This window comes from Streptomyces ziwulingensis (assembly GCF_039542605.1).
Lineage (GTDB): Bacteria > Actinomycetota > Actinomycetes > Streptomycetales > Streptomycetaceae > Streptomyces > Streptomyces ziwulingensis.
Window position 1 is genome coordinate 57,672 of sequence record NZ_BAABIG010000033.1, and the last position, 55,873, is coordinate 113,544.

Here is a 55,873-nt window from a genome sequence, read left to right on the forward strand (position 1 = left end):
CAGCCCTGCACCGACCTCCGCGCATGGCCCACCGTCCAGACCGGCGCCGACTTCCCGCCGCCCAAGGACACCGTCCAGCACGACGGCCGAGGACGACCCGTCCCGGAACTTGTCACTCGTCACTCGTCACTCGTCACTCGTCAGTGACACCGCCGCGCGTCTCGCCTACGTCGCGGTCACCCGCGCCCGCCACCACTGCGCCCCCGCCCGGCCTGTGCGCCGGCGGTACGGCCGGTTTACGTCTGGGCGCGGACGGGCGGGACGAGGAAGCTGGCCGGAACACCATCCGCAGCACGCGAGGAGTGCATGGTGAGACGTCCCCTGCGCGGCGCCGTAACCATTGGAGTCGCGGGCACCGTGGTGAGCCTGGCGCTCACCGGCACGCCAGCTCAGGCGGCTCAGGCCGCGACGACGGCCCACTGCCCGACGTCCACCTCCATCGCGTTCCTGCCCGCCGGCACCGGCTACCTGTTCCCCAACCTCTTCGCCTCCGTGAGCGCCTGCGGTTTCGTCGATGGCGGGGCGCCGTACCACTTCACCGTGGACCAGGCCATGTCGAGTGTGCAGACGCCTTCGGGCCTGAGGAACTACACCCTCTACAACGTGGCCATCACCTGCACCACGGTGACGGCCAACGCAGACGCCCTGATAGCGACAGGCTGTCAGCCGGGCTGACGGACCGGAGCATCCACAAGAACGCTGGGAGAAGGGTCTGGCCGCCCGGGCGGACTCCACCGACGAGATCGACCGGACGGTCCCCTCACCCTCTTGCTGGGCCACATCGCAGTCCACCCGGCACCTCTGCACCGGGGGCGTTGTGCGTCGGCGCCGCTCCCAAAGCCTTGGCGGCACCCCCATCACGCGCATCGAGCGCACCTGTCACCGGTCGAAGTGGGCCCGTGGTTCGACGACGCAGTGATCGATCTCGTCCACGCGTCCTGTACTGGCAACGGGCACGCGGTAGGTCGCGGTGTCCTTCGCCGGCGCCGACACCTGATCGACGGTGTCGATCAGGGTGAAGCCGGTTCTGTCCTTGAAGCTGATCCGTACGGTGAAGAGGCCCTCGCGTCCGTTCGGATTGCGAACCTCGACGGTGGCGTAGGGGTCGTCCATGCTGGCGCAGTGCTTGAGGACGGCGGTGCCGTCCTTCATCGGCGCCGCGGTGTCGCCGGAGGAGGAAGCTGTAGGGGTGGAACGGTGAGCGGACCCCGAATGGTCCGTACCGCCGCCGCTGTCACTGGTACTCGTTGCCGAGCCGTGGCCACTCGCCGGCTCGCTGTCGTACGTGCTCGGCGTTGATGAAGTGCCGTGATCCTGACTGGCGCTGCTGCAACCGCCCCCGCTCTCGCGGTCTCGACTGCTGCTCCCGTCGCCATGGCTGGACGAGAACCCGGTCAGAGCCAGCACGATCATCGCCGACACCGTCACGAATCTGAGTCTGCGTCCCCCCATGTACATGTCGCCACTCTATCCAGGGCTGTCACCGGGCCGTCATACGCCGATGAACGAAGCCGCCCGCTCAGCCACCATGATCGTCGGCGCCTGTGTGTTACCGCGTGGGATGGACGGCATGACCGAGGCATCAGCCACGCTGAGCCGGTCGACGCCACGGATCGCCAGCCGCTCATCCGCGGGGAGGTCCTTGTCCTGTCCGATGCGTACTGTTCCGGTCGGATGCCACTGCGTCTGGACATTCGCGCGGATCCAGTCGTCGATCTCCGGTCCGGCCGCGTCCGCGGGCGGGAACAGTCGCTCGCCGACGATTGCGTCGAGCGCGCGGGCGCGCGTCAACTCCTGTATCCGAAGCACCCCTTGGCGCAGCCGGGGGAGATCTCGTGGATCGCTGAGGTAACCGGGGTCGACGACCGGCCCGTCCGTGATGTCGGCCGAGGACAACCGGACCGTCCCCCGGCTGTGCGGGGTGAGGAGGGCGATCGTGGCCGTCGCGGCCGGACGGGACAGCGGCCGCATCCGGCCGTCGAGGCCGAGCAGGTAGAAAAGTGCCTGAACACTGGGTGCCGGACCGTCCCCGGGAAGTGGGAGCATCGCGCCGACCGTGGCGAAGCCGGCGAGTGGCCCGCGCCGCGACAGCCGGTAGGCACGCACCGAGGCTTCGTCGTGAGCGTCCAGGTAGGTGCGACCGGACGTGATCGCCCACACCGCGGGCACCATGGGATGGTCCTGCAGGCCCTGACCGACCTGCGGGCTGTCCACGACCACCTCGATGCCGTGCTCGCGCAGATGGCGGGCCGGCCCGATGCCGGAGAGCATCAGCAACTGGGGTGTGCGCAGCGCTCCGGCGGTGAGCACCACCCGCTCCTCGGCCCGTACCACCTGCCCGCTCTCAAGGACGACACCGACCGCCCGGTGCTGCTCGATCAGTATCCGGGCCACTCGGACCCCGAGTGCGATGTGCAGGTTGTCGCGGGTGGCCGCGGGCTTCAGGTATCCGTCCACGACGCTGTGGCGCGCACCGTCGCGGATGTTGACCGGCACGGTTCCGATGCCGGTGCGGTGCTCCCCGTTGAAGTCACGGGTCACCGGCAATCCGGCCTCCTCCCCGGCGGCGATGAGGGCAAGGTGCGACGGCTCCAGATCGCGTGGCGCGTCGATGACCATCGGTCCCCCGGCACCGTGGAACCGGTCCGGGCCGCCCGCGTGATCCTCGATCTGCCGGAACACCGGCTGGACGTCGTCCCAGTCCCAGCCGGACGCTCCGGAACGCGCCCAGGCCCTGTAGTCCTCCGGGTGACCGTGAAACCAGGCGAGCAGGTTCACGGAGCTGCTGCCGCCGAGACCACTGCCGGTGGCAAGCGTGATCGTGCGGCCGTCGAGCGCGCGCTGCGGTGCCGTCGTGGCGGCATGGAGATTGTCCGGGCCGAGGGCCGCGAACGCGTCACCGGGCGTCGAACTCGCCTCCGTGGGCAGCGCCGAACCTGCTTCGAGCAGCAGCACTCGCCGGCTGCGACGCTGGGACAGCCGGCTCGCGACGACCGAGCCGGCGCTGCCGGCCCCCACGACGATGACGTCGACCTGCTCGGGGAGTTGGTCCTCGGTGACCAGTAGGTCAAGGCGGAGCGACATGAAGAGTCCCTTTCGAGCAGGAGAAGTAACGAGAGTCCTGCCGTTGGCTCGTGGTGGTGAGCATGATCGCTCGTGCCCGCTCCGGCCGGGCGTAAGCGTCTCCGAGCGCCGACTTCGCGGCCTTGCGACAGCGCGAGCACAGCCAAGGTAGTCACTTCGTGCGGCAGGCAACCTGGCGGTGATCGAAGCTGACGGCCAGGCTGCGGCCATGGCCATGGGCCTCCTTGACCATGCGGTCACGGCGTGTTCGGGTTTCGCCGGTTTGCAGGCGAAATCCGGACCGGAGAACTGTGCAGGCACGGATCACCGCACTTCACGGGAGGTCCGCAGGGCCGGTGATGGACCTCTTCGAACACGGGGATTACACACCCGGTGGTGGCGTACGGCAGGCATGTGGGCGCGGTGGCGTACTACAGGGTGGTCGGCAGCGAGTCCACCGGCTGGGAGATGGCTTGCGGGATGCAGGCGGGAGCGGTGCGGCCCGCATGGGCACAGGGTCCGAGCAGGAACCGGGCGAGCCGGGCAGCAGAGGCCTCACGCTCGCGGGATGCGCGCCGTAGGTACGGTGCCGGTCGCTGGTGCAGAGCAGCGTACTGTCCTTCATCAGATCCATGTCCCGGTCCCAAACGCCGTCAGGCTCGATGTCGGCTACGGCGTCACGGACGTCTTGGCCCTCCTGCGGGGAAAGAACGCTCGCGAGGGCTTCCGCGGCGGCCTGGGCCTCGGGCCGGCCGGCGGACTCGAAGCTGCCGCCCCGGGCGTGGGACGCGCGTTCTCCCTCCGCCTTCTGCTCCGCCTTCTGGAAAGCCACCTCTATGGCCCGGCGCGGTCGGCGGTCGGCGGTCGGCGGTCGGCGGTCGGCGGTCGGCGGTCGGCGGTCGGCGAGTCGCCGGGACTTCTCCCGGCACACACCGAGGAGCCCGTCGAGGTGTACTCCGTGCTCAAAGAACGTGCACCTGGTCGGGTGGACTCCCACACCCGGCCGGGGCCTCGGCCGGGTAAGTTCACCGGCGGTTCCGAATGGCGCGCGCCCCAGCACGAGCAGGTGAAACCGAGATCACCGGCCATGACCTGGAACTTGAGCGCTGGGTCGCCGCCTCCGAGCAGATCGCGGCCGGCGCGCACACCGACCCCGTGGTGATCAGGCGGCTGCTCGACGAACTGCGCGAGGCCGGGCTCGTGGGGTCCCGGTGGGGCGTGGGCGCGGGCTGGCCGGCCGACGCGCGGGCTGGGGTCGATGGCATTGCTCGACGAGCCTGACAGCCAGTCATACCGAAGACCGTTCCGGTCGCCCCTCGTCCGACACCCGACGCTCCTCCTCTCCCGCCGCGACCCGGAGGGCACGTCCCCGCTCCGCCCTCCCGGCCCTGACACCGCCCACCGCCCACCGCGCGCCTGCTGCCTCCCGGGTCGGCCACCCGCGGGCCCCGGGTCGAGCCGGGAGACACGGCAAGCGCGAGGGCGTGGTGGTGGAAAGCCGTTCGGGTGAGGAGCGAGCGCCTGCTCCGCTCCCCAGCTTCCCGAAGGCGAAGCATTGACGGATCCGGGCCAACGGGACGAAGATCGACGGGCAGCACTTTTGACAACGTTGTCGAACGAGAGGATCGCGATGAGAGCGCTGAGACGCGCGTTCACCGCCGCTTTGGTCGTCACCACCGTGGCCACCGTCTCCGCCACCTCCGGCGTCGCGAACGCCAAGGAGCGGGAGCCGGTGTTCGCCGCGGATCCCACCACGCTGGTCGACACCTCGATCGGCAACAACGGTGACGGGACCACCTTCCCCGGCGCGGCGGCTCCGTTCGGCATGGTGCAGCTCAGTCCCGACACCCAACTGAACAAGTACGCCTCCTACGACTACGCACAGGACACCATCCTCGGCTTCAGCCACACCCACCTCTCGGGTGTCGGCTGCCAGACGATGGGCAACATCCGCTTCATGCCGACCACCGGCGCGGTCACGTCGTCCGATCCCGCGCAGTACGGGGCGAAGTTCAGCCACGACAACGAGACCCGCTCGCCGGGCTACTACGGGGTGAAGTTCGACAACGGCATCGAGGCCGAGTTGTCGGCGACCGAACGGACCGGCCAGCACCGCTACACCTATCCCGAGGGATCGGGCCGGGAGAACGTGCTCATCGAGGCCGGTGAGAGCAATGGCAGCACCTATGCCGGCGACATCAAGGTGGTCGGCGACGACACCGTCGAAGGCTGGGTCCAGGGAGGCAACTTCTGCGGGGAGACCGGCAAGGAGCGCTACCGGGTCTTCTTCAGCGCCAAGTTCGACCGGCCGTTCTCGGCGTTCGGGACCTGGAGCGACGACACCCTCACCGCAAACCGGCGCACAGCATCGCGCGGCGCCGAGCGCGCCGGTGCCTGGCTGACGTTCGACGAGGCCGAGGGCGACCAGGTCGGCGCCTCCGTGGGACTCTCCTACACCTCGGCCGACGGGGCGCGCCTCAACCGCCGGACCGAGCAGCCGAGATCGTTCGACAAGGCACGGTCCGGAGCGCACGGCGCCTGGCGGAACGAGCTGAACCGGATGCGCGTGGCCGGTGGCAGCAGGGCCGACCAGCGCACCTACTACAGCGCGCTCTACCACTCGCTGCTGCACCCGTCGATCGGGTCCGACGTGGACAACCGTTACCGCGGTTTCGACGACAAGGTGCACCGCGCGGACTCGACGTACTACCAGATGTTCTCGCTGTGGGACACCTACCGTTCGCAGAACCAACTGGTGGCACTGCTCAACCCGGACAAGGCCACCGACATGGCCAAGTCGGTGCTGCGGGTCTACGAGGACGGGGGCTGGCTGCCTCGCTGGGGGCTCGGCAACGGTGAGACCAACGTGATGAGCGGCGACCCCGTCACCCCGTGGGTCGTCGACCTCCACAACCGCGGTCTGCTGGACGACCGCACCTCGCGCAAGCTGTTCGCGGCGCTGTGGAAGAACGCCAACGAGGTCCCCGAGGACCAGTCCGTCTTCCGCGGCCGGGACGGCAACCCGACGTACGTGGAGAACGGCTGGGTCGGTTACCAGGACCTGCCCGGGTACAAGTTCGGCGACAGCCGCCAGGCGGGGTCGGCGACGCTCGAGTACGCCCTCGGTGACTGCGCGCTGTCCACGATGGCCGACGACCTCGGTTACGAGGACAAGGCCGCGACGCTCGCCTCGCGCTGTGACAACTTCGCCGAGCTGTGGGACCCGAGCGTCACCTCGCAGGGCTTCACCGGCTTCCCCGTGGCGAAGAACGCCGACGGCACCGTCGCCGGCGACCCGGACCCCACTGCGTCCGGCGCCTTCCACGAGGGCACGGCGTGGCAGTACCAGTGGCTCGCCCAGCAGGACCCGCGGACTCTCTACGACCTGATGGGCGGACCGGACGCCGCCGAGCGGCGGCTCGACAAGTTCTTCGACCTGCCGACCGTGCTCTCCGATCCGGCGAAGGCGGCCTCGGACTCGTGGGTCACCGGCGCCTACGACTACCACAACAACTTCGCCTTCAATCCCAACAACGAGCCCGACTTCCACGCCCCGTGGATGTACACGTGGACCGGCTCGCCGTGGAAGACCTCGGCGGTGCTGCGGGCGATGCGGACGCTCTTCACCGACGACGCCTACGGCATGCCCGGCAACGACGATCTCGGCGCCACCTCCTCGCTGCTCGTCTTCGCGATGGCCGGCATCTTCGAGGCGCAGCCCGGATCGGCCGACTACATCATCACCGCGCCGATGTTCGAGAAGGTGGAGATCAGGCCGGAGCACGGGCGCACGGTCCGGATCGAGGCGCCGGGCGCCGACGCCTCGGCGCTGCAGTACGTGTCCTCCGTGCGCACGGACCGGGGCAGGACGAGCCAGAGCTGGCTCTCCCACAAGGACCTGCTCCGCTCCGGCACCATCAGGATCAAGCTGTCGGACCGGCCGACCGGTTGGGGCGTCGGTGCCGCCCCGCCCGCTCTGGCCCACGACTGAGGCTCAGGGCGCGGAGCGCCCGGCCCGGCCTTCCGGGCCGGGCCGGGCGCTCCGCGCCCCCTGATGAGAGGGAGTTTCGGGCTGCCGCCCGGACCGGCTACACCTCACCGGTGGCGAACAGTTCCAGATGCCCGCACGCGGGGCAGCGGAAGGCCTCGATCTGCCGTCGGGGCCGGCCCATCCGCTTGGCTCCACCGAGGAGCCCTCGCTCCAACGCGCCCTCGATCCAGCGCGCGTAGCCGCGCGAGTGCTCGCCGGCGTCCTCGATGAAACCCTCCATCAGGCCGACGTTGCCGCAGTGGGTGCACGTGTGATCGTTCATGCCCTGAGTGTAGGAAGCGCTATGGCCCTTGGGGGAACGGGCCCGGCCGGCGGGGCCCGGCCGTCGGAGCAGAGACGCGAGGGTGTGTGGACCCAGTTGCGGATCAGCGACGACCGGGCCGAGCCGGGGAACCTGAAGTGGCCCTCGTACAGGCACTTCGCCCGGCTTATGCGTCTCCTCGGTTCGCTGGGACCGCGGATCCGTCAGTGGGTCCGCAGCCCCGCGTGCCGGGGTGTCGCCGTCCTGCGCGGCGCGGCATGGTGTGCGGGGCGGCGGGGTCCGGTCCTGTCCAGGCGCCGGGCCCAGAGGGAGGCCGTGAGCAGCAGGCCGACGAAGACGGCCAGAAGCAGCGCGGAGGCCCACATCTGCCCGCTGCCCGGGGACTCCAGTCCGGTCCAGGCCGTCGACACCGTCCACAGGGCGATGCCCGCCGCGTAGAAGGTGCGGGTCCGGCGGAGCTGACGCGCGGCCTGCGGGGGCGTGAGGTGATCGTTCTTCGGTGCCATGCCGGGTCGTGTACCCGTGGCGGGGCGATCCTCACGGGGCGGACCCGGCCGCCGCGTCATCGGCGTTCCTCGAAGTCCCGCCGCACCGCGGCGCCCGGGTCCTCCACCAGCCCGGCTTCGTCGGGGAGTTCCAGCGTGGCGCCGCAGTGCTCGCACAGCCCACCCGTTCCGGCCGGTGTACCGCAGGCCATGCAGAACCGCTGGTCGCCGTGGTCTTCGGTCTTGTCCGTCATGTGCGCTCCCGGGTCGATGGACGGTGACCGCGAGCGGGTACCCGAAAGGCCGCCGCGGCGAACACGTGGTGCGGGAGGAACCTGCTGCGACCGGGACCCGGCGTGACAGCATCCGCTGACATGTCACCGTCATACGCGCGTTCGCCCCTGGCCGGCGCATCTAGAGCATCTGGCACATCTGTCATGCCCCGCAGCGGCCGGTCGCGTGGTGGAAGGCGGCGAAGATGCTGGGGTGTCATAAAGCCAGGTGGGGGTTCGCGCCGGTGAGACGGCGGGTTACGACGTAACTCGTCGTCCAGGGGCAGTAGACACCCGTAAAGACTCACGAACCGCCCACCAGAACTCGCTTCCGTCCGGTCTCAATCGTCCGCGGTGATGAAGTCGGTCAGCGCGACAGCGACGGCACCGGGGTGTTCATCGGGGATGAAGTGTCCTGCTTCCGGCACGACGATCCCGGTGGCGTGGTCGGCCCAGGGCCTGAGGGAGGCCGCCATGTCGGGGATGGAGCCGTGGCTGCTGGAGATCCCAAGAACCGGGAGCCTCAGGCGCTGTTGTTCCAGCGCATCGTGGTTCTTCCGCGCCGACCGGGCGGCGTCCCGGTAGTAGGCCAGGGACGCACGGAGACCGCCGTCGGCGGCCACGGACGCGGCGTAGTGCTCGATCTCGGCGTCGTCGAAGGTGTCGGAGGAACGCGTCTTGACCTTCAGGAACCAGCCGACGTATTCCCGTTCGCGGCCGGTGAGCAGTGTCTCGGGCAGGTCGGGCACGAGGTGGAAGGCGAAGTGCCAGGTCTTCCACGCCTGCTCGGGGTCGGTCGGAACGGCGTCAGGGAGGGTGACGCCCGGGATGCCGGCGTCGAGCAGTGCCAGGCCACGCAACTGGCTCTGGTACTTCAAGGCGAGGGAGAAGGCGACCCACGCGCCGATGTCATGGGCGACCAGCCAGTACGTCGAGACTCCGAGCGCCTCGACCGCCGCGTGGACGTGCGCGGCGACCGTGTGCGTGTCGTAGCTGATGTCCGGGCGTTCGGAGTGGCCCTGTCCCGGCAGGTCGATCGCGATGACGTGGAATCGGTCGGCCAGGTCCGGCATCACCTTGCGCCACGCCCACCAGGTCTGCGGGAACCCGGCGAGCAGCACGACTGCCGGACTGTCCGGCTGACCGCCCTGGACCGCGTGAAGCCGGACGCCGTCCGCGTCGACCCACCGGTGGGTGAAACCGGTCAGGTCGGGCAGCGGCAGGTCACGGACCGGGTTGCCGGAGACGCGTGGGGCGCTCGCGGGGTCATTCATGATTCTCCTCCACTGGTGTGCGGTGCGTCGACGGTCTGCTGAAGGTGTCAGATGTGCTGGTTGGGCCGGTGCGGCGGCGGCCGGGGGGGCGGCTCAGGCCGCCCCCCGCCGATGCCGGCCGGGCCGCTCAGCACGGCTGCCGCCCTGCGCCCGCGGACAGAAGCCGCGATCGCCGACGTTGCCGGCGCGGTGCTGAGCCCGGGATCGTCACTGTTCCGCCCGGCTGTTCCGCCCGCCTTGACAACGGCGCGGACGAACGCGATGACGCCGGCCGCGAGCACGCGGCGTGCGTGTCGCTGTGCCGTGGCGTCCGCGAGGTATCCGGCCATGGCCATGCCTTCACCCTAACCCATCTTGAACTGATTGGTTCAAGATGAGATGCTGGTCTCCACCGAGCAGGCAGAGCAGGAGGGAGGCGCCGGCATGGCAGGCAGGAAGCAGTTCGACATCGCCGCGGCGCTCGATGCCGCGATGATCCAGTTCTGGCGGTCCGGCTACGCGGACACGTCGGTGGACGACCTGTCCCGGGCGACCGGACTCAACCGCAGCTCCATCTACTCCTCCCTCGGCGACAAGGACACGCTCTTCACGCGCTGCCTTGAGCGCTACACCACGCGCTACGGAGACAAGTACGACGCCGCGTTGTCCTGCGCCGCCGACCGGCCCCTGGCAGCCGCGCGGGCGTTCTTCGACATCACCCTGGAACGCATCGCGGACCCCGGTCTGCCCGATGGATGCCTGGTGGCCCAAACCGTCATGGCGACCCCGGTGCTGAGCGCGAGCGTCGCGGCGCGTGCACGGGAGGCGATCGGCTTCCAGCACACCCGGCTACGCGCCGCGCTGCGGGCCGGCCGGCTGCACGAGGAGGCGGCCGAGTCCTTCGCGACCCACCTTGCGGCCGTGAACCAGTCCCTCGCCGTCATGAGCAGAGCCGGAACGAGCACGGAGCAACTGCGCGCCATCGTCGACGTGACCCTCGACGCGCTTGCGCGGACTCTCGGCGCACGCGACTGAGCGTTGTCCGGCACTCCGGCACAGCGGACTTCGCCGTCCGGCTGAGCGGAACCCCTCATGCGACGGGGTGCGCGTCACGGCGAACACTGCCCTGTGCACCAACCACCGCTCCTACGGAGACGAGGGCCGGCTGGGAGCCGGGGCGGGGCCGGCATTCCGTGCCTCCGCGCACGATGACCGACCCATTGGCCGTCGAGGTCTTGTGCCCCGGTGTCAGCGGGATCGGCCGCACCGGACGTGTCGTGCGAAGCGGCCCCTTCGTCGGGATCTGCTCTCTCCGCGGTCCGGGTGTCGCCCGGGGTTCGGGCGGAACCGACGGTTCCCAGCGCCCGGGGCGACCGGCCCTACTCGGAGCTGTCGCTTCAGGAGCGGGCGGACGCGGTGGGCCGACGCGCGCGTTGGTGTCGGAAGCTCTGTGACGGCCCGCCCCGGAAGGACGGCTCGCTGTCCCCCGGGGCACGATGGCGTCCGACCGGGACCGCCCGGAAGGCCGGCGTGCCTACGCTGCGTCCGCCCGTGCGGGAGCCGGGCGTGAACCGAGCGATCCGAGGAGCCCCGATGACGACGGCCGACATCGTCGATCTGGCCGCGCTGGGCGAGGACTTCGTCCGTGACCCCTTTCCCTTTTACGCCGAGCTGCGCGAGCGCGGGCCGGTGCACCGCGTGCGCATACCCGAGGGCGTCGAGGCGTGGCTCGTCGTGGGGTACGCGGCGGCGCGCGCCGCACTCGCCGATCCCCGCCTGGCCAAGTCCTGGACGCGGGCCTCGCCGGCGCTCTCCCTCGTCCGGCCGGCCGCGGGCCCGAACATGCTCAACTCCGACCCGCCGGACCACCGCCGCCTGCGCGGGCCGGTCACCCGCGAGTTCACGGCCCGGCGGGTGCGGGAGATGGCCCCGCGCGTCGAGGAGATCACCGGGGCGCTGCTGGACAAGATGGCCGGGCGGCCCGACGGAGGCGGTGACCTCGTCGACTTGCTGTCCGCCCCGCTCTCCCTGTCGGTCATGTGTGAACTGCTCGGCGTGCCCTCCCTGGACCGCGACGCGTTCCGCCGCTGGAGCACGGACGTGTTCTCGCACCCCGATCCGGCCGCGCGCCGGACGGCGAGCCAGGAGATGGGCTCCTACCTCGTGCGCCTGCTGGACCACAAGCGCGCCGCACCCGACGACAGCCTCATGAGTGCCCTGATCCGTACGTGCGACGAGGACGGGGACCGGCTGAGCCATGAGGAACTCGTCGGCACGGCCTGGCTGTTGCTGGTCGCGGGATACGAGACGACCGCCAACCTGATCTCCGGCGGGATGCTGGCCCTGCTGAGCCACCCGGAGCAGTACGCCGCGCTCCGCGCCGACATGACGCTGCTCGACGGGGCGGTGGAGGAGATGCTCCGCTACGACGGGCCGGTGGAGGCGTCGACCTTCCGCTTCACCACCGAACCGGTCGGCATCGGCGGCACGATCGTCCCGGGCGGAGGGGAACTCGTTCTGGTGATCGTCGCGGACGCCGACCGCGACCCGGCGCGCTTCCCCGACCCCGGCACCTTCGACATCCGCCGCTCCGGACAGGGCCACCTCGCCTTCGGGCACGGCATCCACCACTGCCTCGGCGCACCGCTCGCCCGCCTGGAGGCACGGATCGCCGTGCGCGCCCTGCTGGAACGGTTCCCCCGGCTACGTCTCGACACCACCACCGGCGCGCCGTCCTGGCGTGCGGGCATGCTCGTCCGCGGACCGCGGAGCCTGCCGGTGCGGTGGCAGTGACGCCGGCCGGCGGGATCTGAGCCCGGCGTGGATCCGCGGCGTCGCCGTCGCCCGCGGGCAGGCGACTGCCGACCGACCTCTGCACCGTCGAACAGGGTCCGGCGCAGTGCCCGGCCGGGGCGGGGGCGAACCCCGGTCACGGCCGGTGACGTCCACGCCGGGGGATACTCCTGCGGCCGGATGCCGGCTGGTGGTCCGTACCCCGCTCGGCAGGTGCCGGGATCCGGTCCGCGTCCGCGCCGCCGCCATCCGTCTCCACCGCAGGGCCGCGCCGGTGGCAGATGCTGGTGCTGATGCAGGTGCCGGTGCCGGTGCCGGTGCCGTGAAGTTCCCAGCGGGTGAGCAGGCGGTGCAGGCGGGCCGGAGCCCACCAGTTCGCTCTGCCGGTCAGGCACATGGCGGCGGGGACGAGAACGGCACGTACGAGGGTGGCGTCGAGGACGACGGCGAAGGCCAGGGCGAATCCGTGGAGCTTCAGCAGGGTGACGGAGGACATGGTCAGGGCGCCGACGGAGACGGCCAGGGCCAGGGCGGCGGTCGTCACCAACCGCCCGGTCCGCTCGACTCCCCTGGCGACGGCCTCGCGGTTGTCGGCACCGTGGAGGTGTTCTTCCTTGATCTGGGAAAGGAGGAACATCTCGTAATCCATCGACAGGGCGAAGGCGACGCACAGGGCGAGCAGGAGCATGCACGCGTCGACCACCCTGGTTCTGCCGTCCATACCCACCAAAGGGGCCAGGAAGCCGTCCTGGAAGACCAGCACCGCCATCCCCGCCGAGGCTCCCAGGCTGAGCGTCCCGACCACGATCGCTTTGACCGGTACCAGGACGCTGCGGGTGAACAGCAGCAACACCACTGCCATGCAGACCATCGCCCACCCTGCCGCAGGGCCGGCCGAGGTGCGCAGGGTGTGGGCGGTGTCGGCGAAACGAGCGGCCGCGCCTCCCACCCAAACGGTGCCGCCCGGGGCGGGCAGGCCCCGGATCCTCTCCACCAGTTCACCCGCCGCCGGGGACGAGGCGTCCACGCCCGCCTGCACCGCCAGCCATGTCCCCGCCCCCGGGCGGTCGAACCGGGCGGGCGCGGAGGCGGGAGCGATACGGCGTCCGTGCTGGTAGCGGCCTGTCGCGCTGTCGACCGTCCGGACCGACGGAAGCCGGGACAGACGGGCCCCGTACGTGCCCGCCCCCGCCCGTGACGCGGACGCGGCCTCAGGCAGGGCCACGACCACTGCGGTCCGGGGCGTCAGGTGCGGGAAGGCGGCCGTCAGGGAGGTGGCGGCGGCCCGGGAGGGTGCCTGGGCGGGCAGGATCTGTTCGTCGATCGGACCGGCCTGAAGCCGGGCCAGCGGCACGCTCATGACGGTCAGCGCGATGAGAGCGGCCGCCAGTCCCGCCACCGGGCGCCGGCACACCAGTCTCGCCCAGCGGCGCCAGCCCGCGTGCGCCTCCCAGCCACCGTCGCCCGCCGGGGCGCGGGGAGCGGCCAGCCGGTCACCGGCCAGGAGGAGGGCCGCTCGGGTGAGCAGGAGGCAGACGATTCCGGAGGACACCGCGACGGTGATGCCGGCCCAGGCCATCGAGTTCAGGAAGGGCAGCGGGAACGCGAACAGGCTGCTCATCACCAGCGCGACGGTCACCACCGAGAAGGCCACCGTACGTCCGGCCGTGCGCATCGTGGCCGCCACCGCCGCCCTCTGCTCCAGTCCCGCGGCTCGCTCGCGCCGGAAGCGGGCCAGGAGGAACAGGCAGTAGTCGACGGCCAGCCCGAACGCGAGTGCCGACGTCAGGTTCGGGGCGAACGTCGACACGTCGACCCACGCTGTCAGAGGCCGCAGCAGGGCCAGAGCGATCAGCGACGACACTGCGGCCACCAGCACCGGCAGCAAGGCCGCCAGCACCGAACGGAAGGCGAACACCAGCATCAGGAACACCACCGGAGCGGTCAGCAGTTCCGCCCGTACCAGGTCGTCCCTCGCCCGGTCGACCGCCTCGCCTCCCACCCGCGCGGGACCGGTGACCTCTACCCACAGCCCGTCCTGCTCACCGGTCAGCCCGGGTACGAGCCGACGAGCCGTCCGCACCCGCTGGTCTTCACCACCCGCCAGCACCGCCGTGACCAGCGCCTCTCTGCCGCCGGTGGAACGCAGCGCGGGGTCGCGCCCCTCCCAGTAGGAGGTGACCGAGACCACTCCCTTGGCACGGGCCAGGCGGCCCGTCAGGTCCCTCCCGGCCCGTACGGAGGCCGGAGCGTCCACCGGGATGTGGCCGCGTACCAGCAGGGTGAGGTGGGGCGTACCCGCCTCGAAGCGGCTCACGGCGTAGGCGTCCGCGCGTGCGGCCTCCGTGCCCGACGCGTCGAAGCCCCCGCTGACCAGCCGCTCCCACCCGCCCGAAGCCGCGCCCGCGCACACCGCCGCCACCACGACGGCCAGCACGATCAATGCCCACGCGCCGGTCCGCCCACGCCGCTCCGCGCCCGATGCCCGGCCGGCTGGTCCGCTGTCGCCGGGCACGACGTCGGCATCGGCGTCGGGACACGGACAGCGGACGGAGGAACACCCGGCACAAGTCACCTACTGACAACGAGTGCGGGCCTGTCCGGATACGACGGAAAAGGATCGGCACGCGGGTGGGACATGCGTATTCACGGTCCTCAATACCGTCGAGTCGCCTTGACGGCCATCTCCAGGCGATAAACCTGACGGACCTACATTTTTCCACTCGCACATGAATTCCCGTGGTCCTCCTTTTTTGTTTTATTTCGCCCAGTTCCGTATGGGGGCGGGGCAGGAGGCAGGAAACATGCGTGGCGGGCCCGGAGGCGAAAGTAATTTCGACGGCGCACAACCCGGTGAACCGGTGCCGGGGCAGCATCTTCACCACTACCCTTTTCAGCAATAGCGGCCCCACTGAGGCGTCTTCAATCGGCGCAATGCCGCATGAACTCCTTGTGCATAAAGTGTTCGGTGGTGACCCGTATTCGGGGTATTCGGTTCAGTTTCTCAAGTTGCGGCTCGGAAGGAACGTGATGAACGAGATGGATGTGCCCGAGATCGAGGGCGCTCGGTGGTTCGGGTACGAGGCGGCTCATCCCGGAGTCTCCATGGCCATCGGCGCGGTGGCACTGGCCGGCGGCACCCCGCCGTCCCGCGCCGAGATGTCGCTGCTGCTGGCGTCGGCTTGTGAGGCGTATCCACAGTTGCGCGACCAGGCCCGCCTGCCCACTTCTCCCGACGGTCGCTCCCCCGTCGAACCGGGCGACCACCTGGTGGAGCTGCCGTTGCCCCCGGGCAGCGGCAGCCGAGGCCTGCACCAGGCGATCGAGGGGGTGTGCGCCGAGCCGCTGCCCGGACTGTCGTGGGCGGTGTGGCTCCTGCACGGCCACGACGAGGACGAGTTCGCGCTCATCGTGCGCGCCCACCAGGGTCTGCTGGACGGAGTCTCCCTGGCGAACATCATGCTCCGGACCCTCTCGGGCCGTGTCCCCGTACGAGGCCGCGCGCGGCCGAAGCCGCGTCGCCGGTGGTCGCCGGGGCTCGTGAGCGCCCTCGCCCGGGAAGCCGCCGGACTCCTGATCCCCGCCGCGGTGCCGTTCGTTGCGCACGACACGCCGACACACGGGCGTCACCACCGGCTGTGGGCGCAGACATCGACGTCACGGCTGCGGTCGATCGCCACCGCGTACGGTGCCAGCGTCAACGACGTCTACCTGGGAGCACTGGCCGGTTCCCTGCGTCCCTGGCTGCCGGCCGGTCGGCCTCGCCGACGCCAGGTGCAGGTCATGGTCCCGCTGAACACCAGGGACCGCGGCACCGCGGCCGCCATGGGCGACCACGTCCGGGGACTCCTCGTGCCCCTGCCCTGCCATCTGCCGACCGCGGCGGAACGACTGGCCGGTACCGAACGGGAGACCCGGCGCATCACGAGAAGCCGGCGCGACCCGAATGCCGGGGCTCTGTTCGACATGCTGCCGAAGCGCTGGACCGCCGCGGCCACGGGCCTGTCCCTGCGCCCGCAGCGTACTTCGCTCCTCGCCACCTACGTCCAAGGACCCGGCCGTCCGCTGGAGATCGCCGGGCGCAGCATCCGCGGGCTGCTGCCGTTGATGTCCCTTCCGGCCGGCCACCGGCTCGCGGTGGGCCTGACGGAGTACGCGGGATTCGCGTACCTCGGCGTCGTGGCGGACCGCAGCCTCCCGCGCGCGGAGGAACTGCCGGAGCGGTGGCTGGCCGAACTGGACGCCTTCGAAGCCGGCATGCCGGAGACGGCGGGATGAGCGGCAGCCGTGGCGTAGTGGTCACCGGACTGGGGATGGTGACCCCGGCCGGCGTGGGTGTGGCCCCGACCTGGCAGCGCGTGCGCTCGGGTGTGTCCACCGCCGGCCTCGATCCAGAACTCAAGGGCCTGCCCGTCGACTTCTCCTGTCGCGTGCCCCACTTCGACGCCACCGCCCACCTGGGACACGCACTGACGAGGACTTCGGACCGTCATGTCCAGTTCGCCCTGCTGGCGTGTGAAGAGGCCATCGGTGACGCCCGGCTGGTGCCTGCGGACTGGGAGCCCTGCCGGGTGTCCGTGGTGATCGGTTCCGGGATGAGCGGGGTCGGGAACTTCATCACGCAGCACCTGCGCTTCCTCGACAAGGGTCCCCGCCATGTCAGCCCCCATCTGACGTCCGCAAGCGGTCCCAGCAGTGCGGTCGGCCTGATCACGCTGAGGTACGGCATCACCGGCCCCGCGTTCAGCGTCTCGACGGCGTGTGCCACAGGGGCCACCGCCATCGCCGTGGCGGCCGGCCTCCTGCGGGCCGGGGTCTGCGACGTCGCCCTGGCAGGCGCGGCCGATGCGCCCGTGGTACCGCTGCTCGCCAGCGGTTTCGCGCAGATGCGCGCGCTGTCCCGTCGGTGCGACGAGCCGGGACGCGCGTCCCGGCCGTTCGACCGGGAACGCGACGGTTTCGTGCTGGGCGAGGGTGCGGCCGTTCTCGTGCTGGAGACCGAGGCACACGCGCGGGCCCGCCAGGCACCCGCCCGGGCCCGGCTCATCGGCACCGCGATGACCAGCGACGCCTACGACCCCGTCCGCCCCGACCCTGAGGGCCGGGCCGCCGAAACGGCCATCCGACGTGCCCTCGACGAGGCAGGGGCACATGCCGGCGAAGTCGATCATGTCAACAGTCACGGCACCTCGACGGTGGCCAACGACGCCGTCGAGGCACGTCTGATCAGGCGCGTCCTCCACTCACCGTCGGTGACCGCCACCAAAGGCGCGCTGGGCCACTCCCTGGGTGCCGCGGCGGCGATCGAAGCGGCATGCACCGTACTGACGGTGCAGTCAGGCATCATTCCGCCCACGGCCAACCTGACGGAACAGAACGCCGGCGAAGAAGTCGACCTGGTGACAGGAACCGCACGGCGCGGCCAGGTGAGCCTCGCTCTCAGCCACTCCTTCGGGTTCGGGGGCCACAATGCCGTCCTGGCCTTCGGGCGGGTGTGAGGGCGGGCCGGCCCGCGTGGTGACGAGGCGGGCACCGTCGACCGCACCCGAGCGCCGATCGAACACAAGTAGGTGGTGTCACCCCGAAGGATGAAGTCCAGGCTGAGAGGCCGCCTGGAGGCACCACGGAGATTCTGCCGAAAAGGCCGAGGGTAGCTTCAAGCGACGTTCACACGGCGCGAGACCGGAGGGGGCACAGTGCCTGGTACGGATGTCGTGGTCGTGGGCAACGGCGCGGTGGGGCTGTCCATCGCGGTGGAGATCGCGCGCCGGGCACCGGAGTTGCACGTCTCGGTGGTGGGCCCGGTGGAACGCACACGCGCGGCGAGCGTGGCCGCGGGGGCCATGCTGAACTGCTTCGGTGAGGTCACCGCGCACACCCGTCGGCATCGCGCGTCCGAAGCCCGGTTCGCCATCGCGCGGGTGGCCCTGGACCTGTGGCCCCAGTGGCTCGCGGAACTGGAGGCGGACGCCGGCGGTGCCGAAGCGGCCGCCGTCCGCGCCTCGTGGAGCGAGGGCACGTTCGTCGTCATGGGCAGCAGCTCGGGACGGATCGCCGGCGAGAACTTCGCCGCCATGCGCGAGGCAGCCGTGGAACTCGGTGAGCCACACGAACTGGTGGACCCTGAGCAGGTCGACGGCCTCGCACCCCGCCTGGGCCAGAGGCCGTTCCAGGTCCTGCATCTGCGGCGGGAGGGTGCCGTGGACGGGCGGGCGGTCGTCACCGCCCTGGAGCGGGCGGCGCGTCGGCGGAACGTGGAACTGGTACCGGCGACCGTGCGCTCCGTGCTGCGGGCCTCTGACGGTGCCGTGTCCGGGGTGGAGCTGCGGGACGGACGTACGGTGTCGGCGGGAGCGGTGGTGCTGGCCGCGGGCGTGGCCAGTGGCGCTCTGGCGGACCAGGTACTGCCGGCGGGCGCGGTCCCGCCCATGCTGCACGGCACCGGCCTGGCCGTGACGGTGAAGCGGGTCAACACCGGTCCGCGAGGCCCCCATGTGATCCGTACGCCCAACCGGGCCGGTACCTGCGGCCTGCACGTGGTGCCGCTGGCCGGGGAGGACGAGCAGTACATCGGCGCGACCAACGTCATCGGCTTCGACCCGGCGCCCGGTGTGTACCTGGGTCTGGCGCAGACCATGCTGCGGCAGGCGTCCGAACAGGTCGACGAGACCCTCGCCGTCTCCTACGTGCAGAGGTGGCTGGTCGGCACACGGCCGATCCCCCTGGACTGCTACCCGCTGATCGGACCCTGTTCGATCCCCGGCCTGCTCTTCGCCACCGGCACCTACCGCGACGGCTTCCACAGCAGCCCGGCCATCGCCCGGCACCTCGCCTCGACGCTTCTCCAGAACTCCCCGGAGGACAATGACAGTCCGTTCACGCAGTTCGTCCCCGAACGCATGCCCATCGAGACGACGTCCGTCTCCGAAGCCGTCGAAGGCGCCGCGCGCCACGCCGCGGACACCATGCACGACCAGGGGACGCAGATGCCGTGGTGGCTCGACCACACGCCCCTCGAGGAGTGGGCCCGCGGACGCATCCGCGCCTTCTTCGAAAGCCTGGAGGAGCCGGTCGCGTTGCTACCCGAGGTCATCGACCCCCAGTTCCTCGACCCGGCGGCGATCGACACCCGCTCGACCGACCGGCTGCGCCGCTACCTGCGCGCCGCGCGCCTGCACCACGGCGCGTGACGTTCCGGCCGGCTCCCGGTCACCGACCGCGGCGCGAAGACGGAAGAGGCAACCATGAAGACACCCAGCCCGTGGCTGAAGCAGGCCGCCCTCGACCAGCGGCGCCCCACTCCGTACACGGCATTCGACACCGGCGAGGCCGTGGCGGCCTACGACCGGCTGGTGGCCGCCTTCCGGGAACGGACGCGTGTGCAGTACGCCGTCAAGGCCCGTCCGGACCGGACGCTCCTGACCGCCCTGACCGAACGTGGCAGTTCCCTGGACGTCGCTTCGCCGGCCGAGGTCGAGCAGGCCCTGGACGCCGGCTGCCCACCGCAGGACATCGCCTGCTCCAACGTGTTCGCCGACGCCCGCGAACTCGCCTTCGCCCGGGAGCAGGGGGTCACGGTCTTCACCGCCGACAGCGTCGCCATGACGGAACGCCTTGCCGCTGTGTGCCCGGGCGCCTCCGTGTTCGTCCGCTTCGCGCATGGCCACACCGCCGGGGCCGCCCAGCCGCTCGCCGGCCGCTTCGGCTGCCCGGAGAGCGAGGCGGCCCGGCTCGCCCTGCACGCGGTGGGCGGCGGGCTCCACCTGGCCGGCCTGAGCTGGCATGTGGGCAGCCAGCAGTACGACCCGACCCAGTGGGAGCGGGCGACAGCCCGCGCCGCCCGTATCACCCGCCGGCTACGCCCGCACGGCATCACGGTGGAGCACCTCAACCTCGGCGGCGGCCTCCCCGGCACGTATCGAACGGACGCGCCACCGGTGGAGACGTACGCCGAGGCCATCCTCGCGGCGGTCGACCGCCACTTCCCCCGCCCGCACCAGCCGCGCCTCGTCCTCGAACCGGGCAGGGCCGTGGTGGCCGACGCGGGTGTCACCGTCACCTCGGTGAAGGCTGTCGTCGACCGCGCCTGCGGAACCTACGTCGTCCTCGACGCCGGGCTGTGGAACGCCGGGCTCCTGGACAATCTGGGCGGTATCGAATACCGCGTCACCTTCCCAGGCCATTGCGAGGACGCCGTCACCCGGCCCGTCACCCTGTGCGGCCCGACCTGTGACCCGCTCGACACCTTCACCGCCGGCCGCGCCTACCGGGCGCCCGTCGCCCTGGTCCCCGGTGACCGGGCGGTGATCTGGTCGACGGGCGCCTACTGCTCGACCAGTACCCTGGTGGGCTTCAACGGATACCCGCCCGTACCGCAGCACGTCCGCGCGGCGGTGAGCGAGGATGCCCGCCCCTGCTTCTGACCCAGCGGTCGTGATCGCCGGCCGCGGACCACCTCGAAGGGCGCGGCCGGCGGACTCCTCGTCCGCCGGAGCGCGAGCCTCGTGCCGGCGAGGTGAGCAGTGTGCGGGCGCCGGCTCTTGATCTGGGGCCTGCACCTCCGTGAGGCTGCGGTCATGACAACAAGCACTTGGCTCGCGGAGGAATGGGAGAACCCGCTCCGGGTTCCTCTGACAACAGGGCACCACCTACGCCCGATCCGGGCCACCGACGTCGATCTGGACATGCGGGCGGTCATGGGATCGCGGGAACGGCTCTGGTCGCTGTACGGCGAGACCTGGAAGTGGCCCCCCGCGACCATGACCGCCGAGCAGGACCGCGAGGACCTGGCCCGGCACGAGGCGGAGATGGAACGCAACGAGTCGTTCAACTACGCGCTCTTCGACAACGGCGAGACCGAACTGCTCGGCTGCGTCTACATCGATCCGCCGGTCCACGACGGGACGGACGCCGAGATCTCCTGGTGGGTCGTCGACCGGCTCGTGGGCGGACCGGTCGAGGCGGCCCTGGACGAACTCGTACCACGCTGGATCGCCGCGGACTGGCCGCTCGTCAACCCGTACTACACCCACCGTGCGGACCTCGGCGGGCGGGCGTGAACGGCGCGAACGACGCGGGAGCCGAGCACGGGAGCTGACCGGCGGGTCGGAAGTCTGTGCGCAGGCGCCGCCCGGTGCCGGGCGCTCGTCGTCCCTCGCACCGACGGTCAGCCCACTGCCTGCGGTCCGGTCGCGGTCGCCGCGTCCGGGCGGGGGGTGCGGCCGGCGCGCAGAAGACCCCCGATGACCAGGAAGAGGACGAGGCAGACACCGGTCAGGATCCACAGGATCGTGTGGAACGCCGAGTCATAGGAATGGACGAGGAAGTCGGTGAAGCCGGCCCGCGCGGGGGCGTCCACGGCGTGGGCCGGACCGGTCAGGTCGCCACCGGCCACCTCGTTCGCCACCGTCGTCGGGTCCCCGGCCCCGGGGAAGTCGCCGATCCCCTCGCGTATCCGTGATGCCAGCACCGTGGCCAGCAGCGAACCGTAGAGGGCGACGGCGATCGCTTCGCTGCCCAGGCGGAGGGTGTTGAGGAAGCCGGCCGCCATTCCGGCCTTCTCCGGGGCGACGATCGCCAGTGCCTGGCCGTCCACCAGACCGGCGGACAGTCCCATTCCGGCTCCGGTGACGAGCATCGGCACCGCGACCACCAAGATGATCACGTCCTCCCCGAAGAGGGTGAGCGTGGCGTCTCCCACGACGAGGCAGCCCAGGCTGACGTAGATCAGCGTGAGCGCCGAGACGCCGCGGGCGACCAGTCCGGCGGCGAGCATGGGGCAGAGGAGGACCGGCAGGGTGAGCAGGACCATGATCAGTCCGGCGGTGCCGCCGGCGTAGCCGCTCACCGCGGTCAGATAGCTCGGCAGGTAGGTCAGCAGCGTCACGAGGCCGAAGGAGGCGGCGACCGGGACGAGGCACAGCGCGAGGTAGCGGCGGTCGGCCGGCACGCTCAGGTCGAGCATGGGGTGGTCGTGGCGCTTCTCGACGGCGGTGAAGACGGCGAGGACCGCCACGGTCCCGGCGAACAGGGACAGCACGCCGCCACTGGTCCAGCCCCACTGCGAACCCTGCACAATGGCCGTGGTGAGCAGCAGCATCGCGAGGATGAAGAGGGTGCTGCCGAGAACATCGATGCGGGCGCCCTCGCGGCGCGGCTCGGCCGTCCGGCGGACGATCGACGGCAGGGCGAGCAGTACCGGCGCCAGGGCGACGGTGTGGAACAGAACACCCAGCGCCAGCCCAGGCCCTGCACCAGCACACCCGAGAGCGACGGTCCGATACCGACGCCGATGCCGGCGACGGTGCCGAAGAGGGCGAACGCCTTCCCTCGTGCCGGACCGTACCTGCGCACGGTCATGCATGCCCTCTCCGACCCCCTGCGGTACGAGGTGATCTCGGCCCTCGTCCGGGAGCCGGAGGGCACCGAGCGGCACTGCAGCTCATTCGGCCTGCCGGTCACCAAGTCCACCCGCAGTCATCATTTCCGCATCCTGCGGGAGGCCGGTCTGATTCGGCAGGTCGACCGCGGCAACAGCCGGATGGCGCAGCTTCGCAGAGCCGATCTCGGCGACCGCTTTCCCGGACTTGTCGACCTCATCGAAAGCAACCCGGCACCCCTCCGCGAGCACTGAACCCCCGGCAGGGCAGCGTGCTCCACGGGTGGCTGACGCGGGCCGCGCGGGTATCGGCGCCGTCGTCCGGCGGAGGGCCGCGGAGGTAGCGGCGTCAGGCTCGGGGAACGAGGACGACCTTGCCGAACACGGTTCTGGATTCCGCGAGTTCGAGGGCCGAGGCGGCCTCGGCCAGGGGGATGCGGGCGGCGATCCGGGGGGTGAGGACGCCGTCGGCGACCAGACGCAGTACCCGGGTGAGGTCTTCGTCGAGCCGTCGGCGGAAACCGCTCCTGCGGCACCGTCCGGCCCAGAAATTGTAGAAGTGCGCGCTTTTGCCGTTGGGCAGGGCGTTCCACGCCGAAAGGCGGACGAAGAGCTTGAGGAAGGGCAGCGGGGAGTTGCCCGCTTCGTCCTTCGTGGCGGCGGTGCCGTAGGAGACGAGGGTTCCGCCGCGGCGCAGCAGGAGCCAGGACCGGGTGATGGCGTCGCCGCCCACGTGGTCGAAGACGGCGTCGACGCCGTCCGGGGCGAGGCCGCGGATGCGCTGGTACATCTCCGGGTCGCGGTAGTCGACGGGTATGGCGCCCAACTTGCGCAGAGCGTCGTGGTGACGGGCGGAGGCGGTGCCGATGACGGTGCTGCCGGCGTAGCGGGCCAGTTGGACGAGCAGGGAGCCGACGCCTCCGTTGGCGCCGAGGACCACGATGGTCGATCCGGGACGGACTCGGGCGGTGCGGTAGATCATCTGCCAGGCGGTGACTCCGTTGACGGCGACGGCCTCCGCGGCCGCGGGGTCCAGGCCCGCGGGAACGGGGACCAGGTCGGCGGCGTCCAAGAGCAGGTGACTGCTCCAGGAACCGGTCTTGGTGACCGCGGCGTAGCGGCGTCCGGCCATGGCGGGGTCCACGCCGTCTCCCGTGGCGGTGACGGTGCCGACGAGGTCGCAACCGGGGACGAAGGGGAAGGGCGGCTGGCGGTAGTACGTGCCGCGGCGCATCTGCTGTTCGGCGAAGCCCACACCGGTGGCGTCCATGCGCAGGACGACTTCGCCGGGCCCGGGGGCGGGGAGCTCACGAGTGCGCACCAGCAGGCCGTTCGGCTCGACCACGCCGGGCAGAACGACCTCGGTGGCAGTGGTGGTGGTCATAGTGCTCTCCTCGAGGCTCAACCCATTCACACTTACGGCTGTAAAGATACAGACGTAAGCGTACGGCTGGCAAGCCTCGGCCGCAGCAACCGCACGCCGCGAGGAGGATGCTCGGTGACGACTCCCTGTGGTGCGCGGGTGTTGCTGGATGACGCCCGGGTGTACTGAGCGGGAGCTTTCGCAGCCGGAGCGGTACTTCCTTCACGGCCGAACTCCGGGGCCAGGCGCAGGCGCCATGGGGTATCTCAGGACGATCGGTGACAGCCAACGGGAGGATCAACGGACAGAGGGCGTGGATGGATCACAGCAATCGAGCCGAAATCCGCGCCGAGGCGGCACCGTTGGTCAGGTAGCCGGTGGCAGTGCGTGGCTGTCGCGATCTGCCGGACGGGGTCGATCCCCTGCGGGAACCGGAACCAGCGACGATCACCCAGGTCGGTCACCCGCATCTGGCCGCGGCGGGCCGGTGGGCCGGCGGGCGGAAGAAGTAGGGCCACATGTGGCTGGAAGGGGCCTGCGCGAGTGCGATCACGGTCGGCGGCCCGTCCTGCCGCACCGTCAGCGGCATCCTCATCGCCGGCGGGACGAACGTGCCCGCAGAGCGGGCTGTCCCCCATACGGTCCCCCATACCGATAGCTCCACCCCGGCAGGTTCACGCTGGTCGACGTGATCCCTCCGCGAGGCCAGGGCCTTGGGAATCACCCGAACTCGGCGTTGGCGCCAGCGGCCCGGACCTGTGGCAGGGCAGTGCGGCGGCGCACGAGATCGACATCGGTGATCTTCACGGTGAGGGTGTCGCCGACCTCGACGGCGTCGCCGGTCGGTTCATTCGACTCGCCAGGACGGGGAACCGAGCCGACGCCCAGCGACCGGGACTGGGTGTTCCTGTGGAAACTGCGGCGCGGTCACAGATGTCGACATGGTCCGCGAACGGGTACCGCTCGGTGTCTTCGTGCGCATCGGAGACCGGGACGACGGCTTCGAAGGGCTCGTGCGGAACATCGACATCGGTGAGCAGGTCCGTCCAGACCGCCAGTTGTGCGCGAGGGGCCGGACGGGAGCGCACCACCTCTGTGTCGTCGCGGGTGAGGCGGCGCCACCGGGAAGCGCTCGTGGCGTAGGTCTCCTCCAGGAACGTGGCGCGGTGGGCGCTGGCCGTCCGGCGCAGGCGGGCCCGGAAGTCGGCGTCGGCCGGGCACTGGACGTGCAGAGGGTCGTCGGGAGCGAAGTCGTACGGCGACGCGTCCAGGCGTTCCGGGAACAGCCCGGGTGAGCGGGTGCGGGCCAGTGCGGCATCGCGGGGGCGGATGCTGCCGATGCAGAGGTACTGGTCCCATCCGACGTGAACGGCGAATGCTCCCTCAGCCTCCAGGCGGCACCAGGCGCCGTTGTCGCGGAGCATTGCCCGGACGAGTGTCCCCGGCGGAGGTGGCGACGGCCCGCGGGCAGGCGGCTTCGACCGGCCCGTGGTCGCTGATCGCGGGCTCGGCGCCGACGTAGTGGCCGTGCTGGTCGCGGTCGGCGGGGTCGCACTTGGTGACCCGGTGGACGAAGGGCAGCATGTCACTGTCCGCCGGAGATCGCAGGCGTTGCCGCCGAGGGCTGGTGGCGGAACCCGTCGGAACAGCCACCGCCCGCCACCACCCGCCACTCCCCCACCGAACGCTCCCGGGTGCCCGTGTCGTCCTTCAGCCGGCGAGCGACTGGGTGAGGGCGGCGAGACCGTCGGCGTAGATGCCGTGGAAGAGGGCGGTGGCCTCGTCGTCGTCGATGCCGTCCGGGGTGAAGGTGCCCGACCACTCGACGCGCGACCGGTCGGGGGCCGTGCCCTCGTGCACGGCGATGGTGGACAGGTAGTCCGTGACCGGGAAGGGAGCCTGGAGGATGGAGTAGCTGTAGCTGCGGGCGGCGTTGTCGAAGGTTTCGAGGCGCTCGACGATGACGCCGCCGTCCTCGTTGGTGAGGGTGCGGACGCGGCCGCCCTCGCTCGATTCGCTGGTGGGGATGTAGGGGAGCCAGTCGGGGAGGGAGTCGAAGCCGCCGATGAGCTGCCAGACGCGGTCGGCGGGGACGGGGAGTTCGATGCTCGCGGTGGTGGTCGCCATGAGGGGATGTCCTGGTGGTGTAGGTAACGGGTGGTGCAGGTGAGCGGTGGATCCGGGGTCAGGCGGTGGGGACGGGGGCGTCGGCGAAGATCAGCTTCTCCTCACGCAGCGCCGTCCAGAAGGCCGCGGGGATCTTCTCGTCGAGGGCGGCGAGGTCCTCGGCGATGCGGCTCGGCCGGGTGGCGCCGGGGATCGCCGCCGCCGTGGCCGGATGGGCCAGGGCGAACTGGAGGGCGGCGGCCTTGATGCCGATGCCGTGCTGCTGGGCGAGGGCCTTGATGCGCTCCACCTTGGCGACGATGTCCGCGGGGGCCTTCTGGTACTCGAAGTGCGCGCCGCCCGCGAGGATGCCGGAGCTGTACGGTCCGCCGACGACGAGGTCGACGTGGTGCTCGGCCGCCGCCGGGAGCAGCCGCTGCAGGGCGCGGTCGTGGTCCAGGAGGGTGTACCGGCCGGCGAGGAGGAACGCGTCGGGTCGCGGCTCGTCGAGGTCGAGGGTGAGTTCCAGCGGCTCGACCTTGTTGACGCCGAGGCCCCATGCCTTGATGACGCCTTCCTCGCGCAGCCGGGTCAGGACCCGGAAGGCACCGGTGCGGGCGCTCTCGTAGGCCGCGAGCCACTCGTCGCCGTAGAAGTCCTGGGCGACGTCGTGCACCCAGACTATGTCCAGGCGGTCGGTGCGCAGCCGCTTCAGGCTGTCCTCTATGGAGCGCAGGGTGGCGTCCGCGCTGTAGTCGTTGATCATCTTGTTGGGGCGGCCGTGCTCGAAGAGGCCGCCCTTCTCGCCGAGGTCGCGGGCGGCGGGGTCCTCGGTCTCGTCCAGGACGACCCGGCCGACCTTGCTGCTGAGGACGTAGGCGTCGCGCGGGTGCTGGGCGAGTACGTCGCCGAGCCGGATCTCGGAGAGGCCGGCGCCGTAGAAGGGGGCGGTGTCGAAGTAGCGGATGCCCTGGTCCCAGGCGGCGGTCACGGTGGCGGCGGCCTCGTCGTCAGGGATCGCCCGGAACATGTTGCCGAGCGGTGCGGTGCCGAAGCCGAGCCGGCCGGGGAGGAGGTGGGAGATGCTCATGTGCGCGTCCTTGTAGCTGTGCGGGAGGAGCCGACCGTCAGCGCCGCTCCGAGGCGGGAACCTCGGATCGCGTACGCCTCGTCGGCCTTACGCATTCGAGGTTAGGATCGAGTGTTGAGACTGTCCAAGACTTGTTTGGGCTTACTTCAGTCTCCGAAGGTCTTATGAGGACGTGACATGCTTGATCTCCGCCAGCTTCGCTATTTTGTCGCCGTCGCCGAGACGGAACACGTGGGGCGCGCCGCCGAACAGCTCCACATCTCCCAGTCGCCGCTCAGCCGGCAGATCGCCCAACTGGAGAAGGAGCTGGGGCTGGTCCTGTTCGAGCGCGACCGGCAGCGGATCCGTCTGACGTCCGACGGCCGTGTCTTCCTCGCCGAGACCCGGGCCCTGCTGACCCATGCGGGCCGGCTGGAGAACCTGGGACGCCGGCTCGGGCGGGGCGAGGAGGGCGGGCTCTGCGTCGGCTACGTACCGGACGCCATGCACACGGGGCTCCTGCCCGCCGCGCTGCGCACCCTGCGGCTGGAGCGGCCGGGTATCCATGTGGCGCTGTACGGGCAGCAGAGCGCCGAGCAGTTCGAGGGGCTGCGGCAGCGGAGCCTGGACATCGCGCTGGTCCAGGAGCCGCCGGCCGAAAACGACCCTGATCTGTGCTCGGCGCTGCTGCTGGAGGATCCGCTCCTCCTCGTGCTGCCCGTCGACCATCCCCTGGCAGACCGGGCCGACCTCGTGCCGGAGGACCTCGACGGGCAGCCGTGGATCGCGGTGGAGAGCAGCCGCGATCCGGCGTGGCGCGACGCGTTCGTCGCCTCGTGCGTGGCGGCGGGCTTCACCCCGGACATCACGCTGGACGCCGCCGAACCGCTCACCGCGCTGGGGCTGGTCGCCTCCGGGTTCGGGCTGGCGCTGGTGGAGCGGAGCATGGTGCGGGGCGCGGCGCCCGGCATCGCGGTGCGCGAACTGCCCTGGCACAGCGGCTCCGCACGGCTGTGGGCCGCCTGGCACCGCGTCGAACTGCGGCCGGTGGTGGGGTCCTTCCGCGCCACGGTACTCAGTGCCGCACCCATGTAGGAGGAGCCCCGAGTCCAAACCGGATACGGGGCCCCTCGGGCCGTCGCAGCCGGGCTGGTGGACACTCCTGGGACGTGGCTTGCGCGACGCGGCCGGGGCCGTGCCCGCCTCCCGGTCGGCAGATCCGGTGGCTGCCGGACTGCGCCCGTTCGAACCCGTTCGGGTCCAGGAGGGTGACGGAGAAGTTCATCGCACAGAGATCGCCGCCTGTGGGCGGGTCGATGGGCCGGCGCACGGCCTCGCTGACGGTGCGCTCGGTGCGCTCCCGGATCGTCGAACCCGCCTGCCTGCGATCGGTGCCGCGTGCCGCGTGTTGCCCGGCAGGGCCGGTCAGTGGGCGGCTCCGAGTTCGATGCACAGGACGCCGACGACGATGAGGCCGATGCCCGCGCCCATGACCTTGGTGAGGGGTTCGCGGAAGAGGAGGTGGGAGGCGACCGCGGTCAGGGCGACGCCGGCGGCTGCCCAGATGCCGTAGGCGACTCCGAGGGCCAGGCCACCGTCCAGGGCCAGGGTGAGGCCGGCGAAGGCGGTGAGGTATCCGGCCAGGGTGCCGGCGAGCCACTTCCTGCCGCCGCCCTGGGAGGCCATCCGCAGGCACAGGGTGGCGGTGACTTCGGTCAGGATGGCGCCGATCAGGAAGACCCAGTTCACGAGGTCGCTTCTTCCGGGTGGGGCCGGCGGGCGTGGGCGGCCTGTGCGCCGAGTTCGACGCAGAGCACGCCGGCGATGACCAGGGCGATGCCGACGCCCATGACCGCGGTGAGCGGGTCGCCGAAGATGACGGTGGCCAGGACGGCGGTGAGCGCGACGCCGGAGGCGCCCCAGATGCCGTAGGCGACGCCGAGGGCCAGGCCCGCGCGCAGCACCATGGCCAGGGCGGCGAAGCAGCCGACGTAGCCGAGGGCGACGAGGACGTAGAGCGCCGGGTGGTCGAGGGCTCCGCGCAGGGAGAGGGTGGCGGTGACTTCGAGGAGGATCGCCGCGGTGAGCAGCAGCCACTTCTTCATCGGGGAGTCCCGTCTTCCAGGAGGTTCTCGGCCACGGCGAGGAGGGGGACGCGGTCGTGGTCGGGGACGGGGAAGACGCCGGTGGCGGCGGCCGTCCAGTAGCCGTCGGCGAGAAGCCGGGCGGCGGTGAGCCGGGCCCGCACCGCGTCCGGCAGGGTGTCGGGCAGGGTGACCCAGGGCTCCATGCGGCGCACCCAGGTGTCGGTCAGGGCGGTGCGGTAGTGGGCGTCGGAGTAGATCGCGAAGTCCGCGCGGTCGAAGGGGCCGTCCAGGGCCACCTCGACGTAGACCCGGATCCGCTGGTGAGCGGAGGCGGCCTCCAAGGGTCGGCCCAGCCGGCCCAGCAGGAGTTGCTCCCACCGGTCGGCGACGTGGCCGACCACGGCCAGCATCAGGGCTTCCTTGGTCGCGAAGTGGTACATCAGCCCCGGTTTGGTCAGTCCCACTTCCCTGGCCGCCGCGTCCAGGGTGATCGAACCGCCGCCTTCGACGCGGAGCAGGTTCAGCGCGCCGTCCAGGATGCGGTGCTTCGCGTTTCTCGGCATGTACCTACTTTACCAACCGGAAGGTAAAGTGCGCGCGGGTGGGTGGACGGCACGAGAAGCGGAGCGCGGGGGCTCGTCCTGCTCGCGGGGTGCCCGCCGCTGCACCCTGCCGGGCGTCTCACGTACGAGCCGGCGCGGCAGGCTGGTGTGCGGGGGGAGGATCAGGTGCCGGGCTTGCGGCCGTACACGAAGACGTCGTCGTTCTTCTTCAGCAGCGACCAGTACTTCTTGGCCGTGGTCTTGGTCATGTTGACGCAGCCGTGGGAGCCCGGCGGGTTCCACATGCTGACGCCGACCGAGTGGAAGGCCTGGCCGCCGTCGAAGAACTGGGCGTAGGGCATGGGCACGTCGTAGATGGTCGAGACATGGTCGATGTTGCGCCAGTAGATCTTCTCCAGGCCGGTGCGGGTCTCATAGCCGTCGCGGCCGGTACGGACCGGGACGGGGCCGTAGACGAGCTTCTTGCCGTCCTGGATCCAGCTCAGTTGAAGGGTCAGGTTCACGCAGGCGATCCGGCCCTTGTTCACCGGGCACTTGCCGGCCTTGTTGGGTTTCTTGCCGACGGCCTTCTGCTTCTGCATCAGGTCCATCACGCCCCAGGTGATGGAGCCGGCGTAGCCGATGTTCGGGGAGATTCCGTGCTTGGTCTGGAAAGCCTTGATGGCCTTGCAGTCGGCGGCGGACTGCTTGCCGTCGACCGGACGGCCGAGGAACTTCTCCACCTGCTTCTGGTGCGGTCCGGCCTGCGTGGTGCAGCTCGCGGCCTGCGCCGGCGTGGCGCCGAACGCGAGAGTGAGCGGCGCCACCAGTCCGGTGATCCCGAGTGCGACGGCACTCCGTCTGCGTACATCCCCCATGGTCGGTCCTGCCCTTTCGCGTGGAGGTGGTCATCTGGTTACGATCCCTGCCCCTTAGACGGGCGGACGGACGCTTCGGTTGTGCTCCCCTCGCACCGGGACCGAGCGGTGACATTCCGCGCGGCGGGGTGAATCCCCTCGGCGGCGGCGTAGTGGAACGCCGTCGAGCGCCCTGCGGGCCGAGCCGTCAGCCCGGCCGGGCACCGTGCCCGCCCCGCTGTCGGAGCGCGGCGGCGCGACCGCCACCGCGAGACGATGACCCCTCTCGTGGGGCCGCTCACCGAGCCCGGCCACTGCGGGTGGGCTTCCCGCTGCCTTCGACAGCGGCAGCGGAGGCCCTCCGGCGAAGTCAAGCCGCGGAGCCGGAGGGGCCGGCCGCGAGCCGCTGCTGCAGCCGGGCGTGGCGGAACTGGTGGACGGCACCGGACCGGCGGAGGATGCCCCGGTCGTAGGCGTCGTCGAGGAAGCCCATGAGGTGCCAGGGCAGTTGCCTGCGCAGGGCCAGCCATGCCCGTACGAGCGTGAAGCGGCCCCAGGAGGTACTGGCGACGCCGACCATCCGGTCAGTGGTGGCGTACGCGAAGGCCATCGCGCCCCCGAGGGCGAGGCCGGTCCGCGGTCCGTAGGCGAAGGCGGTGGTGAGCGCGGTCGCGGCGGCGACGAGGGGGCCGGCGACCAGGGCGCGGACGAGGGCGGCGGTGCGGTCGTCGCGCAGGACGGTGCGGGGGCTGACGGAGCCGCGGAGATCGGTGGGCTTGTCGATCCAGACGCGCAGACCGTCGACGATGCCGAGGGCGAAGCCCATGGCGACGGACAGGACCGCGAAGACCATGCCCGTCGTGGGCCCGTCGACCAGACCGAGCGCGAGGCCGAGCACCGCCCCGAAGACCACCCCGACCAGCAGCCCGGTGACCAGCCGCCGCAGAATGGCCAGCCGGTTGCCGCGGATGGCCACCGTCACCCGGGTCGGCGCCCCGGGCCCTTCGTGGACGACGAAACCGGCCGCCAGCCCGGCGAGCATGCCGACGCAGGTGCCCTGGGCGACCCCGACGGGCAGGTGGCCCTGGAGCACGAGGGGCAGGCCGGTGCCGAACCCGGTGGCCAGCGCGATGGACCGGCCGAGAAGCGGGCCCGGCAGCCGGCCCCCGAAGGGCTGCCACGCGCAGGCGAAGGCACGGGCCGTGGCCAGGGCGGTGAGCGCGGCGCCGGCCGCGATCCCGGCCCAGGGGCCGTAGAAGGTGCCGGTGATGAATCCGGCGGGGACACCGGCCGCCAGCCCCACCGGAAGGCCGGTCGTCAGCCGGGCCGCGGCCGAGGGGTCGGCGCCGTGCAGCCTCCACCACTCCAGATCCTTGGTCCCGTCGGCCTCCAGCCACCGGGCGAGGAAGCTCAGCCAGCGCCGCGCCCGGTGGACCGTCTCCGGTCCGCTGCGGCGGCCGGGGCGGCGGTAGGCGGCGGTGACCATCCGGTCCAGGAGGTGGTGTTCGACCGCCGTGGGGTCGGCGAAGGCGACGGGGTCGGCCAGTTCCGCGGGGTCCCGGTCCCTGCGCTCGTACACGAGGCGCGCCAGCCAGATCATCAGCGGTACCCGCAGGGCCCGCGCGACCGCGTTGCCGTCGGCGCGGTCGAGCAGCGTGAAGACCTCGTCCCAGCGGTCCGGTGGGATCAGCGCCGTGTACTCCCTCAGGTAGCTCTTGACCGCCGGCGCGTCGACGGGGGACAGCTCGACCGCCGCGGCGCGCGGAAGTCCCCGCCCGAAGTCCTCCACGGCCTGCCGGTACTCGTCGGTGCGGCTGGTCACCACGACGGGGACCCGCGCGCCGATCTCCTTGATCCCCCTCAGGGCTTCTGCCCGCGACGCCTGCGGGATCTCGTCGAAGCCGTCGAGGACGAACAGCAGCCGGTCGTCCTCCACCAGGCTCCTGGCCAGCGGCACCGGAGAACCCTCGATGCGGTCGGGCGTCTGCTTCCCCAGCATGGCGTGGTCGCGGACGAGCTGCTGCGACACCCAGGCGCCCAGCGCCTCCTCAGGGCCCCAGGAGGCGAGGGAGAGAAACACCGGCACCCGGTCACCCGGGGAGCGGTGATCCAGCAGTTCGCGGGCCAGCCGCCGGGCGAGGGAACTCTTGCCGCCGCCCGCCCGGCCCAGTACGACCAGCCGCCGGGCGGGAAGCCGCTGGGTGAAGGTCTCATGGATGGTCTGGTACTGCCCGGCCAGCAACCGGGGCTCCACGGCACTGTCCGCGGATCCGAGGTCACCCCACCGGACCCCCGTCATCGCGAACTCCGCCTCCCTGGTCACCTCCCAACGCACGGGCAGCGCCAGGGCATCGCCCCCTTCACGCCACTGATCCTCCCGGCGCCACTGTCTGTCCAGACGTCGCGCCAGCAGTTCGGCGGTGTCGGCGAGGTCAGGGGGCGGCCGCGGCTCGCCGGGCTGCAGCCACACCACCATGCGGCGTACGGGCCACTGGGCGGCGGTGGCGACGCCGAGCACACCCGCTGCGACGCTCAGCCACTGGATCGACTTCTCCAGGCCCTGCGTCATCAGGAACACCAGCAGCCCGCCCGACACACCCACGGTGATCAGCAGGCCGATCGTGGCGGCCGGCCGGCGCAGGTCCCCTCTCCCCCACATGGCGTCATGATGACAGCAACTTGTCTGATGTCGAGGGGTATTGGCCCATCTATCCTGTCTCCATGGACGCTGACGCTGCGGACGGAACGGGCGGCACGGGCGGCACGGACAACACGGGCGGCGCGCACGAGGACGATGCGTCGGCGGTCGAGCTGCGGGCCGCCCTGGCCCGGACCGTCCGGTCGCTCGCCCACATCCCGCGGCTGCCCACCTCCGACGGCGAGCGGCGGGCCGCCGAGATCATCCGGCGTCGCTTCGAGGCCGCCGGGTGCGCCACGACCGTGGAGGAAGAACCCGCCTACCCGTCCTACGCTCGGCCGATCGGCCTGCTGTGCGCCGCCGCGGCCGTCTCGGGGCTGCTCGCGGGCCGGGAACGCGGACGCGGGTGGCGGAGCGCGGCCGGGGCACTGACCGGCGCGGCCGCCGCCTGGGGCGTCGTCGACGACATCACCGGCGGGCGGCTGCTGGCCCGCAGGGTGCTGACGCGGCCGCGTACGACCCAGAACGTGCTGGCCGAGGCCGGGGATCCGACGGCGGACCGCACCCTGGTCGTGCTGGTCCACCACGACGCCGCCCCGTCCGGAGTGGTCTTCGAGCAGCACCTCGAACACTGGCTGGCGGCCCGCCATCCCGAGGTCGTCGACAAGATGACCAGTAATCCCCCGATGTGGTGGCCCGTCATCGCCGGTCCCGTCACCGTCGCCCTCGGCAGCGCCCTGCGCGCCGGCTTCCTCCGTCGTACGGGCATCTGGATCTCCGCGCTGTCCGCCGCGGCGCTCGCCGACATCGCCTCGCGGCCCGCCGTCCCCGGCGCCAACGACAACCTCAGCGGCGTCGCCGCCGCGCTCGCGGCGGCGCAGGCCCTGCACGCCCGGCCTGTCGCGGGGGTCCGGGTACGCTTCGTCTCCGCCGGGGCCGAGGAGGCGCTGCAACAGGGCGTCCGGGCCTTCGCCCACCGCCACTTCGGACGGCTGGCCCCGGACCGTACCTGGTTCCTGACCCTCGACACCGTCGGCTCCGGTCGGCTGGTGCTGCTCGAAGGGGAGGGCCCGGTACGGATGCACGACTACGAGGCGCCCTTCAAGGCCCTGGTGGCCGACTGCGCCCGCCGGGCCGGCATCCCGGTGCTGCGCGGGCTGCGCTCCCGCAACAGCACCGACGGCAGCGTTCCGCACCGTCACGGCTTTCCCACCGCCACGCTGGTGTCGGTGGACGAGCACAAGCTCCTCCCCCACTACCACCTCGACTCCGACACCCCGGACAACGTCGACTACCGCTGCGTCGCCGACGCCGCCCACCTCACCGAGGCCGTGGCGCGGCGGCTCGCCGCACCATGACGGAGGGCACCCGGCGTGCGCCGCGGGTTCCGGGTGTCCGCCTTCACGCCGGCCAGGCAGCTCGGCGACGCGCCGCCGACACCTCGGAGTCCTGGCACGTCCGCTCGTCGCGGAGCGCGTCGCCGGTCCGGCGCACGTCGACGTGACGTCCGTCGCCGGCACGGCCCACGGCGGGCTCACCGACGTCCCCTCGTCGCACGGGGCCGGCGCCGACCGTCCAGGGGAATTCCGTCCGGGCTTCGTCCTCGGTGCGGTGCCTGTCAGCGTCCGGTCGCCGGTGCCACCCGCCGTCCTTCCCGCTGCTTGTCGTGCTGGGGGCGCCGGGTGAGGACGAGCGGGCCGTCCTCGGTGATGGCGACCGTGTGCTCGCTGTGCGCGCTGCGCGAGCCGTCGGCCGAGCGGATCGTCCAGCCGTCCGGGTCGAACACGATCTTGTTGGTGCCGGCGGCGAACCAGGGCTCGATCGCGATCGTCAGGCCGGGTCGCAGCTTCCAGCCACGGCCGGGACGGCCGTCGTTGGGGATGTGCAGGTCTTCGTGCATGGTACGGCCGATGCCGTGGCCGCCGAACTCCAGGTTGACCGGGTAGCCGTACTCGGCGGCGACCGCGCCGATGGCCGCCGAGATGTCCCCGAGCCGGTTGCCCGGCTGGGCGGCCCTGATCGCGGCTTCCAGGGCGACCTCGGTGGCCTCGATCAGCCGCAGGTCCTCCTCGGTCGGAGTGCCGACGATCACGGAGTACGCCGAGTCCGCGGCCCAGCCGTCGACCATCACCGCCATGTCCATGGTCAGCAGGTCCCCGTCGCGCAGCTTGTAGCTGTGCGGCAGGCCGTGCAGCACGGCGTCGTTGACCGAGAGGCACACCACGTTGCGGAACGGGCCCCGGCCGAAGGAGGGCGCGTAGTCCCAGTAGCAGGACTCCGCGCCGCGTTCCTTGATCCGGCGGCGGGCGTGATGTTCCAGGTCGAGCAGGTCGACCCCCACCGCGGCGAGGCCGGCCAGCTCGGCCAGCACCTGGCCGACGAACTGTCCCGTGACACGCATACGCTCGATGTCTTCGGGAGATTTGTGCTCGATCACTGCGATCCTCGATTCCCCAGGGCGACCGACAGGTATATTTATACCAGAGGGCGACGCGGTTGCCGCCCGCCACCTGCGGCTCTACCATGTGCGCATGGTTCGCTATCCGCTCGCCCCCGAACAGATCGAGGCGGGCCGGCGCCTGGGAGCCGCACTGCGCTCCGCCCGGGCCGGACGCAACCCCGCCGAAGTGGCCCTGGCGGCGGAGATCTCGCCGGAGACCCTCCGCAAGATCGAGACCGGCCGGCTGCCGACGCCGGCGTTCGGCACCGTCGTCCGGCTCAGCGAGGTGCTCGGCGTACCGCTGTCCGAACTCGCCGCCGCGTGGCGCACCGACCCCGCCCTCAGCAAGGCCTCGTAGCGACCGCCCTTCGCAGTGGTCAAGGCGTCGCCGTCGGCAGCGGGCCGCACTCGTCCCTGACGCGGGACGGGCACATACCCGCCCCAGGGCGCAGGAGCGAGCCCCCGCCCGGCCGCGCGAAGAGCGGACCGACGGCGCCCCACCCGTGCGAAAGCGGCCGCCCCGTGCGCGCCCCCGCCACGGCCCACGAGCCGTGCGCCGGGGCAGTCCGGCGCACAGGGCGGAGGCGGTAGGGACTCACGCGCGGGCGGAGTGTGCCAGTGCGTCCGCGACTCAGGGTTTATCCCGGCCGACCACCGAGGATCGCCCACCGCCCCGAAATGACTACGGTACGTTGTCGCTTGGTGTCAGACAGTCATCATTCGCCGCAGTCAGGTGGATGTGCCGAGAGCGGGGAGCGGGGACCGGAGTCCGTCCCGGGGCGCCTAGTCGCCCTCGGCGTACACCCGCATGCCGTCGGCTGCATGCCGTCGTCCGTCGCCGTCGGCTGTCTGCCGTCGACCGGATCGGTCGCGCACGGGAGGGATCAGTACACATCATGGAGTGGGATTCGACGCGTTCCTCGACCACCGTCGCCCTCGCGGGGGCCGAATTCGGGTGGGGCAGTACCGGCAAGCTCAGTGCCGTGATCGCCGCGCTGCGGGACAGAACGTCCGGGCCACTGCGGTTCGTCGGACTCGCCTCCGGTCTGAGTCGCACGCTCCTTCAGGAGCACGGCGTCGAGCGGTGGTACGACCTCGACGTGACGGACCGGCAGGCGGTCGCGGACGTGGTGCGCCGGGAGCGGATCAGCACCGCCCTGGTGGTGCTGGAGGGCCCCGCCGCGATCGCGCTGGAGGCGGCCGGCGTCCCCACCGTGTTCGTCGACAGCCTGCCGTTCCTGTGGACCGACGGGGACCGCGACGTGCTCCCCACCGAGGTGTCCGTGTACTGCGCGCAGAAGTGCCTCGACCTGCCCCCCGAATGCCAGGGCGTGCTCTCGGCCGTCACCAACCTGCGCTGGGTCGAGGCGGTCGTGGCGCACACCGCCCGAGCATCCGGTCCGGCGCCGGAGAACGCCCGGGCGGGCACCGGGAGCACCCGGCCCGCGTCGGACGCCCCTTGGCGCAGTGCCCTGGTGAGCCTCGGCGGACTGCGGTCCCCGACGCTCACCGACTGGACCTGCTATCCCTCCCTCGTCGTTCCCGCCACGCTGGGCGCCCTGGCAGCCGCCGGCGTACGGGAGGTGCACGTGGCGGGCAACCTGCCCGCCGGGTTCACCGTCGACGCGGACCACCCCCCGGGGGTCGACGTCACCTACGGCTCCCTCCCCCACGAAACCTTCCTGGAACGGCTCGCGGACACCGACGTCCTGCTGACCTCGCCGGGACTGACCACTCTGCTGGAGGCGGGGGCGCGGGGCCGGCCCACCGTGTGCCTCCCCCCGCAGAACCTCAGCCAGATCTTCAACGGCCGTCACCACAGCCACGCGGTCGGCACGGACGTGCGGGTGCGCTGGCCCCAGGAGGTCTTCTCCGAGGCCGATGTGCTGCGCGACCGCACAGGTCCCGAGGACACCGCGCTGCGTGTCATCTACGGAGGCATCGCCGCCGCCGCGGCCGGGCCGGACGCCCACCGGGTCCGGGCCGACGTGCGCGACGCGATCCGGGCTGCACTGCGCGACGCCCGCGCCGGTGCCCGCTGGACCGGTCTCACCGACGCCGTCGGCAGACACGGCGCCCGCCAGGTCGCCGACCGGCTGCTGGCCCTCGTCCCCCGGGCACCGGCCGCCGCCCGCAACTGAGCCGACGCTCACTCTTCGGTCGCCACCCAGGTGGCAGGAAGGCTCCGCCATGACCGGACAACCGGCACCCCCGCACACCGGACCGGAGGAACACCCGGGCACCCGCGACAGGTACCTGTTCATCCGGATCCTGGAGGCGTGCAACGCGGACTGCTTCATGTGCGAGTTCGCCCTCTCCAGAGACTCCTTCCGGTTCTCCCTCGACGACTTCGACGAACTGCTGCCGCGCGCGGCCGAGGCCAAGGTCCGCTACATCCGCTTCACCGGCGGCGAGCCGCTGATGCACGCGGACGTCGTGGAACTGGTGCGCCGCGGCACCGACGCGGACATGCGGATGTCCCTCATCACCAACGGCATGATGCTGCCGCGCCAGATCGAGCGGCTGGCCGACGCGGGCCTCGCCCAGGTCATCGTCAGCCTCGACGGCGGTTCCGCCGAGACCCACGACGTCTACCGCCGCTCGCCGGGCATGTTCGACAACGGACTGCGCGGCCTGCGCGCCGCCACCCGACTCGGCGTGCTGCCCCGGGTGAACAGCGTGGTGGGGCCGCACAACTACACCGAGATGCCCCAGTTGCAGAAGGTCCTGACCGAAGCCGGCGTACGGCAGTGGGAACTCTCCGCGCTGAAACTGGGACGCACCATCCACTACCCCGACCCGGACCACGTCCGGGCGCTGTGCGACCCGCTCTACGACGCGGACCCGCAAGAGATGCTCGTCCCGCTCGGCAAACGGTTCTACGGGGACACCCCGCGGGAGCAGGAGCGGTACTTCCGCGACTCGGTGACCCCGCGGGCCGCTGAACCTTTGTGCCACGTCGTGGACGACGTGATCTACCTCGACGGCAAGTACGGGAGGGCCTACGCCTGTAGCTGCCTGCCGCACCGTGAGGACGACGACGGCCCCGGAGGCGCGCCGCTGCGTGAGGGCGGGGCCATCAGCCTCGACACCCCCGCCTTCCGCGCGCACGCCGACTTCTTCCGGCGGGAGGGTCCGCGCAGTTGCAGCGGGTGCTCCACGACCGCGGCGGGGTACAGCGACGACGTCGCCCGGCTGGGAGGGGTGCAGGCGTGGCAGTACTGACCGACGGGAGAGAGATGCCGGCCCCCGACGACACCGGGCAGGCGCCCGGCGCGCCGCCGCGCAAGCGCCTGCTGCTGGTGCACGACCCCGGGCGGCTCGACTCGCTGACCGCCTGCCGCCGGATCGCCGCCCACCTGGGCGGGATGGAGCTGGTGTGGGGAACCGACGCGGTGTGGCGGGACGGTGACCGTCCCGATGCCGCGCTCGTGTGCGACGTTCCCGCCGCGGCCGGCGAACTGAGCGACGGCGGCGTGCCCGTGGTCCACCTGCACTGCGGCCACACGGCCGGGGCCCTGCCCCCGGTCACGGCGGCCGTCCGCCATGTACAGGCTCCCGCCTGGCCGTCCGCGCTGCGGCCGGCCGGCCTCCGGGCGGCGGCCGCGGCCGGCGTGAGCCGCACCGGGCTGCTCGCCCCGGCCCGGCTCACCCGCGACCGGACCCGCGCGGGATGCCTGCTGCTCCTGTCCGCCCCCGTACCGGCCGGTGACCTCAGGGCCTTCACCGACCGGACGCTGCGGCCACTGGCCGAGGAGGCGGTGCGCCGGGCCGGGAGGTGCGACGTGGTGTGCGACGCCGGCGTGGCGCCGGTCGCCGCCGGGCTGCGGCAGGTCGCCGGCGTCCGGCTGCACGAGGCCCACCGGAGCGATGTGGACGCCCTGCACGCGGCGGCACGGTACTTCTGCGCCTCCCCCACCCTGACCGCCCTCTCCCTCGCGCAGGCCCGTCGTTCACCGCTCGTCCTCCTCCCCGCCCTCGACGCCGGCCAGGAGGACCTGACCCGCCGGATACGGCAGCTCGCGCCCGTCGCCCGCGCCGCCGGTGCCGATCCGGGCGAACCGGCCCTGTGGACGGCCGACGACGACCGGACCTTCCCGCTCACCGGGCTGTCCGCGGACGACCTGCGGGGCGCCCAGCGCGTCGCCCGCAAGGTCCGCCAACTCGCCCTCGCGCCCGTGGCGTTCTGAGGACGCCGCGTCCCGCACCCGGGGCCCGACCACGTACGCCTTTCCGACCCGAGCCGCTCGACCGGAGACCTCATGTCCCAGATGAGCCCAGACACCGACGGGATCACGCCCGCCCTCACCCGCCGCGACGACATCCCCGACAGCCAGTGGAACGACTGGCACTGGCACATGCGCAAGCGCGTCACCAACCTGGGCAAGGCCCGGGAATGGATCCGGCCCACCCCCGACGAGGAGGAGGCGATCGAGAAGACGGCGGGCAAGTACCGGTGGTCCGTCACGCCGTACTACGCCTCGCTGATGGACCCCGACGACCCGGACTGCCCGGTGCGCCGGCAGGCCGTCCCGGCGCTCGGTGAGCTGATGGACTACAGCGGCGCCGAGGTCGACCCGGTGGGCGACATGTTCTACCGCCGGACCAACCGCGTCGTGCACAAGTACCCCGACCGCGTGATCATGCTGATCACCGAGGCGTGCCCGGTCTACTGCCGGCACTGCACCCGCAAGTTCCACACCACCGACGTCGACGGGACGTACTTCGAGAAGAGCGAGGGCGAGGACTTCGGCGAGGACCTGCGCTACATCGCCGACCATCCCGAGATCCGCGACGTTCTCCTCACCGGCGGCGATCCGCTGTCCTACCGGGACGGGAAACTGGAGGAGATCGTCTCCGGCCTGCGGGCCATCCCGAGCGTGGAGATCATCCGGATCGGCAGCCGGTTCCCGGTGCTGCTGCCGCAGCGGATCACCCCGGAGCTGTGCGAGATGCTGTCGCGCTATCACCCGGTCTGGCTGAACACCCACTTCAACCATCCCAAGGAGATCACTCCGGAGGCCGAGCGGGCGGTCGACCGGCTGCTGCGGCACGGCATCCCGGTCGGCAACCAGACCGTGCTGCTGCGCGGCGTCAACGACGACGTGGCCACGATGCGCACGCTCATGACCGAGCTGCTGCGCATCCGCGTACGCCCGTACTACCTGTACCACTGCGACAACGTCACCGGTGTCTCCCACTTCATGACCTCCGTGGAGAAGGGCTGGGAGATCATGGACGGCCTCCAGGGCCACATCACGGGTTTCGGTGTCCCGCAGTACGTCCTCACCACCCGCCTGGGCAAGATCCCCATGTCCCGTCCCTCCTACCGGCAGACCCCGGAGGGGCTGGTCCTGCGGAACTACCAGGGGCGGGAGATGCTCCTCGACGACAGCGTCTACCCGCTCACCGAGACCCGGGTCCCCGCCCCCGGGCAGCGGGAGGGCGGACGATGACGATCGAGAAGCGGCTCGGGCAGCGTTTCCTGCCCTACGGCGCCAACTACCTCCGTTGGCCGGACATGAGCGAGCTGCGGCAGGCCGTCGAGAGCGGTGTGCTCTTCCGCTACCAGACCGAGTCGGACAGCATGGCGACCCGGCTCGAACGCCAGGTGGCCGAGCAGCTCGGCGTCGGTCATGTGCTGGCCGTGCACAACTGCACCGAGGCGCTGCGGCTCGCCCTGGTCTCCACCCGGCCCCGGACCGGTGACCCCGTCTACATCCCGGCCGTCACCTTCGTCGCGGTCGCCGGAGCGGTGCTGTCCACCGGGCTGGTCCCGGTCCCCGTCGACGTCGACGAGTCCTTCGCCCTCGACGGCTCGCTCCTGCCGCCGGACGCGCGGCGGGTCGTCGTCGCGCACATGGAGGGCTCGGTCGCGCCGCTGCCCGAGGGTGTCCCCCACGTCATCGAGGACGCGGCCCAGGCCCTCGGGGCCGCCTTCCCCGACGGGCGCCGCACCGGCACCCGGGGCTGGGCCGGGGCGTTCAGCTTCCACCACAACAAGATCCTCACCTCCGGCGAGGGCGGTCTGCTGGTCACCGACGACGCCGCGGCGTACGCGGTGATGCGGTGCTACCACGACCACGGCTCGGCCCGGGTGCCCGGCCGCTACCCCACCTGGAAGGAGGGCGCCTACTACGGGGAGAACCTGGTCACCAGCGAGGAGGTCGCCGCCGTCCAGCTCCAGCAGTTCCGCCACCTCGACGAGGTGCTGGCCGGGCTGGAGAGCCATTACGCCATCACCGCGCAGGAACTCCCCGAGCGCCGGGACCTCGCGCTGCTGCCCCGGTCCGCCGGTGACGCCAAGACCAGTGTGCGGCTGCGGCTGGAGAGCCGTGAACTGCGCGACGCGGCGGTGGCCCTGCTGAGCGCGCGGGGCATCCCGCACTGGACACTGGACAAGTACTTCCTGCCCGAGCATCCGGTCCTCACCTCCCGCAACTCCCTCTACGCGGACGGCTTTCCCTGGAACCTCGCCGGGGACCTGCCGCAGGCCGTGAGCCGGGACGGATTCGCCCGTACCCGCTCGCTGCTCGACCGCACCCTGTGCGTGCCGCTCTCCCCGGAACTGCCCGAGGCCGAGCAGCGGCTGGCGGCCAAGACCCTGCGGCAGACCCTGGAGGTGCTGTGACCGCCGCACCGCCCCCCGTCACGCCCCCCGTCACACCGCCCGAGGGGGACCTTGCCCGCGAGGTCCTCCTGATGGCCGACGACAGAGCCTCCTCCTTCACCCGCCACGCGGCCCGGCACCGTGCCGGATCGCTGGTGCTGCTGCGGTTCGAGGAGGCGCGCGCCGACCTGTCGGCCGAGTACCTGCGCGAGACCTCCCACCTGCCCGCCTTCTGGGTCCGCCGGAACGCGCCGCCGGCCGCCGAGGCCCGGCGCTACCTCGCCTGGATCCGGCGCCAGCCGCTGCGGCCGACCCGCTTCTGCAACCCGTCCGAACCCCGCCAGGAGACGGCCCAGCGCTTCGCCCGGCTGGTGGGCCTGCCCCATCTGACCTCCCAGCAGGTCGCCTGGGTACGGGACAAGGTCGCGATGAAGGACAGGTTCCGCCGGCTCGGGCTGCGGACCGCCGACTACGCGCCCGTCCGCACCGCCGACGACATCGGCCGCTTCGCCGCGGCCCACGGCTGGCCGGTCGTGCTCAAGCCCGTCGACTCCTTCGCCTGCGTCGACACCTACCGCCTCGACGGCCCCGGGGACGTCCGCCAGGTCGACCTCACGGCCCGGCGGTGGATGGTGGAGCAGTACCTGGGCGGCACCGAATGGGAGGCGTGCGCGCTGATCCACGGCAAGGAGGTGCTGGACGTCTGGCCCAGCGCCATGCCGTGCCGGCCGCTGGACATCGTCGACGGGGCGATGAACGCCAACATCAGCGTGGGTTCGGGCCCGGGGCCCGCCTGCGACGTCGGCGGCCTGGTGCGCCGCGTCGTGCACGGCATGGGCGTGGACCACGGCTACCTCCACATGGAGTTCTTCGAGATCGACGGCGAGCCGTACGCGAGCGAGGTCGGCATCCGGATGGCGGGCTGCGAGATCGCCGCCAACCACGGATACGCCTACGGCTTCGACGTCTTCGGCGCCACCCTCGACGTCTACAGCGGACGCCGGCCCGCCCTGGAGTACGGGAGACGGCGCTGCGTCGGCGACCTGCTGCTGCCGCTGACCGGCACCGGCACCGTCACCGCGCTCACCTCGCGGGAGGAACTGCTGCGGATGCCCGGCGTCGTCCACGCCGCCTTGCGCACCTCACCCGGAGAACATGTCAGCGCCCGGCGTGCCTCGCACAGCGCCTGCGGCCACGTCCACGTGGAGGGTGCCACGGCCGCACAGGTGGAGGACCGTATAAGGGGGGTGCTGAAGGCGTTCACCATGGAGATCGCGGCCGACGCCGCGCCGCGGCTGTCCGCCTGAACCCCCTTCGGCCCGCCCGCGCCTTCGGGCGCGAGCGCCCCGTCCGACCCACGGAGGACCGACCCGTCATGACAGGGATGCCCCGGCGTTTCCTGCGCCTTCTGACCCGGCCGTACGTCGCCCCGCTCGCCTGGTGGAGCGTGGTCTCCCGGCTGCCCGTCTACCTGATGTCGCTCGCCATGGTCCTGGTCGTGCGCGAGCAGGGCGGCAGCTACGCCCAGGCCGGTCTGGTCTCCGCGCTCTACACCGCGGGCATGGCGCTGGGCGGCCCGGTCATCGCCCGGCGCATCGACCGCGCCGGGCGGCGGCCCATGCTGCTCGCCACCGGGCTCGTCTACCCCGGTGCGCTGGCCGCGCTGGTCTGGGCCACCGGACCCGCCTCCCCCGCCCAACTGGTCCTGGCCGTGGTCGCCGGCTGCTTCCTGCCTCCGGCCAACGCCTGCATGCGCAGCCTCTGGGCCCGTCTGCCGCTGCGCGACGACGAGCGGGAGACCGCGTATCTGTGGGAGGCACTCCTCACCGAACTGCTGGTCATCGGCGCCCCGGCGATGCTCGCGACCTTGATGATCACCGGATCGGCGGGAGCCGCTGTCACGGTCGTCGCGGTCCTCGGCGGGGCCGGCGCCGTCGGCCTGGCGTTCACCCGGGTGCCGCCCCAGGTCCTCGCGGCGGAACGCGCGGCGGCCCGGCCCGCCGGCGGCCCGGCCCTCGGCCGGCCGGGCCCGCTGCGCGATCCCGCGCTGCTCGCCCTGATCGCCGTGATGGCCGGGGCGGCCGTACCGATCGGACTGATGACACTCGCCATTCCCGCCTTCGTCGACGAGCACGGCACCCCTGGCCGCACCGGGTTCGTCTACGCCTGCTGGGGCATCGGCAGTGCGCTCGGCGCCCTGTGGCTGGGGGCCTCCCAGTCCGAGCGCCCGGTGCACCGTCGCTTCCCCTGGCTGGTCCTGTGCTACGCGGTGGGCACGGCGCTGCCGCTGCTGGCCACCTCCGAACTGACCCTGGCCCTGGCGCTGGCCGTGGGCGGCGTACCCATCGCCCTGGTCTCCGCCGGCGAGATGACCCTGGTCAGCACGCTGGCCGACAGCCGTCTGCTGACCGAGGCCTTCACCTGGGCGTCGCTCGCCACCGTGCTGGGCGAGGCCGTCGGCCAGCAGACGGGCGGCCTGCTGGTCGAACCGCTCGGCCCGCGCGGCGTCTTCGCCCTCGCCCTCGCCACGGCCCTGGCCACCGCGCTCGGGGCGTTCGCCTGCCGCGGCCTGTTCACCCGGCCGGCGGCCGCCCCCGTCACCGCCGCCACCTGAGCGGGCCGCCGGCCACCGCGCCACCCGTCAGGTCCGCCGGTCCCCACCACGTCCGAACCGCACCCAACCGACGACAGAACCCGAAGACAGAGGTCACCACTGATGCAGTCCGCCGGCACAGACCCGAGCACGACCGGGCAGCAGGCCCCCCGACGCCCGCTGTTCACCCCGGTACCCCCCGGTCGGCTCCGGACCGCCGTCAAGGAGTTCCTGGCGGCGCCGGAGGCCGTGGCCGTGCCCGTCCTCACCGACGGCCGTGCCGACCTGGCGGAGAGCATCGACCTGGCCGGCCGGCTCTACGACCGCACCGCGCTCCCCGCCCCCCTCGACCACGGCGTGGTCCTCGGCGGGGAGGAACTGCCCGACGGACTCACCGACCTTCTCGCCCCGCTCGCCGGAATCTGGCTCGGCGCGCACGACCTGCGCCGGTTCGGACACGGTCTGGGCGGCAGCCTCCTGGTGGTGGGCACCTACGACCGGCTGCGCCTGGACCCGGTGCGCGACCTGCTCCAGAGCACCTACCGGGCCGAGGACGCCGGGCTGTCCTTCCTCAGCGGCCGCGATCCGGTCTCCCTGCTGTGGAACGTGGCCAAGCAGTACGCCCGCCCGAGCGCCGCCCTGACCCGGCTCGGCCTGTTCACCGACACCGACCGGCCCGCGTCCACCGGCGACGTGCGGGTCTACGACGACCGGGACTTCGACCGCGACGACATCCAGGCCGAGATCCTCGGCAACCAGTGGCGCAAGGTCGTCTTCCAGGGGCACGGCAAGGACGACAGCATCAACCTCGGCGAGTTCACCATCTGCGGGCTCAACACCGCCGCCACGCGCGAACCGTCGCTCCTCGGCCCGCGCTGCGCCTACGGCCTGCCCTGCTACAAGCCGGAGGACAAACTCGTCCCCCTCAACCGGGTGGCCGCCGCCGAGGTGGTCCTCAGCGCCTGCAACAGCGGGCCTCTCTCCGACCTCGCGCTGTACGACCCGCGCTACCAGATCCTGCTCAACGCCCTCGACGGCCCGGCCCGTACCGTGGTCTCCGCCGTGTCGGTCCACGACTCCGACCGGCCCGAGAACACCGCCTGGATGCGGGCCGCCGCCACCGGCACGGACTCCGTCGACACCCTCAACGCCAGCCTGGCCGGCTCGCACCCCTACCCCGCGTTCATGCGCTTCGGCCTGCCGCATCCGCAGGGGGGCGCGCCGGCCGCGCCCGCACCGTCCGACCACCGCCCCGACGAACTGCTTCTCACCGTCGGGACCCGCCTCACCGCGCTGCTCACCGGCGAACTGCTGCCGCACAACCACCCTTTGCGCCCCAGGCTCGTCAAGCTGGCCCGCAAGGTCGACCTGCGGGTGGCCCGCCCCACTCACCTGGCCGACCGGTCCGCCGACGAGATGCGCGCGTCCCTCGACGCCGACCTCCAGTCCCTCGACCACGTCATCGCCCAGCAGGTCACCGAGAACCCGGAGACCGAGCTGATGAACTACCCCGCGCACTTCGGTGACCGCAGCCGGCTCGACGAACACGTCGAGGACGTGGTGTGCCACTGCGGCCGGCCGGCCCAGCGGTTCACCCGGCGCGGCCTGCTGCCGCACGTCCTGGACACCGTGTGCGTGGTCTGCCTGCGCTGCGGTGACGTGACGTTCCGGGTCCCCCGGGCGCCCGAACTGCTCGCCCACGCCGCGGACGAGGTCCCGGCGGGCGGGGTGCTCCAGGTACGCGTGGAACTGACCGCGCCCCGGCCGGGGCCGGTGCGGCTCGGCCTGTTCGTCCCCACCTACCTGCGCGACTCGGCCGCCGTGGAACCGGCGGTCGTCCGGGCCAAGGGCGCCGACCGCGGCCCCAAGGACGTGTCGTTCCAGGTGCGCTTCGCCGCGGACACGGCTCCGCAGGCCTACTACTTCACCGTCTTCGCGGTGCAGGACCTGGCGGTCTCCACCGCCCGGCGGCACTTCGGAGTCGTCCCGCGACAGGGCTGACGACCGTCGGCCTCCACCCCCGTCCCAGGAGGACAGCCGTGCAGGAGAACACCGGCACCACGACCACCGGCCCCGCCGAGCCGGAGATCGAACTGATCGAGAAGGACGGCGAGGTGACGTTGAGCATCGGCGGCGAGCAGGCCATGCAGGCCTGGGAGCGGGACCTGATGTGGGCCAGCGCCGACCTGCTGTGCCGGCACGGGCAGGACTTCTACGAGGTGGGCCTCGGCCTGGGCCTCTCGGCGCTGCGGATCGCCCGCAACCCGGCCACTCGCCGCCACACCGTGCTCGAACTGTTCGACGAGGTGGAGGAGTTGTTCCGGGCCGCCCAGCCGGAACCGCCGGCCACGCTGACCATCGAGCGCGGCGACTTCTTCCGGCGGGTCCACGACCTGCCGAGCGAGAGCATCGACGGCATGTTCTTCGACCCGGCCCTGGACATGGAGGTGTGGACGGACAAGGAGCTGTGGGCGAGGACGATGCCCGAGGTGGTGCGGGCGCTGCGCCCGGGGGGTGTCTTCATCCCGTTCTTCAGCACCAAGCCCGAGCTGCGCTGGCAGTACGTCGACCACTTCAGCCGCATCCATGTCGAACGCCACCGCTACCAGGCGTACGACACCACCGAGTACACCTACGGCACCACCGGCAACGCCTACATCCAGTGCTTCTTCAAGGACTGAGCCGGCGGCCGCGCCCCGACACGACTCCTCCCGCTCCGTACCGCTCCGTCCGTCACGTCTTCCCACTCGGAGGTTGTCCGGTGACCCTCACCGCCAGTACGCCAGAGCCCGTCGTCGCGGGCGTGCGCAGAGTCTTCCTCGCCGGGCCGTTCATGGGCCTGGTCGACCCGGAGACACAGACCATGCCGACCGCCGGACGGCGCCCGTTCCTCCTGCTCATCGAGCACTTCGAGAAACAGGGGCTGCACGTCTACAACGCGCACCGCAGAGAAGCCTGGGGCGCCGAGGTGCTGACTCCGGAGCAGTGCACCCCGCTGGACCAGACGGAGATCGAGAAGGCGGACGTGTTCGTCGCCATCCCCGGCATCCCGCCCTCGCCGGGCACCCACATCGAGATCGGCTGGGCGAGCGCCTTCAACAAGCCCATCGTGCTGCTGATGGAGGAGGGACGGGACGAGGAGTACGGCTTCCTCGTCCGGGGCCTGGGCACGGTGGCCAAGGTCGAGTTCGTCCGCTACACGGACATCACGCGGGCGCTGCCGGAGATCGACGCGGCGGTCCGCCGGGCCGTGGGCCGGGTGGACGCTCCGGCCGGCACGACCTGACGCCGGTCTCCGCCCGGCGCCCTCGGCCGGTGCGCGGTCGCGGCCTCCGCGCCCGCGCACCGGACCGGAACTGCCCGCCCACCCCAATGGCGCCATACTGACAAAAGGGACATTTCTTTTGTCGAGCTCGCGGAGGCGCAGGGATGCCGGACGACGCCGGGAACGACGAGGAGCCGCAGTGGTACGACGAGCAGGAGAAGGAGTCGGACGCGCCCGATGTCTTCCTCGACGTCCCCCGCCTCGCGGTCGACGAGATCGATCTGGACGTCCAGGATCTACGGGCGCACGTCTCGCTCCAGGCCGAGGTACTGGATCTGCTGAAGTTGAGCGTGGGCGCCGATGTCACGCTCGGTGAGGTGCACCTGGGCATCTCCGGGGTGGAGGCGCAGGCCCGGTTGAAGGTGCGGCTCGACAACGTGGCGCGCATCATCGACCGGGTGCTCACCACGCTCGACCGCAACCCGCAGCTTCTCGCGGAGCTGGCCCGGGGGGTGGGTTCGGCGGTGCGGGACGTGGGGCGGGCAGGGGCCGACGCGGCCGGCGGGCTCGGCTCGGAGGCTGGCGGGGAGGTCATGGGGCAGGCCGCCGGAACGGCACGGCGAGCGGTCGGTGCGGCGGCGGACGCGACCGGCCGGGCGGCGGAGCCGGTCGCGCGGACGGCCGGGGACGGCGCCGTGGCCGCCGAGGACACTGTGGATGCCGTGGATGCCGGGGAGACCGTGGATGCCGGGGAGACCGTGGATGCCGGGGGCGGCGACGCTCCGGCGGCTCCGGCCGGGAGGACCGGCCCGCGGCGGGTGACGGGGAAGACCCGGAGAGCGGCGGACGACGGCGGCACCGGGACTCGGCGCACCGCTCGGGAGCGGCCGGCACCGCGCTCGCGCCGGACGCGCGGCGAGGACGAGGAGCCGCCGCGCCGGTCCGCCCGCCCCCGCGCCGCGGCCGACGAGCGCGAGGAACCGCCGTGAACGGCCGAGGGGCGCGAGCCGGCGGGTGCCGGGCCCGATGTGTCGTTCGGCGCGACGGTCCACGGCGACCGTCTCCGGTTCGGGGAGAAGCCCCGTACGTCCGTGCGCTTCCCCGGCACCGGCGTGCGGGAGTCGATTTCACGTGCCGAGCGGACCCGGCTGCCCGACGCGGTGGTGCCGGGGCACGAGTACCGGGACGTCACCGTCGCCTACCGCCTCGCCACCCGCGTCACCGGCGACGCAGAGGTCCGGAGGCCGTCCGAGGCGGGCCGCCCGGACGGCTCCCCCGCTCTCAGCGGGGTGCGCCCAGGGACCATCCGGAGATGTCACGGACCCGGCCGCGCCACAGCGGTGTGGTGGGCGGGCCCGGGGCGGACAGGAAGGTGACGTCCACCAGGTGCACGAAGTCGTGCAGGCCCGCCGCGTCCGTCTCGGGCATGGCGTCCTGCACGATGTGCGGGAGCTGGATCAACTGGTCGGCGTGGTCCTCGGCCCGGACCGCTTCGCGCACGGCCTCCCGCCACCGCTCGGCCCAGACGGCGGAGCCGACGAGGCGGCCGCTGACGATGCCGCCGGGGGTGGTCAGCGAGAGGGCCATGCTCGCTCCGCTCTGCGCCTCGACCAGCCGTACCAGCAGTTCCAGGTGGGCGTCCGCCACCGGCTGCGCGGGCTCGTCGTCCGCGGTGGTTGTTCCCTGCACGCCGGCGTGCCGCCTCTCACGTTCGACAGTCTCTGAGGTGTCGGGCCTTGTTCGAGGACCCGCTGTCCGCCGGTCCTCGGGGATCAGCGGGTGGTGAGCATGCCCTCGCGCAGCCGCTTCAGGGTGCGGGCGAGGAGCCGCGAGACATGCATCTGGGAGACGCCGAGGTGCTCGCCGATCTGGGCCTGGGTGAGTTCCTCGACGAACCGCATGTGGATGATGCGCCGGTCGCGCTCCTCCAGTTCGGCGAGGAGGGGGGCCAGCGCGTGGAAGTCCTCCACCAGTCCGAGGGCGGCGTCCTCGGTCCCGATGAAGTCCGCGAGCGCGGTCTCGCCCTCGTCGCTGCCGCTGATCGCGGCGTCCAGGGAGGAGGAGTTGTAGCCGTTGGAGGCGAGCCTCGCCTCGTTGACCTCTTCCTCGCTCAGGCTCATGAGCTGCGACAGTTCGCCGACGGTGGGGGTGCGGCCGAGGCGGCTGCGCAGTTCCTCGGTGGCCCGGGCGAGCTGCACGCGGGCTTCCTGCAGCCGGCGCGGCACGTGCACGGCCCAGGAGGTGTCCCGGAAGAAACGCTTGATCTCACCGACGATGTAGGGAACCGCGAAGGAGGTGAACTCGACCTCGCGGGTGATCTCGAAACGGTCGATCGCCTTGATCAGTCCGATCGTCCCGACCTGGACGATGTCCTCCATCTCCTCCGGTCCGCGGCTGCGGAACCGGCCGGCCGCGAAGCGTACGAGGGAGATGTTCATCTCGATCAGCGTGTTGCGGGCGTACTGGTACTCCGGGGTGCCCTCCTCCAGCTCCGCCAGCCGGTCGAAGAACTGCCTCGACAGTTCGCGCGCGTCCCTGGGCGCGACCCGCGAAGGATCGGTGACCTCCGGCAGCCCCGCTGTCCGTGTCTCTGCCTGCGTGGTCACCATCATGTTGTGCCCTCCCATGTGCTTCCGGCCCCCGTGCCGCGCCGGTCGGCGTGAACGGCCGTCGGGGTAGCCCCTACCCCGGCTTCTCGATCGCACACCCCTTGACCCGCCGGGTTGCGGATCAGAGGTTCCGCGCCTCGTCGACGGTCGCCCGGCAGGCGATGATCGTGTCCAGGCCGACCAGCTCGACGACGCGCCGCACCGGCCCGGCCAGCCGGGCCAGCCGGATCCATCCCCCGGCGGCGTCGGCGGCGCGGTGCGCGGCGACCAGGACGTTGATCCCGCTGGAGTCCATGAACGTGACCGCGTCGAAATCGAGCACCGTGCGCGGCGGCGTCTCTGCGGCATCGTCCGTCAGAGCTTCACGGAGCAGCCCGGCCGTGTCGGCGTCGAGTTCGCCCCGCAGAGTGAGCACACAGACACCTGCGGACGCGCTGCGGACAATGGACAGCCGGGCAGGCTGGCCCACTACGCCCTGTATGTCTACCACGCTCTCCTCGCCCCTCAGTAACGCTCGGTAACACTTAGGCCAATACCTTCGGTGAAGGGCGGCCCACGCATCCTACGCACGATGCACCCGGATGGCTGCGCCCCAGGTAACGTGCCGGGGAGTGTGCGGAACCCGAACGGGTAACCGACGGGCGGAAACGGGGAAGCGGAAGCAGGCCGAGTATGCACGAGACACCCGAGCCCGAGGGGGCGGACACCGACGGCTCCGGTACGGGCCCGCCCGAAGCAAGCCTTGCCCTGGACGGCAACGGCACGCGTATCGCCGAGGCCCGCCGGCTCGCCGGCACCTTCCTGGCGCAGGCGCGGGACGAGTACGGCATCACCGTCCCCGCGGATGCGGTGGAGATCACTCAGCTCATCGTGAGCGAGCTGGTGACGAACGCGCGCAAGTACACGTCGGGCCCCGGCCTCCTGCGGCTGCGGATCGTCGGCACGGCGGTCCAGGTGGAGGTGTGGGACAGCGATCCGGCCCTGCCGACCGCCCGGGCCGCCAACCCGGGCCGGATCGGCCAGCACGGACTGGAGATCGTCACCGCCCTCGCCCGCTCCGTCGTCATAGAACCGGCCGCGGTCGGCAAGCGGATCACCGCGGACATCGCCCTCAGCCCCGCCGCCACCGGCAGCGTCGCCTAGATCTGACGAATCCGGGTCTCAGCCGGCTCCCCGGGGGAGGCGGACGGCGACGACGGTGATGTCGTCCCGGGTGTCGCCGAGGTCGCCGGCGAGCATCGCGCACAGCTCCGGCAGGGGCATGTCGCGGTGGGTGTCGGCGTGCCGGCGCAGGCGGGTCAGGCCGGTGTCGAGGTTCTGGGTACGGGACTCGACGAGACCGTCCGTGTAGAGGACGAGGGTGGCGCCCGCGGGCAGCGTCGTACGGGCGGTGGGGCGTTCCTGGGTGGGGCGGACGCCGAGGAGCATGGCGTGCGGGCCGGCGAGGTAGGTGGCCGCGGTGTCGGCGGCCAGGAGCAGCGGCGGGGGGTGTCCGGCGACGGACCAGGACAGGTCCCAGGTGCCGTCCGCGCCGGGGTGGAGCCGGGCGAGGACGACGGTGGCGGAGTCGGAGAGGGTCAGACGGGCCTGGGCGGTGTCCAGGCGGCGCAGGATCTGCCCGGGTTCCTCGTCGCAGCGGTCGACGGCGAGCGCGCGGAGCATGCTGCGCAGTTCGCTCATGCGGGAGGCGGCCTGGATGTCGTGGCCGGTGACGTCGCCGATGACCAGGGCGGTGTCCCCGTCGGGGAGGCGGAAGGCGTCGTACCAGTCGCCGCCGACCTCGGCGGCGCTCTGGGCGGGCTGGTAGTGGGCGGCCAGTTCCAGGCCGGGCACGTCCGGCAGGTCGGTGAGCAGGGCCCGCTGGAGGGTGGCGGCGATGTCGGCCTGGGCGGCGTGCAGGCGGGTGTTGTCCAGTCCGAGGGCGGTGCGCCGGGCGACCTCCTCGGCCAGGGCGCGGTCGGCGTCGTTGAACGGTGGGCCGGCCGCCGAGCGGGCCAGGGTGAGCGCGCCGAACGTCGTGGCGCGCAGCCGGATGGGGACGACCAGGACGTCGACGGCCTCCACCGCGCTCAGCAGTTCCGCGGGGGACGCCACGTCCGTGTCCGGATGCCGCACGCGCTGGGTGCCGGCGCCTTGCAGGACGCGCCGCAGCGCGGCGTGGTGGGCGGGGTGGTCGGGCAGGGCGCTCGCGTCGGCGGGGTCGGCGGGCAGCGTGCCGGGAGAGCGGTGGGCCCAGGCGGCCCGTCGGGTCCTGCGCTTGCGGGCCAGGTCGATGACGGCGGTGTCGGCGAGGCGCGGCACCAACTGGCGGACCAGGCGGGCCAGTGCCTCGTCGGTGTCCAGGGTGCTGACCATGGCCAGGGTGACCTCGCTCAGCCAGGTGATCTCCGCCAGGTCGTACTCGGCCTGCTCACGCATCGTCTCGCTGTGCGCGTAGCGGTCCGCGCGCCGCCCGTCGTGCGCGCGCTGCGCGGAGATGTCGTGGAAGACGATGACCGCGCCGGCCCCGCGGCCCGGTTCGAGCGGCAGGGAGGCCGCGGACCACCACACGGTGAGGGCGGTGCCGTCGGCGCGCATCAGGACGGCACGGTCACCGCCGAGGCGTTCGCCGAGCGCGACGTCGTGCGGGACGGGCCGCCGCCCGGGCAGGCCGGTGCCGTGGCCGGTCCGGGGGGCGAGGAGATCGTGGGCGTCGGCACCGATCAGGGTGCCCGGAGCATAGCCGAGGAGCCGTTCCGCCCACGGGTTGCAGGCGATCACCCGTCCGTCGGCGTCCACGGCGTACACGCCGGCGCCCGCGGCGTCGAGCACCGCGGACATCAGCGCCTCTCCGGCCGACGAGAGGGCGAGGCTTTCCGGATCGAAGAAGTTGCCCATCGACAACAGTCTGCCCAATTCCTCGTCGGCTGCCAAAGAAGGGCCCCCGCGACGGCGGGTGTCATCGTGGTACCGGCCCCGCGGCGGCGGAGGCCACGTCCGGGTACATCCCGACGACCGTGTCCAGCCCGGTCAGTTCCAGGAGTTTGCGCACCTGGGCGCAGACTTGGGCCAGCCGCAGTTCTCCCCGGCGCGCTTCCGCCGACCGCATCGCGTAGGCCATGATGCCGAGGCCCGCGGAGTCCATGAACGTCACGTCCGCCAAGTCCCACACCAGGTGCACCCGGTCCTCGGCGACCAGTTCGTCGACGGCCGCGCGCAGCAGTGGGGCGATCGCCAGATCGGTCTCGCCGCGCAGCGTCAGCACCGCCCACGTCCCGGCGTCCGCGGACCGCTCCACACCGGATATCGGAACCCGCACTGTGGTTCCTCCTCACCCTGTGATGTTCCCGTTCTCCCGTCTTTCAGCGGTCCGGCTCTCCGGGCCGGGTCGCGGAGTCCGGGTCGCGCAGTCCGGGTTTCGGACCGCGGGTCCCCAAGGGCTGTCCCGCTATTCCCGGCGGGACAGCCCTTAGCACGGGGCGGCGGCCTGGGGGCCGGGGCGCAGGCTGATGAGGGCGGTGATCCGCTTTCCGACCCTCGCCGGGCGCATCGTGAGGGTCTGCGCGATGGCCTTGACGATCTCCAGGCCGTGGTGGCCGACGCGCTGCGGATCGGCCTCCCGCACCGTCGGCAGCACCGGGTCGCTGTCCCACACGGCGACCTCCACCGCGGCGCCCGTGAGGCGCAGCCGCAGCAGGATGGGGCCGGGTGCGTACTTGCGGGCGTTGGTGACCAGTTCGCTCACCACCACCTGGATGAGCCCGACCGTGCGGGCCGGTACGCCGCCTCCCCCGCCGTCTCCGGGCGGGGTGAGGAAGTCGGCGGTCAGCCGCCGGGCCTCCGCGATGCAGCCACCGTCGCCGGCCAGCGCGACGGTGGTCTCCGCCGCTCCCTCGTCCTGGCCGCCGCGGCGTTCGTCCTGATTGTTCGAAGTCGGCTTGCCCGTCATCATCACCCCGTTCACATTCGCCGTTTACCCCGGCGGGTACCTCACAAGCGGGGAAAGAACCTGTGGCAGGGCCATCCGGGTGCGCCGCCCGTACGATGCGGGGACAGCTTTCCGGCGGAAGCGCTGGTCAGAACACCACCCAACGCTGCAGAGGCGAGTGTGACAGACACCTACGGATCAACAGGACGTAACCGCCTGTCGATCACGCGTACCTCCACCGACGGCATCAGCGTCCTCACCGTGGGCGGCGAGATCGACCACACCACCGTCCCGCAACTGCAGCAGGCCCTGGAGTCCGGCCGGGAGGCGTCGGCGGGGCGGACCGTGCTGGATTTCCAGGCCGTCACCTTCATGGACTCCAGCGGCATCAACGCGCTCGTCGCCGCCCACCGGAGCGCGCGGGCGTCGGGCGGCTGGGTACGTCTGGCGGGCCCCACCGAGCCCGTGCTGCGGGTCATCCAGATCGTCGGACTCGACGCGGTCATCACCTGCCACCCGAGCCTCCAGCAGGCCCTCTGCGCGTGAGACCGGGCGGCGGGCGCCCGCCGCCCGGTCTCAGGCGCCGGCGTCGGGCGACGGGCCGTCCCAGACGGAGGACAGCTCCAGGTGTGCCAGGTCCCCGGGAGGGGGCGTCGTCACGGACCACAGGGGGGCGGAGGGGCCGTCGGCGACCGCGGCCGGGGCGTCGGTGAGGTTCATCCGGCGGCGCAGGCGGCCGTAGAAGTCCATCGGGCCCAGGCGGACCGCGCGCAGGCGGCGCGGGGCGGCGTAGACCGCGATCCACTCCCCCGGACCGAGGACGCCGCGCACCTGGCCGTCGACGCTGACGGCGGCGGGCCCCGACCGCTCCAGGATGCGCAGGCCGATCGGCTCGTCCGGCGCGGCCACCACCGAGCGGTCGAACGCCATGTGCGGGGCGACCGGCGTGAAGACCAGGGCGTCGGCGCGCGGTGAGACGACGGGGCCGCCGGCGGCGAAGCTGTAGGCGGTGGAGCCGGTCGGCGTGGCGACCAGCAGGGCGTCGGCGGAGTAGGAGGCCAGGAGCCGGCCGGCCAGGTAGACGCCGGCCGAGATCTGCCGGTCGCGGGAGAGTTTCTCCAGGACGATGTCGTTCAGGGCGGCGACGTGCAGCGCGACCCCCCAGTCGGCGTCGGCCTCGCAGTCGTCCCGGACCCGCGGGGGCGGGGGCAGCGGGCCGCGGCCGTACTC

Annotated in this window: 54 protein-coding genes and 1 pseudogene (1 of these 55 running past the window's edge); 27 read left to right on the forward strand and 28 right to left on the reverse strand. The window is 71.9% G+C overall.

Annotation, left to right across the window (positions count from 1 at the left end; translation table 11 throughout):
• Positions 1–306 precede the first annotated feature (306 nt).
• Positions 307–675, forward strand: coding sequence for a hypothetical protein (locus ABEB00_RS17685; RefSeq protein WP_345620711.1), 369 nt, complete (start codon positions 307–309; stop codon positions 673–675).
• A gap of 204 nt (positions 676–879) precedes the next feature.
• On the opposite strand, the gene ABEB00_RS17690 is transcribed toward ABEB00_RS17685, so the two are convergent.
• Positions 880–1,428 (reverse strand): hypothetical protein, encoded by a 549-nt coding sequence (locus ABEB00_RS17690; protein WP_345620713.1) that lies wholly within the window; start codon positions 1,426–1,428, stop codon positions 880–882.
• Positions 1,429–1,491: 63 nt separating this feature from the next.
• Complete coding sequence (locus ABEB00_RS17695) at positions 1,492–3,084, reverse strand: GMC family oxidoreductase (protein ID WP_345620714.1); 1,593 nt, start codon at positions 3,082–3,084, stop codon at positions 1,492–1,494.
• Positions 3,085–4,104: 1,020 nt separating this feature from the next.
• On the opposite strand from ABEB00_RS17695, the pseudogene ABEB00_RS36075 reads away from it, so the two are divergent.
• Together ABEB00_RS36075 and ABEB00_RS17705 are read left to right on the forward strand one after the other, a co-directional pair.
• A pseudogene (locus tag ABEB00_RS36075) lies at positions 4,105–4,296 on the forward strand (Rrf2 family transcriptional regulator); the annotation flags it as partial.
• A gap of 397 nt (positions 4,297–4,693) precedes the next feature.
• Positions 4,694–7,054 (forward strand): GH92 family glycosyl hydrolase, encoded by a 2,361-nt coding sequence (locus tag ABEB00_RS17705; protein WP_345620716.1) that lies wholly within the window; start codon positions 4,694–4,696, stop codon positions 7,052–7,054.
• 97 nt (positions 7,055–7,151) lie between these two features.
• Here ABEB00_RS17705 and ABEB00_RS17710 read toward each other — a convergent pair whose 3' ends face one another.
• From ABEB00_RS17710 to ABEB00_RS17730, 5 genes are all read right to left on the reverse strand, one after another.
• Positions 7,152–7,376 carry a hypothetical protein gene (locus tag ABEB00_RS17710; protein WP_345620717.1) on the reverse strand — a complete coding sequence of 75 codons (225 nt, stop codon included), beginning with the start codon at positions 7,374–7,376 and terminating at the stop codon, positions 7,152–7,154.
• A 203-nt stretch (positions 7,377–7,579) separates the two neighbouring features.
• Positions 7,580–7,882 (reverse strand): hypothetical protein, encoded by a 303-nt coding sequence (locus tag ABEB00_RS17715; protein ID WP_345620718.1) that lies wholly within the window; start codon positions 7,880–7,882, stop codon positions 7,580–7,582.
• A gap of 56 nt (positions 7,883–7,938) precedes the next feature.
• A complete protein-coding gene (locus ABEB00_RS17720; protein ID WP_345620719.1) occupies positions 7,939–8,115 on the reverse strand; it encodes a hypothetical protein in 177 nt (58 codons plus the stop codon).
• A 359-nt stretch (positions 8,116–8,474) separates the two neighbouring features.
• Positions 8,475–9,407 (reverse strand): alpha/beta fold hydrolase, encoded by a 933-nt coding sequence (locus ABEB00_RS17725; RefSeq protein ID WP_345620721.1) that lies wholly within the window; start codon positions 9,405–9,407, stop codon positions 8,475–8,477.
• Between the two features lie 47 nt (positions 9,408–9,454).
• Entirely contained in the window at positions 9,455–9,742 is a 288-nt protein-coding gene (locus ABEB00_RS17730) for a hypothetical protein (protein WP_345620722.1), read from the reverse strand.
• Positions 9,743–9,830: 88 nt separating this feature from the next.
• On the opposite strand from ABEB00_RS17730, the gene ABEB00_RS17735 reads away from it, so the two are divergent.
• Both ABEB00_RS17735 and ABEB00_RS17740 read left to right on the forward strand, forming a co-directional pair.
• On the forward strand, positions 9,831–10,421 hold the full coding sequence (locus tag ABEB00_RS17735) for a TetR/AcrR family transcriptional regulator (protein WP_345620723.1): 591 nt from the start codon (positions 9,831–9,833) through the stop codon (positions 10,419–10,421).
• A gap of 558 nt (positions 10,422–10,979) precedes the next feature.
• Positions 10,980–12,179, forward strand: coding sequence for a cytochrome P450 family protein (locus tag ABEB00_RS17740; protein WP_345620724.1), 1,200 nt, complete (start codon positions 10,980–10,982; stop codon positions 12,177–12,179).
• A gap of 136 nt (positions 12,180–12,315) precedes the next feature.
• Here the strand turns inward: ABEB00_RS17740 and ABEB00_RS17745 are convergent, their stop codons facing one another.
• The gene (locus ABEB00_RS17745) at positions 12,316–14,694 is read right to left on the reverse strand and encodes an MMPL family transporter (protein ID WP_345620725.1); all 2,379 of its coding nucleotides are present in this window, start codon (positions 14,692–14,694) and stop codon (positions 12,316–12,318) included.
• A 515-nt stretch (positions 14,695–15,209) separates the two neighbouring features.
• On the opposite strand from ABEB00_RS17745, the gene ABEB00_RS17750 reads away from it, so the two are divergent.
• From ABEB00_RS17750 to ABEB00_RS17770, 5 genes are all read left to right on the forward strand, one after another.
• Positions 15,210–16,457: a WS/DGAT domain-containing protein gene (locus tag ABEB00_RS17750; protein ID WP_345620726.1), complete on the forward strand. Its 1,248-nt coding sequence runs from the start codon at positions 15,210–15,212 to the stop codon at positions 16,455–16,457.
• On the forward strand, positions 16,454–17,677 hold the full coding sequence (locus ABEB00_RS17755; protein WP_345620727.1) for a beta-ketoacyl-[acyl-carrier-protein] synthase family protein: 1,224 nt from the start codon (positions 16,454–16,456) through the stop codon (positions 17,675–17,677). The genes ABEB00_RS17750 and ABEB00_RS17755 overlap by 4 nt, the downstream gene beginning before the upstream one ends.
• A gap of 198 nt (positions 17,678–17,875) precedes the next feature.
• A complete protein-coding gene (locus ABEB00_RS17760) occupies positions 17,876–19,369 on the forward strand; it encodes an NAD(P)/FAD-dependent oxidoreductase (RefSeq protein WP_345620728.1) in 1,494 nt (497 codons plus the stop codon).
• A 54-nt stretch (positions 19,370–19,423) separates the two neighbouring features.
• Positions 19,424–20,602 (forward strand): type III PLP-dependent enzyme domain-containing protein, encoded by a 1,179-nt coding sequence (locus ABEB00_RS17765; RefSeq protein WP_345620729.1) that lies wholly within the window; start codon positions 19,424–19,426, stop codon positions 20,600–20,602.
• A gap of 153 nt (positions 20,603–20,755) precedes the next feature.
• Positions 20,756–21,238 carry a GNAT family N-acetyltransferase gene (locus tag ABEB00_RS17770; RefSeq protein ID WP_345620730.1) on the forward strand — a complete coding sequence of 161 codons (483 nt, stop codon included), beginning with the start codon at positions 20,756–20,758 and terminating at the stop codon, positions 21,236–21,238.
• Positions 21,239–21,345: 107 nt separating this feature from the next.
• Here the strand turns inward: ABEB00_RS17770 and ABEB00_RS17775 are convergent, their stop codons facing one another.
• Together ABEB00_RS17775 and ABEB00_RS17780 are read right to left on the reverse strand one after the other, a co-directional pair.
• On the reverse strand, positions 21,346–22,218 hold the full coding sequence (locus ABEB00_RS17775; RefSeq protein ID WP_345620731.1) for an MFS transporter: 873 nt from the start codon (positions 22,216–22,218) through the stop codon (positions 21,346–21,348).
• A complete protein-coding gene (locus ABEB00_RS17780; RefSeq protein WP_345620732.1) occupies positions 22,131–22,538 on the reverse strand; it encodes an MFS transporter in 408 nt (135 codons plus the stop codon). Before ABEB00_RS17780 ends, ABEB00_RS17775 begins: the two co-directional genes overlap by 88 nt.
• On the opposite strand from ABEB00_RS17780, the gene ABEB00_RS17785 reads away from it, so the two are divergent.
• Complete coding sequence (locus ABEB00_RS17785; RefSeq protein WP_425586515.1) at positions 22,471–22,812, forward strand: ArsR/SmtB family transcription factor; 342 nt, start codon at positions 22,471–22,473, stop codon at positions 22,810–22,812. The genes ABEB00_RS17780 and ABEB00_RS17785 overlap by 68 nt on opposite strands.
• A gap of 94 nt (positions 22,813–22,906) precedes the next feature.
• On the opposite strand, the gene ABEB00_RS17790 is transcribed toward ABEB00_RS17785, so the two are convergent.
• The 5 genes from ABEB00_RS17790 to ABEB00_RS17810 form a co-directional block, all read right to left on the reverse strand.
• On the reverse strand, positions 22,907–23,941 hold the full coding sequence (locus ABEB00_RS17790) for a medium chain dehydrogenase/reductase family protein (RefSeq protein WP_345620734.1): 1,035 nt from the start codon (positions 23,939–23,941) through the stop codon (positions 22,907–22,909).
• A gap of 782 nt (positions 23,942–24,723) precedes the next feature.
• Positions 24,724–25,344, reverse strand: coding sequence for a hypothetical protein (locus ABEB00_RS17795; protein ID WP_345620735.1), 621 nt, complete (start codon positions 25,342–25,344; stop codon positions 24,724–24,726).
• Positions 25,304–25,504: a hypothetical protein gene (locus ABEB00_RS17800; protein ID WP_345620736.1), complete on the reverse strand. Its 201-nt coding sequence runs from the start codon at positions 25,502–25,504 to the stop codon at positions 25,304–25,306. The genes ABEB00_RS17795 and ABEB00_RS17800 overlap by 41 nt, the downstream gene beginning before the upstream one ends.
• A 126-nt stretch (positions 25,505–25,630) precedes the next feature.
• The gene (locus ABEB00_RS17805) at positions 25,631–26,047 is read right to left on the reverse strand and encodes an SRPBCC family protein (protein WP_345620737.1); all 417 of its coding nucleotides are present in this window, start codon (positions 26,045–26,047) and stop codon (positions 25,631–25,633) included.
• Positions 26,048–26,105: 58 nt separating this feature from the next.
• On the reverse strand, positions 26,106–27,116 hold the full coding sequence (locus ABEB00_RS17810; RefSeq protein WP_345620738.1) for an aldo/keto reductase: 1,011 nt from the start codon (positions 27,114–27,116) through the stop codon (positions 26,106–26,108).
• Positions 27,117–27,293: 177 nt separating this feature from the next.
• Here ABEB00_RS17810 and ABEB00_RS17815 point away from each other — a divergent pair, with 177 nt between their 5' ends.
• Positions 27,294–28,190, forward strand: coding sequence for a LysR substrate-binding domain-containing protein (locus ABEB00_RS17815; RefSeq protein WP_345620739.1), 897 nt, complete (start codon positions 27,294–27,296; stop codon positions 28,188–28,190).
• Positions 28,191–28,520: 330 nt separating this feature from the next.
• Here the strand turns inward: ABEB00_RS17815 and ABEB00_RS17820 are convergent, their stop codons facing one another.
• From ABEB00_RS17820 to ABEB00_RS17840, 5 genes are all read right to left on the reverse strand, one after another.
• On the reverse strand, positions 28,521–28,844 hold the full coding sequence (locus ABEB00_RS17820; RefSeq protein WP_345620740.1) for a DMT family transporter: 324 nt from the start codon (positions 28,842–28,844) through the stop codon (positions 28,521–28,523).
• Positions 28,841–29,200 (reverse strand): DMT family transporter, encoded by a 360-nt coding sequence (locus ABEB00_RS17825; RefSeq protein WP_345620741.1) that lies wholly within the window; start codon positions 29,198–29,200, stop codon positions 28,841–28,843. The genes ABEB00_RS17820 and ABEB00_RS17825 overlap by 4 nt, the downstream gene beginning before the upstream one ends.
• The gene (locus ABEB00_RS17830; RefSeq protein WP_345620742.1) at positions 29,197–29,745 is read right to left on the reverse strand and encodes a TetR/AcrR family transcriptional regulator; all 549 of its coding nucleotides are present in this window, start codon (positions 29,743–29,745) and stop codon (positions 29,197–29,199) included. The genes ABEB00_RS17825 and ABEB00_RS17830 overlap by 4 nt, the downstream gene beginning before the upstream one ends.
• Before the next feature lie 161 nt (positions 29,746–29,906).
• On the reverse strand, positions 29,907–30,602 hold the full coding sequence (locus ABEB00_RS17835) for a L,D-transpeptidase family protein (RefSeq protein ID WP_345620743.1): 696 nt from the start codon (positions 30,600–30,602) through the stop codon (positions 29,907–29,909).
• Between the two features lie 349 nt (positions 30,603–30,951).
• Positions 30,952–33,240, reverse strand: coding sequence for an NACHT domain-containing protein (locus tag ABEB00_RS17840; protein ID WP_345620745.1), 2,289 nt, complete (start codon positions 33,238–33,240; stop codon positions 30,952–30,954).
• 62 nt (positions 33,241–33,302) lie between these two features.
• On the opposite strand from ABEB00_RS17840, the gene ABEB00_RS17845 reads away from it, so the two are divergent.
• Positions 33,303–34,577 (forward strand): M28 family peptidase, encoded by a 1,275-nt coding sequence (locus tag ABEB00_RS17845; RefSeq protein ID WP_345620746.1) that lies wholly within the window; start codon positions 33,303–33,305, stop codon positions 34,575–34,577.
• 260 nt (positions 34,578–34,837) lie between these two features.
• On the opposite strand, the gene map is transcribed toward ABEB00_RS17845, so the two are convergent.
• Complete coding sequence (gene map / locus ABEB00_RS17850; RefSeq protein ID WP_345620747.1) at positions 34,838–35,656, reverse strand: type I methionyl aminopeptidase; 819 nt, start codon at positions 35,654–35,656, stop codon at positions 34,838–34,840.
• 94 nt (positions 35,657–35,750) lie between these two features.
• On the opposite strand from map, the gene ABEB00_RS17855 reads away from it, so the two are divergent.
• The 12 genes from ABEB00_RS17855 to ABEB00_RS17910 all read left to right on the forward strand — a co-directional run bounded on the left by ABEB00_RS17855 (position 35,751) and on the right by ABEB00_RS17910 (position 49,116).
• Positions 35,751–36,017 (forward strand): helix-turn-helix transcriptional regulator, encoded by a 267-nt coding sequence (locus ABEB00_RS17855; RefSeq protein ID WP_345620748.1) that lies wholly within the window; start codon positions 35,751–35,753, stop codon positions 36,015–36,017.
• A 538-nt stretch (positions 36,018–36,555) separates the two neighbouring features.
• On the forward strand, positions 36,556–37,800 hold the full coding sequence (locus tag ABEB00_RS17860; RefSeq protein WP_345620749.1) for a hydroxymethylcytosylglucuronate/cytosylglucuronate synthase: 1,245 nt from the start codon (positions 36,556–36,558) through the stop codon (positions 37,798–37,800).
• Positions 37,801–37,849: 49 nt separating this feature from the next.
• Positions 37,850–38,884, forward strand: coding sequence for a cytosylglucuronate decarboxylase (gene blsE / locus ABEB00_RS17865; protein WP_345620750.1), 1,035 nt, complete (start codon positions 37,850–37,852; stop codon positions 38,882–38,884).
• Positions 38,872–39,849 (forward strand): CGA synthase-related protein, encoded by a 978-nt coding sequence (blsF, locus tag ABEB00_RS17870; protein ID WP_345620752.1) that lies wholly within the window; start codon positions 38,872–38,874, stop codon positions 39,847–39,849. Before blsE ends, blsF begins: the two co-directional genes overlap by 13 nt.
• A gap of 81 nt (positions 39,850–39,930) precedes the next feature.
• Positions 39,931–41,115, forward strand: coding sequence for an arginine 2,3-aminomutase (gene blsG / locus ABEB00_RS17875; protein WP_345620753.1), 1,185 nt, complete (start codon positions 39,931–39,933; stop codon positions 41,113–41,115).
• The gene (locus tag ABEB00_RS17880) at positions 41,112–42,290 is read left to right on the forward strand and encodes a DegT/DnrJ/EryC1/StrS family aminotransferase (RefSeq protein WP_345620754.1); all 1,179 of its coding nucleotides are present in this window, start codon (positions 41,112–41,114) and stop codon (positions 42,288–42,290) included. The genes blsG and ABEB00_RS17880 overlap by 4 nt, the downstream gene beginning before the upstream one ends.
• A gap of 71 nt (positions 42,291–42,361) precedes the next feature.
• Complete coding sequence (locus ABEB00_RS17885) at positions 42,362–43,576, forward strand: ATP-grasp domain-containing protein (protein WP_345620755.1); 1,215 nt, start codon at positions 42,362–42,364, stop codon at positions 43,574–43,576.
• Positions 43,577–43,644: 68 nt separating this feature from the next.
• Positions 43,645–44,883 (forward strand): MFS transporter, encoded by a 1,239-nt coding sequence (locus tag ABEB00_RS17890; protein ID WP_345620756.1) that lies wholly within the window; start codon positions 43,645–43,647, stop codon positions 44,881–44,883.
• A 102-nt stretch (positions 44,884–44,985) separates the two neighbouring features.
• On the forward strand, positions 44,986–46,863 hold the full coding sequence (locus tag ABEB00_RS17895; RefSeq protein ID WP_345620757.1) for a hypothetical protein: 1,878 nt from the start codon (positions 44,986–44,988) through the stop codon (positions 46,861–46,863).
• A 38-nt stretch (positions 46,864–46,901) separates the two neighbouring features.
• Positions 46,902–47,543, forward strand: coding sequence for a class I SAM-dependent methyltransferase (locus ABEB00_RS17900; RefSeq protein WP_345620758.1), 642 nt, complete (start codon positions 46,902–46,904; stop codon positions 47,541–47,543).
• Positions 47,544–47,623: 80 nt separating this feature from the next.
• A complete protein-coding gene (locus ABEB00_RS17905; RefSeq protein ID WP_345620760.1) occupies positions 47,624–48,148 on the forward strand; it encodes a nucleoside 2-deoxyribosyltransferase in 525 nt (174 codons plus the stop codon).
• A 143-nt stretch (positions 48,149–48,291) separates the two neighbouring features.
• Positions 48,292–49,116: a hypothetical protein gene (locus ABEB00_RS17910; protein WP_345620761.1), complete on the forward strand. Its 825-nt coding sequence runs from the start codon at positions 48,292–48,294 to the stop codon at positions 49,114–49,116.
• A gap of 292 nt (positions 49,117–49,408) precedes the next feature.
• Here ABEB00_RS17910 and ABEB00_RS17915 read toward each other — a convergent pair whose 3' ends face one another.
• The 3 genes from ABEB00_RS17915 to ABEB00_RS17925 all read right to left on the reverse strand — a co-directional run bounded on the left by ABEB00_RS17915 (position 49,409) and on the right by ABEB00_RS17925 (position 51,226).
• A complete protein-coding gene (locus ABEB00_RS17915; protein WP_345620762.1) occupies positions 49,409–49,816 on the reverse strand; it encodes a hypothetical protein in 408 nt (135 codons plus the stop codon).
• 83 nt (positions 49,817–49,899) lie between these two features.
• Entirely contained in the window at positions 49,900–50,736 is an 837-nt protein-coding gene (locus ABEB00_RS17920; RefSeq protein WP_345620913.1) for an RNA polymerase sigma factor SigF, read from the reverse strand.
• 121 nt (positions 50,737–50,857) lie between these two features.
• On the reverse strand, positions 50,858–51,226 hold the full coding sequence (locus tag ABEB00_RS17925; RefSeq protein WP_345620764.1) for an STAS domain-containing protein: 369 nt from the start codon (positions 51,224–51,226) through the stop codon (positions 50,858–50,860).
• Between the two features lie 182 nt (positions 51,227–51,408).
• On the opposite strand from ABEB00_RS17925, the gene ABEB00_RS17930 reads away from it, so the two are divergent.
• Complete coding sequence (locus tag ABEB00_RS17930; protein ID WP_345620766.1) at positions 51,409–51,879, forward strand: ATP-binding protein; 471 nt, start codon at positions 51,409–51,411, stop codon at positions 51,877–51,879.
• 18 nt (positions 51,880–51,897) lie between these two features.
• Here the strand turns inward: ABEB00_RS17930 and ABEB00_RS17935 are convergent, their stop codons facing one another.
• The 3 genes from ABEB00_RS17935 to ABEB00_RS17945 form a co-directional block, all read right to left on the reverse strand.
• Complete coding sequence (locus tag ABEB00_RS17935; protein ID WP_345620767.1) at positions 51,898–53,613, reverse strand: SpoIIE family protein phosphatase; 1,716 nt, start codon at positions 53,611–53,613, stop codon at positions 51,898–51,900.
• 61 nt (positions 53,614–53,674) lie between these two features.
• The gene (locus ABEB00_RS17940) at positions 53,675–54,034 is read right to left on the reverse strand and encodes an STAS domain-containing protein (RefSeq protein WP_345620768.1); all 360 of its coding nucleotides are present in this window, start codon (positions 54,032–54,034) and stop codon (positions 53,675–53,677) included.
• Between the two features lie 150 nt (positions 54,035–54,184).
• A complete protein-coding gene (locus ABEB00_RS17945) occupies positions 54,185–54,679 on the reverse strand; it encodes an ATP-binding protein (protein WP_345620769.1) in 495 nt (164 codons plus the stop codon).
• Positions 54,680–54,823: 144 nt separating this feature from the next.
• Here ABEB00_RS17945 and ABEB00_RS17950 point away from each other — a divergent pair, with 144 nt between their 5' ends.
• The gene (locus ABEB00_RS17950; RefSeq protein WP_345620771.1) at positions 54,824–55,189 is read left to right on the forward strand and encodes an STAS domain-containing protein; all 366 of its coding nucleotides are present in this window, start codon (positions 54,824–54,826) and stop codon (positions 55,187–55,189) included.
• A 30-nt stretch (positions 55,190–55,219) separates the two neighbouring features.
• Here the strand turns inward: ABEB00_RS17950 and ABEB00_RS17955 are convergent, their stop codons facing one another.
• A protein-coding gene (locus ABEB00_RS17955; protein ID WP_345620772.1) for an NAD(+)/NADH kinase crosses the window boundary here: on the reverse strand, positions 55,220–55,873 show its 3' portion. It continues 426 nt past the right edge of the window; the window shows 654 of its 1,080 coding nt (coding positions 427–1,080); its start codon lies off the right edge, out of view; it ends in the stop codon at positions 55,220–55,222.

Coding starts and splice junctions, on each gene's coding strand:
- ABEB00_RS17855 (WP_345620748.1), top strand. CDS start 35,751: ATGGTTCGCTATCCGCTCGCCCCCGAACAGATCGAGGCGGGCCGGCGC.
- ABEB00_RS17860 (WP_345620749.1), top strand. CDS start 36,556: ATGGAGTGGGATTCGACGCGTTCCTCGACCACCGTCGCCCTCGCGGGG.
- ABEB00_RS17785 (WP_425586515.1), top strand. CDS start 22,471: ATGCCGGCGACGGTGCCGAAGAGGGCGAACGCCTTCCCTCGTGCCGGA.
- ABEB00_RS17845 (WP_345620746.1), top strand. CDS start 33,303: ATGGACGCTGACGCTGCGGACGGAACGGGCGGCACGGGCGGCACGGAC.
- ABEB00_RS17705 (WP_345620716.1), top strand. CDS start 4,694: ATGAGAGCGCTGAGACGCGCGTTCACCGCCGCTTTGGTCGTCACCACC.
- ABEB00_RS17715 (WP_345620718.1), bottom strand. CDS start 7,882: ATGGCACCGAAGAACGATCACCTCACGCCCCCGCAGGCCGCGCGTCAG.
- ABEB00_RS17830 (WP_345620742.1), bottom strand. CDS start 29,745: ATGCCGAGAAACGCGAAGCACCGCATCCTGGACGGCGCGCTGAACCTG.
- ABEB00_RS17880 (WP_345620754.1), top strand. CDS start 41,112: ATGACGATCGAGAAGCGGCTCGGGCAGCGTTTCCTGCCCTACGGCGCC.
- ABEB00_RS17935 (WP_345620767.1), bottom strand. CDS start 53,613: ATGGGCAACTTCTTCGATCCGGAAAGCCTCGCCCTCTCGTCGGCCGGA.
- ABEB00_RS17920 (WP_345620913.1), bottom strand. CDS start 50,736: ATGGTGACCACGCAGGCAGAGACACGGACAGCGGGGCTGCCGGAGGTC.
- blsG (WP_345620753.1), top strand. CDS start 39,931: ATGAGCCCAGACACCGACGGGATCACGCCCGCCCTCACCCGCCGCGAC.
- ABEB00_RS17730 (WP_345620722.1), bottom strand. CDS start 9,742: ATGGCCATGGCCGGATACCTCGCGGACGCCACGGCACAGCGACACGCA.
- ABEB00_RS17910 (WP_345620761.1), top strand. CDS start 48,292: ATGCCGGACGACGCCGGGAACGACGAGGAGCCGCAGTGGTACGACGAG.
- ABEB00_RS17695 (WP_345620714.1), bottom strand. CDS start 3,084: ATGTCGCTCCGCCTTGACCTACTGGTCACCGAGGACCAACTCCCCGAG.
- ABEB00_RS17930 (WP_345620766.1), top strand. CDS start 51,409: ATGCACGAGACACCCGAGCCCGAGGGGGCGGACACCGACGGCTCCGGT.
- ABEB00_RS17885 (WP_345620755.1), top strand. CDS start 42,362: ATGGCCGACGACAGAGCCTCCTCCTTCACCCGCCACGCGGCCCGGCAC.
- ABEB00_RS17790 (WP_345620734.1), bottom strand. CDS start 23,941: ATGACCACCACCACTGCCACCGAGGTCGTTCTGCCCGGCGTGGTCGAG.
- ABEB00_RS17795 (WP_345620735.1), bottom strand. CDS start 25,344: ATGCTCCGCGACAACGGCGCCTGGTGCCGCCTGGAGGCTGAGGGAGCA.
- ABEB00_RS17840 (WP_345620745.1), bottom strand. CDS start 33,240: ATGTGGGGGAGAGGGGACCTGCGCCGGCCGGCCGCCACGATCGGCCTG.
- ABEB00_RS17815 (WP_345620739.1), top strand. CDS start 27,294: ATGCTTGATCTCCGCCAGCTTCGCTATTTTGTCGCCGTCGCCGAGACG.
- ABEB00_RS17740 (WP_345620724.1), top strand. CDS start 10,980: ATGACGACGGCCGACATCGTCGATCTGGCCGCGCTGGGCGAGGACTTC.
- ABEB00_RS17825 (WP_345620741.1), bottom strand. CDS start 29,200: ATGAAGAAGTGGCTGCTGCTCACCGCGGCGATCCTCCTCGAAGTCACC.
- ABEB00_RS17765 (WP_345620729.1), top strand. CDS start 19,424: ATGAAGACACCCAGCCCGTGGCTGAAGCAGGCCGCCCTCGACCAGCGG.
- ABEB00_RS17780 (WP_345620732.1), bottom strand. CDS start 22,538: ATGACCGTGCGCAGGTACGGTCCGGCACGAGGGAAGGCGTTCGCCCTC.
- ABEB00_RS17755 (WP_345620727.1), top strand. CDS start 16,454: ATGAGCGGCAGCCGTGGCGTAGTGGTCACCGGACTGGGGATGGTGACC.
- ABEB00_RS17835 (WP_345620743.1), bottom strand. CDS start 30,602: ATGGGGGATGTACGCAGACGGAGTGCCGTCGCACTCGGGATCACCGGA.
- ABEB00_RS17750 (WP_345620726.1), top strand. CDS start 15,210: ATGAACGAGATGGATGTGCCCGAGATCGAGGGCGCTCGGTGGTTCGGG.
- ABEB00_RS17890 (WP_345620756.1), top strand. CDS start 43,645: ATGACAGGGATGCCCCGGCGTTTCCTGCGCCTTCTGACCCGGCCGTAC.
- ABEB00_RS17725 (WP_345620721.1), bottom strand. CDS start 9,407: ATGAATGACCCCGCGAGCGCCCCACGCGTCTCCGGCAACCCGGTCCGT.
- ABEB00_RS17770 (WP_345620730.1), top strand. CDS start 20,756: ATGACAACAAGCACTTGGCTCGCGGAGGAATGGGAGAACCCGCTCCGG.
- ABEB00_RS17805 (WP_345620737.1), bottom strand. CDS start 26,047: ATGGCGACCACCACCGCGAGCATCGAACTCCCCGTCCCCGCCGACCGC.
- blsE (WP_345620750.1), top strand. CDS start 37,850: ATGACCGGACAACCGGCACCCCCGCACACCGGACCGGAGGAACACCCG.
- ABEB00_RS17810 (WP_345620738.1), bottom strand. CDS start 27,116: ATGAGCATCTCCCACCTCCTCCCCGGCCGGCTCGGCTTCGGCACCGCA.
- ABEB00_RS17720 (WP_345620719.1), bottom strand. CDS start 8,115: ATGACGGACAAGACCGAAGACCACGGCGACCAGCGGTTCTGCATGGCC.
- ABEB00_RS17735 (WP_345620723.1), top strand. CDS start 9,831: ATGGCAGGCAGGAAGCAGTTCGACATCGCCGCGGCGCTCGATGCCGCG.
- ABEB00_RS17710 (WP_345620717.1), bottom strand. CDS start 7,376: ATGAACGATCACACGTGCACCCACTGCGGCAACGTCGGCCTGATGGAG.
- ABEB00_RS17895 (WP_345620757.1), top strand. CDS start 44,986: ATGCAGTCCGCCGGCACAGACCCGAGCACGACCGGGCAGCAGGCCCCC.
- ABEB00_RS17685 (WP_345620711.1), top strand. CDS start 307: ATGGTGAGACGTCCCCTGCGCGGCGCCGTAACCATTGGAGTCGCGGGC.
- ABEB00_RS17800 (WP_345620736.1), bottom strand. CDS start 25,504: ATGCTGCCCTTCGTCCACCGGGTCACCAAGTGCGACCCCGCCGACCGC.